Origin of the sequence: Klebsiella sp. PCX, from assembly GCF_021869705.1 — a bacterium.
GTDB lineage: Bacteria > Pseudomonadota > Gammaproteobacteria > Enterobacterales > Enterobacteriaceae > Klebsiella > Klebsiella quasipneumoniae.
The window spans coordinates 4,904,328-4,961,998 of record NZ_CP091527.1 but is presented as its reverse complement, the minus strand read 5'-3'; the positions used below and the strand labels follow the sequence as shown (position 1 = coordinate 4,961,998).

At 59.5% G+C, this 57,671-nt stretch carries 44 protein-coding genes, 1 tRNA gene, 1 other RNA gene and 2 pseudogenes (2 of these 48 cut by a window edge); 33 read left to right on the top strand and 15 right to left on the bottom strand.

Annotation, left to right across the window (positions count from 1 at the left end; translation table 11 throughout):
- Positions 1-1,051, top strand: the 3' portion of a protein-coding gene (gene xylB, locus GQR96_RS23750; RefSeq protein ID WP_043522689.1) for a xylulokinase. The gene continues 404 nt to the left of window position 1, outside the view; only the last 1,051 of its 1,455 coding nucleotides appear in the window; the start codon falls outside the window, past its left edge; the stop codon is at positions 1,049-1,051.
- A 166-nt stretch (positions 1,052-1,217) separates the two neighbouring features.
- A complete protein-coding gene (gene yiaB / locus GQR96_RS23745; protein ID WP_065903770.1) occupies positions 1,218-1,589 on the top strand; it encodes an inner membrane protein YiaB in 372 nt (123 codons plus the stop codon).
- Positions 1,590-1,617: 28 nt separating this feature from the next.
- On the opposite strand, the gene GQR96_RS23740 is transcribed toward yiaB, so the two are convergent.
- Entirely contained in the window at positions 1,618-2,613 is a 996-nt protein-coding gene (locus GQR96_RS23740) for an acyltransferase (protein WP_065903773.1), read from the bottom strand.
- Positions 2,614-2,792: 179 nt separating this feature from the next.
- On the opposite strand from GQR96_RS23740, the gene GQR96_RS23735 reads away from it, so the two are divergent.
- The 5 genes from GQR96_RS23735 (at position 2,793) to GQR96_RS23715 (ending at position 8,609) form a co-directional block, all read left to right on the top strand.
- The gene (locus GQR96_RS23735) at positions 2,793-3,092 is read left to right on the top strand and encodes a YsaB family lipoprotein (protein ID WP_025999219.1); all 300 of its coding nucleotides are present in this window, start codon (positions 2,793-2,795) and stop codon (positions 3,090-3,092) included.
- 127 nt (positions 3,093-3,219) lie between these two features.
- Complete coding sequence (glyQ, locus tag GQR96_RS23730; protein ID WP_004205014.1) at positions 3,220-4,131, top strand: glycine--tRNA ligase subunit alpha; 912 nt, start codon at positions 3,220-3,222, stop codon at positions 4,129-4,131.
- Positions 4,132-4,140: 9 nt separating this feature from the next.
- A complete protein-coding gene (gene glyS / locus GQR96_RS23725) occupies positions 4,141-6,210 on the top strand; it encodes a glycine--tRNA ligase subunit beta (RefSeq protein WP_004205013.1) in 2,070 nt (689 codons plus the stop codon).
- A 325-nt stretch (positions 6,211-6,535) separates the two neighbouring features.
- Complete coding sequence (gene hokA / locus GQR96_RS23720; protein ID WP_004205012.1) at positions 6,536-6,688, top strand: type I toxin-antitoxin system toxin HokA; 153 nt, start codon at positions 6,536-6,538, stop codon at positions 6,686-6,688.
- A 301-nt stretch (positions 6,689-6,989) separates the two neighbouring features.
- Entirely contained in the window at positions 6,990-8,609 is a 1,620-nt protein-coding gene (locus GQR96_RS23715; protein WP_065903776.1) for an ATP-binding cassette domain-containing protein, read from the top strand.
- Positions 8,610-8,707: 98 nt separating this feature from the next.
- On the opposite strand, the gene cspA is transcribed toward GQR96_RS23715, so the two are convergent.
- From cspA to GQR96_RS23700, 3 genes are all read right to left on the bottom strand, one after another.
- Positions 8,708-8,920 carry a transcription antiterminator/RNA stability regulator CspE gene (gene cspA / locus GQR96_RS23710; RefSeq protein WP_000014594.1) on the bottom strand — a complete coding sequence of 71 codons (213 nt, stop codon included), beginning with the start codon at positions 8,918-8,920 and terminating at the stop codon, positions 8,708-8,710.
- Between the two features lie 251 nt (positions 8,921-9,171).
- On the bottom strand, positions 9,172-9,462 hold the full coding sequence (locus GQR96_RS23705; protein WP_004205010.1) for an HTH-type transcriptional regulator: 291 nt from the start codon (positions 9,460-9,462) through the stop codon (positions 9,172-9,174).
- Positions 9,463-9,706: 244 nt separating this feature from the next.
- The gene (locus GQR96_RS23700) at positions 9,707-11,062 is read right to left on the bottom strand and encodes an MFS transporter (protein WP_065903780.1); all 1,356 of its coding nucleotides are present in this window, start codon (positions 11,060-11,062) and stop codon (positions 9,707-9,709) included.
- A gap of 440 nt (positions 11,063-11,502) precedes the next feature.
- Between GQR96_RS23700 and GQR96_RS23695 the strand changes: the two genes are divergently transcribed.
- Positions 11,503-12,213, top strand: coding sequence for a DUF3053 domain-containing protein (locus tag GQR96_RS23695; RefSeq protein WP_002921929.1), 711 nt, complete (start codon positions 11,503-11,505; stop codon positions 12,211-12,213).
- Between the two features lie 109 nt (positions 12,214-12,322).
- On the opposite strand, the gene ghrB is transcribed toward GQR96_RS23695, so the two are convergent.
- The 6 genes from ghrB to GQR96_RS23665 form a co-directional block, all read right to left on the bottom strand.
- Positions 12,323-13,294 (bottom strand): glyoxylate/hydroxypyruvate reductase GhrB, encoded by a 972-nt coding sequence (gene ghrB / locus GQR96_RS23690; RefSeq protein ID WP_017900020.1) that lies wholly within the window; start codon positions 13,292-13,294, stop codon positions 12,323-12,325.
- 24 nt (positions 13,295-13,318) lie between these two features.
- On the bottom strand, positions 13,319-14,599 hold the full coding sequence (locus tag GQR96_RS23685; RefSeq protein ID WP_004205006.1) for an MFS transporter: 1,281 nt from the start codon (positions 14,597-14,599) through the stop codon (positions 13,319-13,321).
- Between the two features lie 104 nt (positions 14,600-14,703).
- On the bottom strand, positions 14,704-15,639 hold the full coding sequence (locus tag GQR96_RS23680) for a sugar kinase (protein ID WP_032456719.1): 936 nt from the start codon (positions 15,637-15,639) through the stop codon (positions 14,704-14,706).
- A gap of 3 nt (positions 15,640-15,642) precedes the next feature.
- A complete protein-coding gene (locus GQR96_RS23675) occupies positions 15,643-16,392 on the bottom strand; it encodes a sugar phosphate isomerase/epimerase family protein (protein ID WP_065903792.1) in 750 nt (249 codons plus the stop codon).
- Between the two features lie 111 nt (positions 16,393-16,503).
- Positions 16,504-17,520 carry a LacI family DNA-binding transcriptional regulator gene (locus GQR96_RS23670; protein ID WP_004205002.1) on the bottom strand — a complete coding sequence of 339 codons (1,017 nt, stop codon included), beginning with the start codon at positions 17,518-17,520 and terminating at the stop codon, positions 16,504-16,506.
- Between the two features lie 103 nt (positions 17,521-17,623).
- Positions 17,624-18,286: an OmpA family lipoprotein gene (locus GQR96_RS23665; RefSeq protein ID WP_002921917.1), complete on the bottom strand. Its 663-nt coding sequence runs from the start codon at positions 18,284-18,286 to the stop codon at positions 17,624-17,626.
- A gap of 166 nt (positions 18,287-18,452) precedes the next feature.
- Between GQR96_RS23665 and GQR96_RS23660 the strand changes: the two genes are divergently transcribed.
- Positions 18,453-20,783 (top strand): molybdopterin guanine dinucleotide-containing S/N-oxide reductase, encoded by a 2,331-nt coding sequence (locus tag GQR96_RS23660; RefSeq protein WP_048326017.1) that lies wholly within the window; start codon positions 18,453-18,455, stop codon positions 20,781-20,783.
- Here the strand turns inward: GQR96_RS23660 and GQR96_RS23655 are convergent.
- Both GQR96_RS23655 and tag read right to left on the bottom strand, forming a co-directional pair.
- Entirely contained in the window at positions 20,752-21,192 is a 441-nt protein-coding gene (locus GQR96_RS23655; protein WP_004205000.1) for an N-acetyltransferase, read from the bottom strand. The two genes, GQR96_RS23660 and GQR96_RS23655, sit on opposite strands and share 32 nt — an antisense overlap.
- The gene (tag, locus tag GQR96_RS23650; RefSeq protein WP_049004415.1) at positions 21,170-21,751 is read right to left on the bottom strand and encodes a DNA-3-methyladenine glycosylase I; all 582 of its coding nucleotides are present in this window, start codon (positions 21,749-21,751) and stop codon (positions 21,170-21,172) included. Before tag ends, GQR96_RS23655 begins: the two co-directional genes overlap by 23 nt.
- A 206-nt stretch (positions 21,752-21,957) precedes the next feature.
- On the opposite strand from tag, the gene GQR96_RS23645 reads away from it, so the two are divergent.
- The 18 genes and pseudogenes from GQR96_RS23645 (at position 21,958) to GQR96_RS23560 (ending at position 44,703) form a co-directional block, all read left to right on the top strand.
- The gene (locus GQR96_RS23645) at positions 21,958-22,539 is read left to right on the top strand and encodes an autotransporter outer membrane beta-barrel domain-containing protein (protein WP_072140522.1); all 582 of its coding nucleotides are present in this window, start codon (positions 21,958-21,960) and stop codon (positions 22,537-22,539) included.
- Positions 22,540-22,780: 241 nt separating this feature from the next.
- A complete protein-coding gene (locus tag GQR96_RS23640) occupies positions 22,781-23,986 on the top strand; it encodes an L-lactate MFS transporter (protein WP_004204995.1) in 1,206 nt (401 codons plus the stop codon).
- Positions 23,987-24,228: 242 nt separating this feature from the next.
- On the top strand, positions 24,229-25,923 hold the full coding sequence (gene eptB, locus GQR96_RS23635) for a kdo(2)-lipid A phosphoethanolamine 7''-transferase (RefSeq protein WP_017900016.1): 1,695 nt from the start codon (positions 24,229-24,231) through the stop codon (positions 25,921-25,923).
- A 91-nt stretch (positions 25,924-26,014) separates the two neighbouring features.
- Positions 26,015-26,091 (top strand) — tRNA-Pro (locus GQR96_RS23630).
- A gap of 34 nt (positions 26,092-26,125) precedes the next feature.
- A non-coding RNA gene (locus GQR96_RS23625) (RtT sRNA) lies at positions 26,126-26,258 on the top strand.
- 827 nt (positions 26,259-27,085) lie between these two features.
- Positions 27,086-28,693 (top strand): dipeptide ABC transporter periplasmic-binding protein DppA, encoded by a 1,608-nt coding sequence (dppA, locus tag GQR96_RS23620; protein WP_069734276.1) that lies wholly within the window; start codon positions 27,086-27,088, stop codon positions 28,691-28,693.
- Between the two features lie 134 nt (positions 28,694-28,827).
- On the top strand, positions 28,828-29,847 hold the full coding sequence (dppB, locus tag GQR96_RS23615; protein WP_002921786.1) for a dipeptide ABC transporter permease DppB: 1,020 nt from the start codon (positions 28,828-28,830) through the stop codon (positions 29,845-29,847).
- Between the two features lie 9 nt (positions 29,848-29,856).
- Positions 29,857-30,759, top strand: coding sequence for a dipeptide ABC transporter permease DppC (gene dppC / locus GQR96_RS23610; RefSeq protein ID WP_004204988.1), 903 nt, complete (start codon positions 29,857-29,859; stop codon positions 30,757-30,759).
- Between the two features lie 10 nt (positions 30,760-30,769).
- Positions 30,770-31,753, top strand: coding sequence for a dipeptide ABC transporter ATP-binding protein (gene dppD, locus GQR96_RS23605; protein ID WP_069135578.1), 984 nt, complete (start codon positions 30,770-30,772; stop codon positions 31,751-31,753).
- The gene (gene dppF / locus GQR96_RS23600; protein WP_023291307.1) at positions 31,750-32,763 is read left to right on the top strand and encodes a dipeptide ABC transporter ATP-binding subunit DppF; all 1,014 of its coding nucleotides are present in this window, start codon (positions 31,750-31,752) and stop codon (positions 32,761-32,763) included. The genes dppD and dppF overlap by 4 nt, the downstream gene beginning before the upstream one ends.
- An 18-nt stretch (positions 32,764-32,781) precedes the next feature.
- Positions 32,782-32,961: pseudogene (locus GQR96_RS23595) on the top strand (hypothetical protein).
- Between the two features lie 316 nt (positions 32,962-33,277).
- Entirely contained in the window at positions 33,278-33,808 is a 531-nt protein-coding gene (locus tag GQR96_RS23590; protein WP_049013021.1) for a cellulose biosynthesis protein BcsO, read from the top strand.
- A 1-nt stretch (position 33,809) separates the two neighbouring features.
- Positions 33,810-34,602, top strand: a pseudogene (locus GQR96_RS23585) (cellulose synthase operon protein YhjQ/BcsQ).
- A 19-nt stretch (positions 34,603-34,621) separates the two neighbouring features.
- On the top strand, positions 34,622-36,733 hold the full coding sequence (bcsA, locus tag GQR96_RS23580) for a UDP-forming cellulose synthase catalytic subunit (protein WP_004204982.1): 2,112 nt from the start codon (positions 34,622-34,624) through the stop codon (positions 36,731-36,733).
- The gene (gene bcsB, locus GQR96_RS23575; RefSeq protein ID WP_032456712.1) at positions 36,730-39,165 is read left to right on the top strand and encodes a cellulose biosynthesis cyclic di-GMP-binding regulatory protein BcsB; all 2,436 of its coding nucleotides are present in this window, start codon (positions 36,730-36,732) and stop codon (positions 39,163-39,165) included. Before bcsA (GQR96_RS23580) ends, bcsB (GQR96_RS23575) begins: the two co-directional genes overlap by 4 nt.
- Positions 39,162-43,214: a cellulose biosynthesis protein BcsC gene (locus GQR96_RS23570; RefSeq protein ID WP_043522509.1), complete on the top strand. Its 4,053-nt coding sequence runs from the start codon at positions 39,162-39,164 to the stop codon at positions 43,212-43,214. Before bcsB (GQR96_RS23575) ends, GQR96_RS23570 begins: the two co-directional genes overlap by 4 nt.
- The gene (bcsD, locus tag GQR96_RS23565; RefSeq protein ID WP_004204979.1) at positions 43,214-43,690 is read left to right on the top strand and encodes a cellulose biosynthesis protein BcsD; all 477 of its coding nucleotides are present in this window, start codon (positions 43,214-43,216) and stop codon (positions 43,688-43,690) included. The genes GQR96_RS23570 and bcsD overlap by 1 nt, the downstream gene beginning before the upstream one ends.
- Positions 43,691-43,701: 11 nt before the next feature.
- Positions 43,702-44,703, top strand: coding sequence for a glycosyl hydrolase family 8 (locus GQR96_RS23560; protein ID WP_017900010.1), 1,002 nt, complete (start codon positions 43,702-43,704; stop codon positions 44,701-44,703).
- Between the two features lie 105 nt (positions 44,704-44,808).
- On the opposite strand, the gene bcsG is transcribed toward GQR96_RS23560, so the two are convergent.
- The 3 genes from bcsG to bcsE are packed head-to-tail and all read right to left on the bottom strand — an operon-like array spanning position 44,809 to position 48,232.
- Entirely contained in the window at positions 44,809-46,485 is a 1,677-nt protein-coding gene (gene bcsG, locus GQR96_RS23555; RefSeq protein ID WP_004204977.1) for a cellulose biosynthesis protein BcsG, read from the bottom strand.
- Positions 46,482-46,679, bottom strand: coding sequence for a cellulose biosynthesis protein BcsF (gene bcsF, locus GQR96_RS23550; RefSeq protein WP_004204976.1), 198 nt, complete (start codon positions 46,677-46,679; stop codon positions 46,482-46,484). Before bcsF ends, bcsG begins: the two co-directional genes overlap by 4 nt.
- On the bottom strand, positions 46,679-48,232 hold the full coding sequence (bcsE, locus tag GQR96_RS23545) for a cellulose biosynthesis protein BcsE (protein WP_064151010.1): 1,554 nt from the start codon (positions 48,230-48,232) through the stop codon (positions 46,679-46,681). Before bcsE ends, bcsF begins: the two co-directional genes overlap by 1 nt.
- 169 nt (positions 48,233-48,401) lie before the next feature.
- Between bcsE and bcsR the strand changes: the two genes are divergently transcribed.
- The 6 genes in view from bcsR to bcsC are tightly spaced (at most 11 nt apart) and all read left to right on the top strand, a layout consistent with a single transcriptional unit that may run on beyond the window.
- Entirely contained in the window at positions 48,402-48,590 is a 189-nt protein-coding gene (gene bcsR, locus GQR96_RS23540; protein WP_002921513.1) for a cellulose biosynthesis protein BcsR, read from the top strand.
- 11 nt (positions 48,591-48,601) lie between these two features.
- A complete protein-coding gene (bcsQ, locus tag GQR96_RS23535; protein ID WP_069135579.1) occupies positions 48,602-49,333 on the top strand; it encodes a cellulose biosynthesis protein BcsQ in 732 nt (243 codons plus the stop codon).
- Entirely contained in the window at positions 49,330-51,948 is a 2,619-nt protein-coding gene (gene bcsA, locus GQR96_RS23530) for a UDP-forming cellulose synthase catalytic subunit (protein ID WP_069135580.1), read from the top strand. The genes bcsQ and bcsA (GQR96_RS23530) overlap by 4 nt, the downstream gene beginning before the upstream one ends.
- 10 nt (positions 51,949-51,958) lie before the next feature.
- The gene (bcsB, locus tag GQR96_RS23525; protein ID WP_069734281.1) at positions 51,959-54,304 is read left to right on the top strand and encodes a cellulose biosynthesis cyclic di-GMP-binding regulatory protein BcsB; all 2,346 of its coding nucleotides are present in this window, start codon (positions 51,959-51,961) and stop codon (positions 54,302-54,304) included.
- A 3-nt stretch (positions 54,305-54,307) separates the two neighbouring features.
- Positions 54,308-55,417 (top strand): cellulose synthase complex periplasmic endoglucanase BcsZ, encoded by a 1,110-nt coding sequence (gene bcsZ, locus GQR96_RS23520; protein ID WP_065697474.1) that lies wholly within the window; start codon positions 54,308-54,310, stop codon positions 55,415-55,417.
- A protein-coding gene (gene bcsC / locus GQR96_RS23515) for a cellulose synthase complex outer membrane protein BcsC (RefSeq protein ID WP_065903798.1) crosses the window boundary here: on the top strand, positions 55,399-57,671 show its 5' portion. It continues 1,207 nt past the right edge of the window; the window shows 2,273 of its 3,480 coding nt (coding positions 1-2,273); the start codon lies at positions 55,399-55,401; its stop codon lies off the right edge, out of view. The genes bcsZ and bcsC overlap by 19 nt, the downstream gene beginning before the upstream one ends.

Here is a 57,671-nt window from a genome sequence, read left to right as displayed (position 1 = left end):
GCAGCGCCACGAGGCGGCGGTGTTCAGCCAGGTCGATAAAGTGCTGCTGCCGAAGGATTATCTGCGTCTGCGGATGACCGGCGAGCTTGCCAGCGATATGTCTGACGCCGCCGGTACCCTGTGGATGGACGTCGCCCGACGCGACTGGAGCGATGAGATGCTCGCCGCCTGCGATCTCAGCCGGGACGCGATGCCGGCCCTGTTTGAAGGCAGCGACGTCACCGGGCAGCTGCGCCCGGAGGTGGCGCAGGCGTGGAATATGCCACAGGCGCTGGTGGTGGGGGGCGGCGGCGACAACGCCGCCGGCGCGGTCGGGGTTGGCATGGCCGATGCCGGTCAGGCGATGCTGTCGCTGGGCACTTCAGGTGTGTATTTCGCGGTCAGCGAAGGATTCCTCAGCAAGCCTGAAAGCGCGGTGCATAGCTTTTGTCATGCGCTACCGGGCCGCTGGCATTTGATGTCGGTGATGCTCAGCGCGGCCTCCTGTCTGGACTGGGCGGCGAAATTAACCGGTCTCGCCAGCGTGCCGGCGCTGATTGCGGCGGCGCAGTCAGCCGACGAGAGCGCCGGTCCGGTGTGGTTCCTGCCCTATCTGTCGGGCGAACGCACGCCGCACAACAACCCGCAGGCCAAGGGCGTCTTCTTCGGCCTGACGCATCAGCATGGGCCGGCAGAGCTGGCGCGGGCGGTGCTGGAGGGGGTGGGCTATGCGCTGGCGGACGGTATGGACGTGGTACACGCCTGCGGCATCAAGCCGCAGAGCATCACCCTTATCGGCGGCGGGGCGCGTAGCGCTTACTGGCGACAAATGCTGGCGGATATCAGCGGCCAGCAGCTCGATTACCGTACCGGGGGCGACGTCGGCCCGGCGCTGGGGGCGGCCAGGCTGGCGCAGCTGGCGGTGCACGGCGAAACCGACCGCGCCGGGCTGTTGACGCCGCTGCCGCTTGAGCAAGCGCATCGCCCGGACGATCGCCGAGTGGCCCACTATGCGCCGCAGCGGGAAACCTTCCGCCAGATTTATCAGCAGCTGAAACCGCTGATGTCATAGCCTCAGTCCGTCCGGCAGCGCCGGGCGGATTACTCCCCTGAATGCCCAAGCTGCATTCATCCAAAACACGTATTTATTAATTCCGAAATGTCAGCTTTGCTGCACCTGGCCTGCGCCATCGCCGGGCGGTTCGGTCATAATCAGCGCGTGTCGACAGGGAGGAGCGATGAATATAAAACGCAGTATTGCCAGAGGGATGATGGCAGCAGGGTCGCTGGTTTATCTGCTGGGTATCTGGCGGACCTGCCCGCTGTTTAGCGGTAAAGGTTATTTTCTTGGCGTACTGGTGATGGGGATGTTTGCCGTCCTCGCCCATCAGCGCGCCAGACGGTGGCAGGGGCAGGACGACGGATTTATCGCGTTATGCCGGCTGGTGTTGCTGCTGTCGGCGGGCCTGCTGCTGGTGGGCGCCTGGCATGTGCCGGCAGACTGGTATGAAAAAGCCGTCTATATCGCGGCGTGGTTTGTCTGCTTATACGGCGCATCTGCGACCCCCGAACGGACCCGCGTCGCCCGCGCGGTGCAAAAAACGGAATAGGCGCCCGGTTGTCCGGTGCGCCGGGCCGTTAGCTGACCAGCCGGCGGCGATCAACCCGCTGCACCAGGCCGGACAGCAGCAGACTGCCGAGCAGGGCGGCGCTGAAAATCCACACAATATCCAGCAGCGGCCAGCGGCTCAGTTCCAGATGGCTGGCGCGCAGCGCATGTACAATCAGGGCATGGAAGCCGTAAATCCCCAGAGAATGACGCGCAATACATTCGATACCGGGCAGGGGACGCGCGTTAAGCCAGTTTTTGGCGAGCGTAAGCAGGGTGACCGCGCAAACGAACACCGCCGGTCCGCAGTAGAGATACCAGGTGTCGCCGAAGTCCCCGCGCCAGCGCAGCTCATGCAGCGTGCCGCGGGAGATGACCCACACGGCGGCGAGGAACAGCGCGGCGCAGAGCGGGGTCAGCCATTTTTTATCCGTGTTCAGGGTGCCAATGGCCCTGCCCAGCACGCCGTAGAGCACGTAATAAAAGGTGTCACCATTGATATAGAGGTTGACCGGCAACCACTCAATCCCGGCGGCTTTGACGCCGACCATATTGGGGTTGGCCAGAATGCCGAGGATCGCCATCAGCGTCAGCAGCATTTTGCCGCTGACGGACTTAACCTGAATAAGCGGCGAGAGCAGGTAGATAACGGTGATAGCAAAGAAAAACCACAGGTGGTAGAAGACAGGCTTCTGCAGCACATTCTTTAACGACAGCTCGACGTTGATATGGGTAAACAGCGCGATATACAGCAGAGAAAGCGCGCTATAGAACGCAATGCACAGGCCAATCCGCCAGAAGTGGCGCGGCTGGGCGCTGCGTTCCCCAAAAAAGAGGTAGCCCGAGATCATAAAAAACAGCGGCACGCTGACGCGGGAGGTGGAATTGAGCAGATTGGCGATATCCCATTGCAGCAGCGTAATCGCATGCGGATGAGTGATATACCAGCTGGTACTGTGGATCATCACCACCATCATGCAGGCAATGCCGCGCAGGTTGGTGATCCAGTGAATCTTTTCTTGCATCCGTCCCTCAAAGTCTACTGGCGAAATAAGGTCTGACCCGCCTTATGCCCCGGTGTCGCACGAGATTAGTCTGAGTTTTTGGTCACAGGCTTGTCGATGTTTCATGATATTCGCAAAATACCTGTAATACTGAATATTTACGATAACAACTTGCTAACAAGGCGGTGGAGGAGAACGTGGTGAAAGGTGTCGTTTCCATAATGCTGGTGCTGCTCCTTGCGGGCTGCAGCGAGACCGTTTCCCCGCCGGCGCAAAAAGCGCAGCGCGCGCGTATTACCCCGCAAACCACGCTCAATATGGCGCAGCTTTGCAAGGACCAGGCCGCTATCCGCTATAACACGCAAACGCAGTTAGTTGACGTGAACCATTTTGAACAATTCCAGGCAAGCTATGAGCTTTCGGGCCGTACCGGCAAGAATGAACGTTTCATCTGTTCCTTTGACCCGGACGGCCAGTTTATGCATCTTTCGATGCGCTGAATCGACCCCACCTGGCGTAAATTTCGTCCGTTTTCCTGAAACTACGCCGTTTCGTACTGTATATCTCGCAGCCAGCGGGTATACTGACTCCTTCCTTTAAATCCACACGTATCCAGCACGAAATCATATGCAAAAGTTTGATACCAGGACCTTCCAGGGCCTGATCCTGACCTTACAGGATTACTGGGCTCGTCAGGGCTGCACCATTGTTCAACCACTGGACATGGAAGTCGGCGCCGGCACCTCTCACCCGATGACCTGCCTGCGCGCGTTAGGGCCGGAGCCGATGGCGACCGCCTACGTACAGCCTTCCCGTCGTCCAACCGATGGCCGCTATGGCGAAAACCCGAACCGTTTACAGCATTACTATCAGTTCCAGGTGGTGATTAAGCCTTCTCCGGACAACATCCAGGAGCTGTACCTCGGGTCGCTGAAAGAGCTGGGTATGGACCCGACCATTCACGACATTCGCTTCGTCGAAGACAACTGGGAAAACCCGACGCTGGGAGCCTGGGGTCTGGGTTGGGAAGTGTGGCTCAACGGCATGGAAGTGACGCAGTTCACCTACTTCCAGCAGGTGGGCGGCCTGGAGTGTAAGCCGGTGACCGGCGAGATCACCTACGGTCTGGAGCGTCTGGCGATGTACATCCAGGGCGTCGACAGCGTCTACGACCTGGTCTGGAGCGACGGCCCGCTGGGGAAAACCACCTACGGCGACGTGTTCCACCAGAACGAAGTGGAGCAGTCCACCTATAACTTCGAATACGCCGACGTCGATTTCCTCTTCTCCTGCTTCGAGCAGTATGAGAAAGAGGCCCAGCAGCTGCTGGCGCTGGAGACCCCGCTGCCGCTGCCGGCCTACGAGCGTATTCTGAAAGCGGCTCACAGCTTCAACCTGCTGGATGCGCGTAAAGCCATCTCCGTCACCGAGCGTCAGCGCTATATCCTGCGCATTCGCACCCTGACGAAAGCAGTGGCGGAAGCGTACTACGCTTCCCGTGAAGCGCTCGGCTTCCCGATGTGCAACAAGAATAAATAAGAGGCGGCCATGTCTGAGAATACTTTTCTGGTGGAAATCGGCACTGAAGAGCTGCCACCAAAAGCGCTGCGCAGCCTGGCGGAATCTTTTGCTGCGAACGTGACCGCAGAGCTGGATAACGCCGGCCTCGCGCACGGTAAAGTGGAATGGTTTGCCGCTCCGCGTCGTCTGGCGCTGAAGGTAGCCAACCTGGCGGCGGCGCAGGCCGATCGCGAAGTGGAAAAACGCGGCCCGGCCGTTGCCCAGGCGTTCGATGCCGAAGGCAAGCCAAGCAAAGCGGCCGAAGGCTGGGCGCGCGGCTGCGGTATCACCGTCGATCAGGCCGAACGTCTGACCACGGACAAAGGCGAGTGGCTGCTGTATCGCGCCCATGTAAAGGGCGAAAGCACTGAAGCCCTGCTGCCGAACATGATTGCCAGCTCGCTGGCGAAGCTGCCGATCCCGAAACTGATGCGCTGGGGCGCGTCTGACGTCCACTTCGTGCGCCCGGTTCACACCGTCACGCTGCTGCTGGGTGACAAAGTGATCCCGGCTACTATCCTCGGTATTCCGTCCGATCGCGTGATCCGCGGCCATCGCTTTATGGGCGAGCCGGAATTCACCATCGACCATGCCGACCAGTACCCGCAGATCCTGCTGGAACGCGGTAAAGTCATCGCCGATTACGAACAGCGTAAAGCCAAAATCAAAGCCGATGCGGAAGAAGCGGCGCGTAAGATTGGCGGTAAAGCCGATCTGAGCGAAAGCCTGCTGGAAGAAGTCACCTCGCTGGTGGAATGGCCGGTGGTGCTGACGGCGAAGTTCGAAGAAAAATTCCTCGCGGTGCCGTCTGAAGCGCTGGTTTACACCATGAAGGGCGACCAGAAGTACTTCCCGGTCTACGACAACGCCGGTAAGCTGCTGCCGAACTTTATCTTCGTCGCTAACATCGAGTCGAAAGATCCGCAGCAGATCATCTCCGGTAACGAGAAGGTAGTCCGTCCGCGTCTGGCCGATGCCGAGTTCTTCTTCAACACCGACCGTAAAAAACGTCTGGAAGACAACCTGCCGCGTCTGGAAACCGTGCTGTTCCAGCAGCAGCTGGGGACGTTGCGCGACAAGACCGATCGCATTCAGGCGCTGGCGGGCTGGATTGCCGAGCAGATTGGCGCTGACGTGAACCACGCGACCCGCGCGGGCCTGCTGTCCAAGTGCGACCTGATGACCAACATGGTCTTCGAGTTCACCGACACCCAGGGCGTGATGGGGATGCACTACGCGCGCCATGATGGCGAAGCGGAAGATGTGGCCGTGGCGCTGAACGAACAGTATCAGCCGCGCTTTGCCGGCGACGCGCTGCCGTCTAACCCGGTGGCCTGCGCGGTGGCGATTGCCGATAAGATGGATACCCTGGCGGGTATCTTCGGTATCGGCCAGCACCCGAAAGGCGATAAAGACCCGTTTGCGCTGCGCCGCGCCGCGCTGGGCGTCCTGCGTATTATCGTCGAGAAGAACCTGAATCTCGATCTGCAAACGCTGACTGAAGAGGCGGTGCGTCTGTACGGTGAGAAGCTGACCAACGCCAACGTGGTCGATGACGTGATCGACTTTATGCTGGGCCGTTTCCGCGCCTGGTATCAGGACGAAGGCTACGGTGTCGACACTATCCAGGCGGTACTGGCGCGTCGTCCAACCCGCCCGGCGGATTTCGATGCGCGTATGAAGGCGGTATCGCACTTCCGTACTCTGGAAGAGTCCTCCGCGCTGGCGGCGGCGAACAAGCGTGTCTCCAACATCCTGGCGAAATCCGACGAAACGCTGAACGACATCGTTCACGCTTCGGTGCTGAAAGAAGCGGCGGAAATTAAGCTGGCGGGCAATCTGGTGGTGCTGCGCGACAAGCTGCAGCCGTACTTCGCCGCAGGCCGCTATCAGGATGCGCTGATTGAGCTGGCCGCCCTGCGCGAGCCGGTGGATGAGTTCTTCGAGAACGTGATGGTTAACGCTGAAGACAAAGATGTTCGCATCAACCGTCTGACGCTGCTGTCCAAACTGCGCGAGCTGTTCCTGCAGGTAGCGGATATTTCTCTGCTGCAGTAAGCGTATCGGAAATAATAAAAGACCTGCCTCAGGGCAGGTTTTTTTATACGTGAAATATAAATAGGTGAACCGCTAATAATTCTGTCATTGATATCTTCATTATTTTCATTCATCGATAAGAAATGTTTAGGAATATATAAAAATAATTCCGCGAGGTATTTACGCTAGAATGGCGGCGGGTGCTTGAGACTGTGTGTCTCAGGTATTCAGCGGGAGGCAGACAGAGAAAAGCCCCACCTGATAGTAATCAAAGTGAGGCTCCCCTATGCATGAACACCATAAGAGTAGCCTCTTACTTGTTGAAAATCAACACGGGAGGCGAGGAATGCCGCAAAAGTATCTGTTGTTTGGCTTAGTAGTGATTTGCTTCACTATTTTATTATTGACCTGGATGGTTCGTGATTCGCTATGTGAATTACAGATCAGGCAGGGAAATATTGAGCTGGTGGCATTCTTAGCCTGTGATATTAAACAGTAAGAGCATCTGGTGGGGATCTATCCCCACCATGCTTGCGGTGTCAGGTATTCTCAATGCACCCTTTCATTGTTCACCAAATAAATCCTTTGCCTCCTGATATCAGGAGGCCTTTTTATTTTTACACGGCCGTTGAATTAAACGGGCTTGAAATTCATAGCGGAGTGTGGCTATCCTATGCCCCGACGAATCCCTCGTCTCACTGGAGCGCGCCCCACAAATGAACAAACACGACTGATGAATTTCACGCCTTACCTCGCAGATGTTGCGGGTAGGGGAGTATTGATTTCATTCAGGAGTGCTTATGGCTCATTGCGCCCACATCCCCGCTTTTGTTTTACATCAGGTCACCTGTCAGTTTGCGACGGGACAGACCCTGTTTGGTCCGCTAAATTTATCGCTGGAACCGACCCTTTGCGGTCTGGTCGGCCGGAACGGCGTCGGTAAGACGCGCCTGCTGCGCCTGCTGGCGGGCCTTGATTCTCCTGCCGGCGGCCATATCGAGCGCGCCGCCGCCGTGGCCTGGGTGGCGCAGCAGCCGACGCTCACGCCGGAGACCACCCTCGCCGCGCTTCTCGGCTATGCACCGGTATTTGACGCCTTGTTCCGCCTGGAACAGGGTAATGGACTGGCCGACGATTTCGAGCTATTGGATGGCCACTGGGATCTCACCGATCGCCTGAGTTTAGCTTTCCGTGAAGCCGATCTCCCGCCGTTCTCTGCCGATCGCCCCGCTTTTTCACTCAGCGGCGGCGAGCGGATGAAGGCTCTGCTGTGCGGCGCCTTTGTCTCCGGCGCCGATTATCTGCTGCTGGATGAGCCTACCAACCATCTGGACCGCCAGGGGCGGGAGTGGCTCTATCACCAGCTGGAAAGCTGGCAGGGCGGGGCTCTGATCGCCAGCCACGACCGCGAGCTGCTGACGCGGATGCCGAGGATTATTGAGCTGACGCCGACGGCGCTGCGCAGCTACGGCGGCAACTATGCTGAATATCAGCGGCAGCGTGAGGCGGAGCAGCAGGCCGCACGCGCGGCGCTGGAGCATGCCGTGACCGAACGACGGCGCACCCGCGCGCGAATGCAAAAGGAGCATGACGCCGCCCAGCGGCGCTCGGCGCAGACGCTGCGTACCGTTGATACCCTGAATATCGCCTCTTTTGAACGTGTGAAGTACAAAGGCGCGGCAAAAGAGCGTCCGGGAACGCTGCGCCGTCAGCATCGTGAACAGAACAGCAGTCTGAATGGCGCCGTGCAGCAGGCGCGAGAGCGGGTGGAAGAGGATACGCCGGTGATGTTCACCCTGCCGGGCAGCGAAGTGGCCGCCGGCAAGCAGGTGCTGGTGGTGGAGTCATTACAGCTCGACCATGCACCGGCTGCGCCGCTGGACTGGCGCGTGGATGGTCCGATGCGCATCGCGCTGCGGGGGCCGAACGGCTGTGGCAAAACCACTTTGCTGAAAACGCTGCTGGGGCTGGAGCAGGCCGCCTCAGGCGATGTCCGGCTGTCGGTGAGCGCCGCTTACCTCGATCAACATCTGACGCAGCTGGATCTGTCGTTATCGGTCATGGCGCACCTGAGCCTGGAAGATACCCCGCTGGATGAGGGCCTCCTGCGCACCCGCCTGGCGCAGCTGCAGCTGGGCGCGGATAAGGTCACTCTGCCGCTGTCGGCGCTCAGCGGCGGCGAACGCCTGAAAGCGGCCCTGGCCTGCGTACTCTGGCGACGCGATCCGGCCCAGCTGCTGTTGTTGGATGAGCCGACCAACCATCTCGATTTAGCATCGACGCAGGCTATTGAAAGCGCGCTGGCGGCGTTTCCCGGCGCGATGCTGGTGGTGTCGCATGATGAGGCGTTTTTACAAGGTCTGAGGCTGACCCATAGTCTGGCGTGGGAGGAAACGGGCTGGCGCTATACCCGGCTCTGAATGCCCAACAGCCGCCATCGTAAGCTGGCGGCTGTTGGCGACAGATAAAAAAAATCCCCGCCAGCAGGCAGGGATTCTTGATTCTTAGCGGCTTGAACTTACAGAGAAGTTACGTTGCCAGCTGCCGGGCCTTTAGCGCCGCTTTCGATGGTGAAGGAGACTTTCTGACCTTCATCCAGGGATTTGTAGCCATCGTTCTGGATAGCAGAGAAGTGTACGAACACGTCTTTAGAGCCATCGTCAGGAGTGATGAAGCCGAAGCCTTTGTCAGCGTTGAACCATTTTACGATACCAGTCATTTTACCGGACATAGTGAATTACCTTTAAAAAAATAAGTGAGCCTTGCGGCGTAGCGGTCTGGACTACAGATTTAAAGCGATAAAGGGAAAGTTCACTACGGGGGTATCTTTGGATAACCTTAGAAGGACTGCTCTATTCGACTGCTCTGTGGTCTGTACATCAAACCTGCGAGCATTAACGCACGTTCAGCACCTGATAGCAAACTTTTTTTACGGTGCAGCGGTAAAAGCTCCCTTGCTGGCCCTTACCGCTGCGCTCGGGATTAATCGAGTAACTGCCTTGAAAGCTGCGGGTTGGCCTGAATCAGGCGCATTAATTTTAGCTCAGTGGGGGACGGTCTTACCCGTCTCGATTCCCACTCTCTTACCATAGCGACGCTCACGCCCATGGCGTTGGCGAAGTCGTCAATCTTAAGTCCAGTGCCTTTACGCAGCTGTTCAAATTCACTAAACACAGTGGACTTACGGTTTGAGGTAAGTGTCTGATTATCGTCCTTAAAAACGATGTGTTCCAGGCTGCTCAGCAGTTCAAACACGGGATCTTTATATTCCATTGAGAACTCCTTTTATCACACAGCGGAAGAGATTTTTCTAAAGCTCTTTAAGAATAGTCAGAAAAAAGCATCAAGGATGGTAACGCCCGTGATTATTTGCCAGCAGGTTATCGAATCAGCCCCAATAGCCGAACGGCAGCGGTGCCTAAGAGCATGATTACTAATACGATGGAGTGGCTTCGAAAATTTTTGTAAACGGATAAGAAAAAAGCGGCAAAGCCGGCGCGGGACGCCGGCTTGTCGATCAGGCTTTCTGCAGACCTCTCGCGTCCTCTGTCGCCGCCGGCGCTGATTTACTGACCCGATATTTAATCAGCAGCGCGATGGCTGACAGGAATGCCGGGATAGCCAGCAGGGTGAAAATGGTCTCAAACGAGAGCTGGGCTTGCATCAGGAAGGCGCCGCTGAACGCGCCAAGGATCCCGCCGAAGCGGCCAATGCCCAGCATCCAGGCCACGCCGGTGGCGCGCCCTTGTGTCGGGTAGAAGCCTGCCGCCAGCGCCGGCATCGACGACTGCGCGCCGTTCATAATACTGCCGGCGATAAACACCATCACCCCCATCAGCGCCAGGCTGCTGGTAGAGAAGCCCACCAGACAGACGAAAACGCCGGTCAGCAGCCAGCCGACGGCCACCACCTTATTGGGATTGATCTTGTCCATCAGAGCGCCGAGGATCAGCACGCCAATTCCACCGCCGAGTGGGAACAAGGCGGTGATAATAGAGGCCTGACTCATCGATGCGCCGGTCTCGCGGATTAGCAGCGGCAGCCAGCTGGTCAGGAGATAGAAAATCAGCAGGCCCATAAAGTAGGTCAGGCACAGCATCACGGTACCCACTGCGTAGCGTGGGGAGAAAATGACGCCTATGGCCGACTTCTCTTTCACCTGGCCTGCTTCGTGCAGCTCAAACTCCACCGTCTCCGGCAGCGGCGCGATACGCCGCAGGATGGCGGCAATGCGCTGCGCCGGCTGACGCTTCACCACCAGATAGCGGGCGGACTCCGGCAGCAGGAAAATTAATGCTACCGCCAGCAGGAGAGGCATCACGCCGCCCAATACCAGCACGCTCTGCCAGCCATAGTGCGGGATCATCCAGGCGGATAAAAAGCCGCCCAGCGACGAGCCCATCGGAAAGCCGACAAACATCAGGTTCACCAGCAGCGCCCGACGGCGCTCCGGCGCATATTCGCTCATTAGCGTCGCGGCATTGGGCATCGCCGCGCCGAGGCCCAGGCCGGTCAGGAAGCGCAGCAGCGTCAGATGGTTAAGGCTGGTGGCAAAGGCGGTGAGCAGGCTGAATCCTCCGAACACCACGATCGACATAATCAGCACTTTCTTGCGGCCGATACGGTCAGCCAGTGGTCCCGCGGTTAACGCGCCGACCGCCAGGCCAACCAGCGCGGCGCTCATCACCGGGCCGAGGGCTGATTTTTCCACGCCCCATTCCTGGACCAGGTCGGAGGCGATGAATCCGATGATCGCGGTGTCGAACCCGTCCATCGCGACGGTGATGAAGCAGAGCGCGAGGATCATCCACTGGTAGCGGGTGAAGGGGTGCTCGTTGATAAAGGCCTGAATGTCGATGGTTGTCTTAGTCATACGGCTTTCCTGGCAGACTGAGCGAGGGACAGAGGTTTGTTATTATCGTCGCCTTCGCGTCGTTGAGATTGATTTGTGCGATAATCGAACGCATCGCCGTTAATCGCTCATTCATCAAATCATTGAAGCGCTGACCAGGCAATCCGGGTGGGCGCCAAAGCGTGCGATTATCGTCCGCTTCAGGGCGCGGCGTTGGGCAGTGGATTATAAATTTCAAAAATATCAATCAGTTAATTGATATTCATCGGTCTAATTTGAAGCGCATATTTGTGATGCGCATAACAGACGCGCCAGGCGACGGCAGCGGCGTGCGGAATGGCGTTTTTCCTGCGTAAGATTAGCAGTAAAGGGTATCCTGCGAGGCCGAGCTGGACTATCCTTGTCAGCGTCTGGCACGTGTGTGTCTTTGTGCGCTTTTTTTGGCTGAAAGGAGTAAAAAAATGGCGACAGGAAAGTCCTGCTCTCGCTGGTTTGCGGCTATGGCGGCCTTATTAATGGTGGTTAGCCTGAGTGGGTGTTTTGATAAAGAAGGCGATCAGCGCAAAGCGTTTATCGACTTCCTGCAGAATACGGCGATGCGTAGCGGTGAACGACTGCCGACGCTGACCGCCGATCAGAAAAAACAGTTTGGGCCGTTTGTCTCTGACTACGCGGTGATCTACGGCTACTCGCAGCAGGTGAGCCAGGCGATGGACGCTGGTCTGCGCCCGGTAGTGGACAGCGTCAATGCGATCCGCGTTCCGCAGGACTATATGACCCAGCGCGAGCCGCTGCGTCAGGCGAACGGCGCGCTGGGCGTGCTCAGCCAGCAGCTGCAGAATGCCAAAATGCAGGCCGATGCCGCGCATGGCGCGCTGAAGCAGGCGGACGATCTCAAGCCGGTCTTCGATCAGGTTTACGCCAAGGTGGTGACGGCGCCAGCCGACGCGCTGCAGCCGCTGATCCCGGCCGCGCAGATCTTTACCCAGCAGCTGGTTCAGGTGGGGGATTTTGTCGCCCAGCAGGGAACCCAGGTGAGCTTTGTGGCCAACGGCATTCAATTCCCGACTTCCCAGCAGGCTAGTCAGTACAATGCGCTGATTGGGCCGCTGGCGGCGCAGCATCAGGCGTTTAATCAGGCATGGACGGCGGCGGTGAACGCGACCCGCTAATGCCCTGTCTGGCTGACGTGAGCTGCGGCGAACGGGCTGGATAACGGACAGAATGCAAAAAAGAACCCGGGGAGGGCGATTGCCGCCGCTACCCGGGTTTTTTTATGGCTTATTTTACCTGCGGATTGACGCAGTTTTTTTCGACCTTGCCGTTCAGGGCGTCGATCAGGTTATCCACCGCGCAGGCCGCCATGTTGTAGCGCGTCTCATGGGTGGCGGAGCCGATATGCGGCAGCGCGACGACGTTCGGCAGGCTCAGCAGCGGCGAATCTTTAGCCAGCGGCTCGTGCTCGAAGACATCAAGGCCGGCAGCGTGAATGTCACCCGCCTGCAGGGCGGCGATCAGCGCCTGCTCGTCGACCACCGGGCCGCGCCCGGCGTTAATAAAGATGGCGGAAGATTTCATTTTGGCGAACTGCGCCTGGCCGAACAGATGATGGGTCTCTTCGCTCAGGGGCAGGATCAGGCAGACAAAATCGGCTTCCTGCAGCAGGGTATCAAGATCGCAATAGCGTGCGTTGAAACGTTCCTCCGCCTGCGGATGCTGGCGGCGCGCGTTATACAGGATCGGCATGCCGAACCCGAAGTGGGCGCGCTGCGCCAGCGCCATGCCGATGCGGCCCATGCCGACGATACCTAAGGTTTTATGGTGTACGTCGGTACCGAACCAGTCTGGCCCAATGCTCTTCGTCCATTCGCCCGCTTTAACGCGCTCCGCCACTTCCACCACCCGGCGGGCGGTGCTCAGCACCAGCGCCATGATCGTGTCGGCGACGGTTTCGGTCAGCACGGTCGGAGTATGCATCAGCAGCACCCGGCGGGCGTTCAGCGCCTCGACGTCGAAGTTGTCATAACCAACGGATACGGTGGAGGTCGCACGCAGCTTCGGCATCTTCTCCAGCAGCGCGGCGTCAACCTTTTCGCTGGAGCCCAGCAGGCCTTCAGCCTGGGCAAAGGCCTCAGCGTGCTGCGAAACGGTCTCCGGCCGCAGGTTTTTCACCTGAGTGACGGAAAAGTGCTCCTCCAGACGCTGTAGCAGGTCGTCGGGAAGCGTTTTATAGAGAATGACAGACGGCTTCATGCGAATCTCCGTAGTGTGAGTCGTTCAGGCGTGATGAGCGCCAAGTGGAAGGTTTTGATTATTAGCAGGCTTAACAATCAAAGTCAGCCATACTGAGGCGAAAAGCGCCACCCCCATAAAAATATAGGAAGCTGCTGGGCTGCCGGTGGCACCGTTCAGGTAGCCGACAAACCACGAGCCGCAGAAGGAGCCCAGGGCGCCCATGCTGTTGATCAGCGCCATGGCGCCACCGGCGACGTTGCGTGGCAGCATTTCCGGAATAATGGCGAAGAAGGGGCCGTAAGGCGCATACATTGCCGCACCAGCCACCACCAGCAAGGTGTAAGAGACCCAGAAGTGGTTGGCGCCGACCGCCCAAGAGCCGATGAAGGCCAGTCCGCCAATCAGCAGCAGCGGCCAGACGAACAGCTTACGGTTCTGCATTTTATCGGAGGCCCAGGAGACCACGATCATGGCGATAGTCGCCGCCAGGTATGGGACCGAGGAGAGCCAGCCCACTTCCACCATCCCCATATTTTCGCCGCCGCTGCGGATAATCGACGGCAGCCACAGTACAAAGCCGTACACGCCGATGCTCCAGGCAAAGTACTGGGCGCAGAGCAGGATCACGTTGCGGGAGCGGAAGGCCTCGCCATAGTTACGCACCGCTTTGATGCCCTGCTGCTCACGATCCAATTGTTCCTGCAGCGCGGCTTTTTCACTCTCCGCCAGCCAGGATACCTGCGATGGTTTATCTTTCACCAGCACCCACCAACAGAAGGCCCAGATCACCGCCGGCACCCCTTCGATGATAAACATTTCCCGCCAGCCGAAGGCCTGAATCAGGTAGCCGGAGACCACCGACATCCACAGGACCGTCACCGGGTTGCCGAGGATCAGGAAGGTATTGGCCCGCGAGCGCTCGGATTTGGTGAACCAGTTGCTGATATAGATCAGCATCGCCGGCATCACCGCCGCTTCGACGACGCCGAGAATAAAGCGAATGGCCGCCAGCGCCGGGATATTATGCACAATCCCGGTCAGGGAGGCGCAGCCGCCCCACAGGATCAGGCAGATAAAGATCAGTTTGCGAACGCTGCGGCGCTCTGCATAAATAGCGCCGGGGATCTGAAAGAAGAAGTAGCCAAGGAAGAACAGCGCCCCCAGCAGGGAAGAGATCCCTTTGGTGATGCCCAGGTCTTCGGTAATGCCTGCCGCGGAGGCGAAGCTGAAGTTGGCGCGGTCGAGGTACGCCAGGCTATACGTGATAAACACGATAGGCATGATGTACCACCAGCGTTTCGTTGCATTTGTTGAGCTATTCATAGGCTTGCCTCTGTCAATGAGGTGACATACGTCCGTCGAAACGGGCGCTGCTGTGCCGCGCTGCAGGTAGGGTACAGGGCGGCTGTTATTGTTGCGTATAAATGTTATTCGCCCAGCGCGTCGCGGGTGGGCAGCCCCTCGCTGTCGCCCTGGACCTGAATCGCCAGCGAACCGATTTTATTGCCGCGGTTCACCGCCTGACGCAGGGTTTTGCCTTCCAGCAGGGCGCTAATTACCCCGACGGCAAAGCCGTCGCCGGCGCCGACGGTATCGACGACGTTTTCGACTTTAATGGCATCAACCGTTCCCTGTTCGCCGTTGGCGCTCTTGAACCAGGCGCCGTCGCAGCCAGTTTTAATGACCACCGCCTTGACGCCGCGCGAGAGATAGAAATCGGCGATCCCCTCCGGAGTCTGCTGGCCGGTGAGGATGACGCCCTCTTTTAAGCCTGGCAAAACCCAGTCAGCCTGGAAGGCGAGACGGTTGAGTTTCTCCACCATCTCGGCTTCGCTTTTCCACAGCACCGGACGCAGATTGGGATCGAAAGAGAGGGTTTTGCCCTCGGCTTTCATGACCTTCGCCGCATGCTCCAGCAGCGCATATGAGCTTTCAGAGAGCGCGGCGGCCACGCCGCTCAGGTGCAAATGACGGGCGCTGGTGAAGTAGTCGGCGCGAAAATCGTCAGGCGACAGATGGCTGGCGGCAGAACCTTTACGGAAATACTCCACAATGGGATCGGTTCCATTTTCGACTTTCGATTTCATCTGGAAACCGGTAGCGAAGCGGTTGTCAATGGCGACAGCATGACTATCGATCCCCTCTTTCGCCAGCGATTGCAGTACGAAGCGGCCAAAGCTATCGTTACCGACGCGGCTGACCCAGCCGACCTTCAGACCCAGGCGCGCCAGACCGGTGGCGACGTTCAGCTCGGCGCCGGCGACACGTTTCATAAAATGCTCCACCTCGGCCAGATCGCCGGTTTCGGTGGCGACAAACATGGCCATAGCTTCGCCGATGGTGATGACATCTAAATTTTCCACGGCTTATTCCTCGCGTAACAGGTTGACGTAGCGGCGGGTCACGGCCGTCAGGTCATGGCCAGTCAGCGGAAACTCGATTCCACGCGGTGCGTCGGCGGGAAGATTATCGAGCAGGGCCAGCCAGCGGTCGGCGGCCTGATCCGGCGGCACAGCGCGGAATTTCTCCTGATGTGGCTCCGCCGCTTTCACATGAATATAGCTGACCGCCGGCGCAAGATGGCGGGCTGCCTCTTCCGGCGAATCGCCGACCCACAGCCAGTTGCCCATATCAAACGTTAAGGTGATCGGCAGCTGATGGACCCGGCAGGCGGCTTTGAAGCGCTGCATCGGCGCCAGCTGGCCGCAGTCGGTCTGATCATTCTCCACCACCAGCGCCATGCCGCTGTCGCTGAGGATATGGCGCAGCTCGTCGAGCTGCTGGTTGTGGCGGAAATGGCCAAGGGAGAGCTTCAGCCACAGGGCGTTAAGGGTCTGCGCTTCCGCGAGCAGCGTCGGGAGATGCGGGTTAAGCTCGCCGTTGTCGGCGAACAGCGCCTGGGGCGCGGAGTAGCAAGCCAGCAGGCCGTGGCGCTCGATGGTGGCCGCCAGCGCCGGCAGGGCGTTGAGCTCTTCGGCGCTGAACAGCTCGCGGCGGATTTCGACGCCGTCCGCGCCGGCGTCGGCGATAAACGGCAGGACGGCGGCCTGGCCGCCTAAGGATTTAACATGGTCATTACCATAGGCAGCGGTAACGACAATAATTTTTCTGGCCATCGCGCTCTTACTCCCGGCGTTTGTTGCTTAATCTCCTTATTACGCTAGATGGTATCGGTTCCATAAGAAAGGGCGAGATGTTTAATTTATGATCGGCATCACGAAGGATCGTTAACGGGAGGTTGATCCGCGGACGATAAGCTCGCCGGAAAAGACCCGCTCGCAGATGGGGTCGTTAGTGCCGGCAATGCGCCGAATCACCTGTTCCACCGCCGCGTAGCCGATCTGCCACGTCGGTTGTTTGAGGGTGGTGATGCCGACGCCGGCCAGCTCCGCCCACTCCAGTTCGTCGAAGCCCAGCAGGCCGATATCGCTGCCCCAGATCAGGCCGACGCGCTTCAGGGCGCGGGCCACCTGCAGCGTCAGCGCGCCGTTGGCGGAGATCACCGCTTTGCGCATCCCGCGGTGGCGCGCGTGGAACTGGCGCAGGACGTTGTCCATCATCGCGCCGTCGTTGAGCTGCACTTCGGCGTTTTCGGCCACCACGCCGTGGTGGCGGGCGAGCGTGGCGCGAAAGGCGCTCAGGCGCTCGCGGCGGGTATTGACCGAGCCCAGCGGTTCGCTGAGAAACAGGATGGCCTCAAAGCCTTTCTCCACCAGGTGTTCGGTGGCGGTGGTGGCGGCCTGAGCGTTATCAAGCCCGACCACATCGCAGGCGAAATCGGGGATTTTACGGTCAATCAGCACCATCGGCAGGGCCGACTGCTGCAGGCGGTTCAGGCCATCCTCCCGCATGCCGACCGCGTTGACGACGATGCCTTCCACCTGATAGCTGCGCAGCAGGTCGAGATAGTGCAGCTCCTGGTCAAGCTCGTTATTGGTGTTACACACCAGCAGGGTAAAGCCCTTTTCCCGGCAGGCCGCTTCAATGCCGCTCATGACATTGACCGAATAGGGGTTGGTGATATCGGCGATGATCAGGCCGATGAGGCGGGTGCGGCCGTGCTTGAGGCCGCGGGCCATCAGGCTGGGGCGGTAGTCGAGTTCGGCAATGGCTTTTTCAATACGTGATAACAGATCGTCGGAAAGCAGGTGCTTCTCGCCGTTAAGATACCGTGAAATGCTGGTTTTGCCGGTCTTTGCGGCTTTCGCCACATCGCTAATGGTTGCACGCGCCGCTTTCGCCATGATGGCTTCCTTTGCTGAAAATCTGCCAACACCTTAGCGCGAAAAATAGCGATATCAAGCATTTTGCCCGGCAGAGCGGCTGCCGGGCGACATGAGGTTGCGCTTACTGCAGCGGGCTGAGGGTAATTTCTACGCGACGGTTCTGCGCTTTGCCTTCCGCCGTGCTGTTGCTGGCGATCGGGTTTGCCGGGCCCATGCCGGTGGTGCGAATGCGATTGGCCGCCACGCCCTGGGTGATCAGTGCGCTGGCGACGCTGTCCGCACGCTGCTGCGACAGACGCATATTCAGATCCTTGCTGCCGGTGCTGTCGGTGTAGCCGACGACGTTAACAGCGGTTTTCTCATACTCTTTCAGCACCATGGCCACGCCGGTCAGGGTGTTGGCGCCGGCCGGTTTCAGGTTGGCGCTGTTGCTGTCGAAAGTGACGTTATTCGGCATGTTCAGCACGATATTGTCACCATTTCGCGTCACGCTGACCCCGGTTCCCTGCATTTTGTCGCGCAGCTTCGCTTCCTGCACGTCCATGTAGTAGCCTATGCCGCCGCCCAGCGCCGCGCCTGCCGCTGCGCCAATCAGCGCGCCTTTGCCGCGGTCATGTTTGGAAGAGGAGAGCGCGCCGACGCCAGCGCCCACTAAGGAGCCAATACCTGCGCCAATACCGGATTTACCTGCTTCACGCTCACCGGTATAGGGGTTGGTGGTGCAGCCAGAAATCGCCAGGGTGCCGCTGACCAGCGCCGCAATCATAAGTACGCGTTTTTTCATTTAATGTCCTTAATCCTTTTTATTCTTTGTCACAGCGAACGTGACGGTTGATTATGACGCGCGAATACGTAGAAAATTCCCCAAACACCATCTCATTTTGTAAATAACATTGAACGGCGCCGATCGCACCGTCACCACACCTGCTTTCGCTGACCAGGAGCTGCCCTTGCCAACCTCATCTGCAACCAAAACCATTTTAACCGCCGCCCATTGGGGACCGATGCTGGTGGAAACGGACGGGGAAAACGTCCTTTCCTCCCGCGGCGCGCTGGCGACACCGTTTGCCAACTCGCTGCAAACGGCGGTGCGCGACCAGGTGCACAGTAAAACCCGCGTGCGCTACCCGATGGTGCGCAAAGGTTTCCTTGCCTCTCCGGACAAGCCCCAGGGGGTCCGCGGTCAGGATGAATTTGTGCGGGTGAGCTGGGAGCAGGCGCTGGATCTGATCGATGCCCAGCATCGTCGGATCCGCGAAAGCTACGGACCGGCCTCTATTTTTGCCGGCTCCTACGGCTGGCGTTCTAACGGCGTCTTGCATAAGGCGGCCACCCTGCTGCAGCGCTATATGAGCCTGGCGGGCGGCTACACCGGCCATCTCGGGGATTACTCCACCGGCGCGGCGCAGGCGATCATGCCTTACGTCGTGGGCGGCAATGAGGTGTATCAGCAGCAGACCAGCTGGCCGCTGGTGCTGGAATACAGCGAGGTAGTGGTGCTGTGGAGCGCCAACCCGCTGAATACGCTGAAAATTGCCTGGAACGCCTCCGACGAGCAGGGTATCCCGTGGTTCGACCGGCTGCGCCAGAGCGGAAAACGCCTGATCTGCATCGATCCGATGCGATCGGAAACTGTCGATTTCTTTGGCGATTCGATGGAGTGGATCGCGCCGCATATGGGCACCGACGTCGCGCTGATGCTGGGTATCGCCCATACGCTGGTGGAGAATGGCTGGCAGGACGACGAGTTTCTTGCCCGCTGCGCCAGCGGCTACGAGATTTTTGCCCGCTATCTGACCGGCGAAAGCGACGGCGTGGCGAAAACCGCCGACTGGGCGGCGGCTATCTGCGGCGTCGCAGCGGATAAGATCCGCGAACTGGCGAAACTTTTCCACGAAAACACCACTATGCTGATGTCTGGCTGGGGCATGCAGCGCCAGCAGTATGGCGAGCAGAAACACTGGATGCTGGTCACCCTGGCTGCGATGCTGGGGCAGATTGGCACCCCGGGGGGCGGGTTTGGTCTTTCCTACCATTTCGCCAACGGCGGCAATCCGACCCGCCGCGCAGCGGTGCTGGGCTCGATGCAGGGGAGCGTGGCCGGAGGCGTGGACGCCGTGGAGAAGATCCCGGTCGCGCGGATTGTCGAGGCGCTGGAGAACCCGGGGGCGGAGTATCAGCACAACGGCATGGCGCGGCGCTTCCCCGATATTCGCTTTATCTGGTGGGCCGGCGGCGCCAACTTTACCCATCATCAGGATACCAACCGCCTGATTCAGGCCTGGCAGAAACCAGAGCTTATCGTCATCTCCGAATGCTTTTGGACCGCCGCCGCGCGTCATGCCGATATCGTCCTGCCGGCGACCACCTCGTTTGAGCGCAACGATCTGACGATGACCGGGGACTACAGCAATCAGCATCTGGTGCCGATGAAGCAGGTGGTCGCCCCGCAGGGTGAAGCGCGCGATGATTTCGCGGTCTTTGCCGACCTCAGCGAACGCTGGGAGGCGGGCGGCCGCGAGCGCTTTACCGAAGGGAAGAGCGATCTGCAGTGGCTGGAGACCTTCTATCAGATGGCCGCCCGGCGCGGCGCCCAGCAGCAGGTGACGCTGCCGCCGTTTGCCGAATTCTGGCAGGCTAACCAGCTGATTGAGATGCCGGAGGAGCCGGAGAATGCCCGTTTCATCCGCTTTGCCGCCTTCCGCGACGATCCCCAGGCCAACCCGCTGAAAACGGCGAGCGGTAAAATTGAGATCCACTCGCCGACCATCGCCGCCTTTGGCTACACCGACTGCCCGCCGCACCCAATGTGGCTGGAGCCCGACGAGTGGCATGGCAACGCCGAGGCGGGGCAGCTGCAGCTGCTGTCGGCCCATCCGGCCCACCGGCTGCACAGTCAACTGAACTACTCCGCGCTGCGCGAACGCTATGCCGTTGCCGGACGCGAACCGTTGACTATTCATCCGCAGGATGCCCGGGCGCGGGGGATTGCCGATGGCGATCTGGTGCGGGTGTGGAACGCCCGCGGTCAGGTGCTGGCCGGCGCGGTGGTGACGGAGGGGATCCGCCCGGGGGTGATATGCCTGCATGAAGGAGCGTGGCCCGACCTGGATCCGGTGGCGGGCATCTGCAAAAACGGGGCGGTGAACGTCTTAACTAAAGATATCCCAACATCCCGCCTGGGCAACGGCTGTGCCGGTAACACCGCCCTGGCGTGGCTGGAGAAATATACCGGCCCGGCGCTGCCGCTTACGGCATTTGATCCGCCGGCCAACGCATAATCCAGGTGGGGTGCTGAGTATCGTCCTGCCATGCGCAATCTTCAATGCGGAAGCCTTGCGCATGGTAGAAACTGACCGCTGATTCGTTTTTCTGATAAACCTCAAGGCTAAGCCAGGCGTAGTGCTGCTTGACTTCATCCAGCAGCGCCCGGCCAATGCCCTGGCGAATAGCGTCGGGCGCGACGAACAGCGCGCCGACGAAACGGGACTCCAGCACGCTGACAAAGCCTTTTAGCTCCCCGTCGCGCTCCCAGACCCAGGTGCTGGCGGCGGGAAGATAGACATCCCGTACCACCGCGACGCTGTCGCGCCAGTAGCTTTCGCTGATAAAGGGATGGGCATGAATCGTGCTTTCCAGCCACAGGTCCAGCAGCGGCAGGTTATCTTTAGCGTCCCATTTGCGGATCATCCTGACCTCCCGGGTGACAGAAGCAGCCGGTGACATGGTCGTTGACCAGCCCGCAGGCCTGCATAAAAGAGTAACAGATTGTCGAACCGACAAACTTAAAACCGCGTTTTTTCAAGGCCTTAGACAGCGCATCTGAGGCCGGCGTCGTGGTCGGGATCTCCGCCAGCGTCGCCGCGCGGGTGACCTGGGGCGCATTGTCGACGAAGGACCAGACAAAATCAGTGAACGACTCGCCATTTTCCTCCATCGCCAGATACGCCCGGGCGTTGCCGATGATGGCCTGGATTTTTCCCCGATGGCGGATAATCCCGGCATCCTGCAGCAGTCGCTCGACATCTTCATCCCCCATCGCCGCCACCCGCACCGGATCGAACTGGTGAAAAGCCTGGCGATAGTTTTGCCGTTTTTTTAACACCGTGATCCATGATAACCCGGCCTGCTGACCCTCAAGGCAGATCATTTCAAACAGCCGCTGGGATGCTTTTTGCGCGACACCCCATTCGGTATCGTGATACTCGATATATAACGGATCCTGACTCACCCATCCGCAACGCTGCATAGCTATTTCTCCCTCTGCGCTAAAAAAGTGGACGCCCCGGCTTGACGACTGAAAGATAAAGATAATAGTTAATACAGGGAAATCGTATCCCCCAAAAAAACACAGCAATAATGCCGATTCGGCTCTTTTCTGGAGTCGCATTAATGATAATAAAGAAATGCAATGGCCTCCGGGGGTTCTTGTTCCCGGTGTGCGTATCCGTCTGGGTGTCGTGTGTCTCTGGAGCGAATGCCTGGCAACAGGAATATATCGCTATCGATACAAAAAGTAATACGTCGGAACGCTATACATGGGATAGCGATCACCAACCACGCTATGAAGATATCCTCGCCGAGCGGATGAAGTCGTCTGAAACGCCGGGCGGACTGGCGTTAAACCAGGGGCTGGCACCGCCGGACAGCAGCCGTGGGATGAGCGTCGGCTGGAATTATCTGCTGGCAAACGGCATGACCTCCGGGCCGGTGGCCAGCCTGCGCAGCGACTACACCGCACCGGCGACGAAAAGCGTGGGCGAGACGGGATATGTCAACACGCTCGGCTGGCGTATGGATTATCAGTCGCTGTGGGGCGTGCACCCTTGGGCGCAGGTGAGCTATAACCAGTCGCTCGCCAGCGATGCCTGGTCGCCGACCACCCGCGCCAGAGAGGGCGGCTGGAGTGATGTCACCCTGGGCGCCGATATGCCGCTAGGATCGCATGTGGCGGCATGGGCCACGCTGTCACAGGCGGACAACGTCCCATCGGGGGAAAATACGCTCTATCTGATGGGGGTCAGCGCCAACTTTTGACCCGCGATTGTTACGCATTTGAAACGATGTGGTTATTGTTAAATCTCAGTAATGGCGCATTTCTGTGAGATAGCGCACACTAACTTTTTCCCTGAAATTCGCGGAATGAATGTCATGCAATGTCATTCATTCCGCCATTAATGCATTTCATTCCCTGCTGATGGCAGTTCATGCCTTTTTCCCCCACTGGATGAGGGGCCTTCGCTATTGTGGCGGCAGTTAATTTATCAGGACAACTGCTATGAACGCTGCAAACCGTCAATCGACCCGCTGGCTTACGCTTATCGGCACCATCATCACCCAATTCGCTCTCGGTTCGGTTTATACCTGGAGCCTGTTTAACAGTTCACTATCTGACAAACTGGGCGAACCGGTCAGCCAGGTCGCCTTCTCCTTTGGCCTGCTGAGCCTCGGGCTGGCGCTCTCTTCGTCGGTCGCCGGCAAGCTGCAGGAGCGTTTTGGCGTGAAGCGCGTCACCATGGCCTCCGGGATCCTGCTTGGTCTGGGCTTCTTTCTGACCGCCCACTCCAGCAGCCTGATGATGCTGTGGCTGAGCGCTGGCGTGCTGGTGGGGCTGGCGGACGGGGCCGGTTATCTGCTGACCCTGTCGAACTGCGTCAAGTGGTTCCCGGAACGCAAAGGGCTGATCTCCGCCTTCTCCATCGGTTCCTATGGCCTCGGCAGCCTGGGGTTCAAATTCATTGATACTCATCTGCTGGCCACCGTTGGTCTGGAAAAAACCTTCGTTATCTGGGGCGCTATCGTGCTGGTGATGATCGTCTTTGGCGCGACCTTGATGAAAGATGCGCCAAATCATACGGCGACCACCACGGCCAACGGCGTCGTGGAAAACGACTTCACTCTCGCCGAATCGATGCGTAAACCGCAGTACTGGATGCTGGCGGTGATGTTCCTGACGGCCTGCATGAGCGGTCTGTATGTGATTGGCGTGGCGAAAGATATCGCGCAGGGAATGGTCCACCTGGATGTCGCCACGGCGGCCAATGCGGTAACGGTTATCTCAATCGCTAACCTTAGCGGTCGCCTGGTGTTAGGTATCCTGTCCGATAAAATTTCCCGCATTCGCGTGATCACCATCGGTCAGGTGGTGTCGCTGGTGGGGATGGCCGCGCTGCTGTTCGCTCCGCTGAATGCCATGACCTTTTTCGCCGCCATCGCCTGCGTTGCTTTTAACTTCGGCGGAACCATCACCGTCTTCCCATCGCTGGTCAGTGAATTCTTCGGTCTGAACAACCTGGCGAAAAACTATGGTGTGATTTATCTGGGTTTTGGTATCGGCAGCATCTGCGGTTCCCTCATCGCTTCGCTGTTCGGGGGCTTCTACGTCACCTTCTGCGTGATCTTCGCCCTGCTGATTATTTCGCTGGCGCTTTCCACCACCATTCGTCAGCCGAAAGGCAGTGTCTATAGCGAGGCGCATGCCTGAAACCTGCAGCGTGAAACGTGCCCCTGATTAATACCCTAAGCAAATAGTGCCAATCCAGCCAAATATTTTGTAAATGTTTGGCTGGATCACATTCCCTCCTGATACTTTTCCCGTTCCCTGTGGTCTACTTATCGCGCTTTGTAGAGGTTTCTGATAACCAACCCTAACGCACCCTATTAGCCTACTGACTCATGCCACAGCGTCAGGCGGTGTTTTATTCTTCTTTTTCCAGGTTTGCTTGCATGAAATATATTAGAACGATGACGCAGCAGAAGCTTAGTTTTTGGCTGGCGCTGTACATCGGCTGGTTTATGAACGTCGCCGTTTTTTTTCGGCGTTTCGATGGTTATGCTCAAGAGTTCACTGTCTGGAAAGGGCTTTCCGGTGTCGTTGAACTGGTGGCCACGGTCTTTGTCACCTTCTTCCTGTTACGTCTTCTGTCGCTGTTCGGTCGCCGTATCTGGCGCATTCTGGCGACGCTGATTGTTCTGTTTTCCGCCGCCGCCAGTTACTACATGACGTTCCTTAACGTGGTGATTGGCTACGGGATTATCGCCTCGGTGATGACCACCGATATCGACCTGTCGAAAGAGGTCATCGGCTGGCATCTGATCCTCTGGCTGGCGGCAGTGAGCGCGCCGCCACTGCTGTTTATCTGGAGCAACCGCTGCCGCCATACGCTGCTGCGCCAACTGCGTACCCCGGGCCAGCGGGTTAAAAACGTGCTGATCGTGGTGTTGGCCGGCCTCATCGTCTGGGGACCTATCCGCCTGCTTGAGCTGCGCCAACACGATGTCGAGCGCCATTCGGAAGTGGATATGCCGAGCTACGGCGGGGTGATCGCCAACTCCTACCTGCCGTCGAACTGGCTGTCGGCGCTGGGGCTGTACGCCTGGGCGCAGGTGGATGAATCCTCAGATAACAAATCGCTGATTAACCCGGCGAAGAAATTTACCTACGTCGCCCCGGAAGGGCTCGATGACACCTACGTGGTGTTTATCATTGGCGAAACCACCCGCTGGGATCATATGGGCATCCTTGGCTATAGCCGTAACACCACGCCAGAGCTGGCGAAAGAGAAGAATCTGGTCGCTTTCCGCGGCTACTCGTGCGATACCGCCACCAAGCTGTCGTTACGCTGCATGTTTGTGCGTCAGGGCGGGGCAGAGGATAACCCGCAGCGGACCCTCAAAGAGCAGAACGTCTTTGCGGTGCTTCATCAGCTGGGCTTCAGCGGCAATCTGTACGCCATGCAGAGTGAGATGTGGTTCTACAGCAACACGATGGCCAACAATATCGCCTATCGCGAGCAGATTGGCGCCGAGCCGCGCAACCGCGGCAAGAGCGTTGACGATATGCTGCTGGTGGATGAGATGAAGCGCGGTATGGAGCAGGGCAACGCCTCTGGTAAGCACCTGATCATCCTCCACACGAAAGGCTCGCACTTTAACTACACCCAACGCTATCCGCGCAGCTTCGCCCAGTGGAAGCCGGAGTGCGTCGGTGTTGATAACAAGTGCTCGAAAGCGGAGCTGATCAACTCCTATGACAACAGCGTGACCTATGTCGATCACTTTATCGTCAGCGTCCTCGACCAGCTGCGGGATAAGAAAGCGATTGTGTTCTATGCCGCCGACCATGGCGAGTCGATTAACGAGCGTGAACATCTGCACGGTACGCCGCGCAAGATGGCGCCGCCGGAACAGTTCCGTGTGCCGATGATGGTCTGGATGTCGGATAAATACCTGGAGAATCCGGATCATGCCGCTGCGTTTGCCCATCTGCAGCAGCAGGCCGCGATGAAGGTGCCGCGCCGCCACGTCGAGCTGTACGACACCATTATGGGCTGCCTCGGCTATACCTCGCCGGATGGCGGGATCAACGAGAACAACAACTGGTGTCGCGTGCCGGCTTCGAAGAAAGCGGCGAAAGAATAGCAATAGTGGCGAGATTCTCGCCGCTTGATTGATTTTTTGCTAATAAGGCATTGACGGGGGGGCATCCCAGCAGTAAGATGCGCCCCGCATTCGGTGATTGGCGCAGCCTGGTAGCGCACTTCGTTCGGGACGAAGGGGTCGGAGGTTCGAATCCTCTATCACCGACCAAATTCAAAAAGCCTGCTCAATGAGCAGGCTTTTTTGCATCTGCGGCCAGTGAGGATGAGAACCTCCGGGGGCAGGAGGTTCGACTCGAGCGGAGCGAGAGAACGTTGCGTCAGCAACGGCCCGCAGGGCGAGCCACAAAGTGGCGAGTCATCCTCTATCACCGACCAAATTCGAAAAGCCTGCTCAACGAGCAGGCTTTTTTGCATCTGCGGCCAGTGAGGATGAGAACCCCGAAGGTTCGCTCCAGATCTCGTAGGCCCGCGCAAGCGCAGCGTCGCCGGGCACCTTCTGCAGTCTCCCGGCCCAAAACCGCATCAAAATCACAAAAAACATCTTTACCCCCGTTTCCAGCCAGCTGTTCGCTATTTTGTGACATCTTCCATTGCATTTTTTTATCGATGAACAGATCTTTTTTCGCGAAGCTTATGGCTGAATACAGCATTTTCCGCTGTGCGTTTTAACGTTCACGCTATTAATCGCTCACATATTGGTCACATAGCAAGAAATTTTTCTCATTTACTGGCATTGTTTCCCACTAGGTGTCGCAAATTAATAAGGTCTTTATTCTGCATATTCGCCAGTAGCATAAATTTCTCTGCTGAAAATAGCGTCTTGAAGTTTTTTTAATCTTTGCCTGTCGTTTCTCACGCTGGATGTAAAACCCGGCTGGCTGTATTGACGTTTCCCCATTCTGTTGACAGATTGTAGGGCATGAGGGGCATTTCATGGAGAATCCGTACTGCAACTCAGTCGTTTTTGCGAAAGGAATCCCCATCTCTCTCAACGCCTTCGGGCACCACCGACTGGACCGGGTATATTCTAAATAGTTCGAATTGCGGGAAGGCGGCAAGCTTGAGCATCCCCAGAGCATAGATGGCTATGTGACTGGCTTATTGAGCACAGCCAACGCATCCATCATTCGAATATGACGAATAAAAATAAATAAAGGTCCGGCGGATATATGCAAACAACATCACAGTTTTGGAGCAGAATAATGAGTATTTCCTTGAAGAAATCAGGGATGCTGAAGCTTGGTCTGAGCCTTGTCGCCATGACCGTCGCTGCCAGCGTGCAAGCGAAAACCCTGGTTTATTGTTCAGAAGGCTCGCCGGAAGGCTTTAACCCACAGCTCTTCACCTCTGGCACCACCTATGACGCCAGTTCCGTACCGATCTACAATCGCCTGGTCGAATTCAAAACCGGTACGACGGAAGTTATTCCTGGACTGGCTGAAAAATGGGAAGTCAGCCCGGATGGTAAAACCTATACTTTCCACCTGCGTCAGGGCGTGAAGTGGCAGGATAATAAAGACTTTAAGCCAACCCGTGACCTGAACGCCGATGACGTGGTGTTCTCCTTCGATCGTCAGAAGAATACCAATAACCCGTACCATAAAGTTTCTGGCGGCAGCTATGAATACTTTGAAGGGATGGGATTACCAGACCTGATTAGCGAAGTGAAGAAAGTGGACGATAAAACCGTCCAGTTCGTCCTGACCCGCCCGGAAGCGCCGTTCCTCGCTGACCTGGCCATGGACTTCGCCTCTATTCTCTCTAAAGAGTATGCCGACAACATGCTGAAAGCCGGCACGCCGGAAAAAGTAGACCTCAATCCTATCGGTACCGGTCCATTCCAGCTGCTGCAGTACCAGAAAGATTCCCGCATTCTGTATAAAGCCTTCCCGGGCTACTGGGGCACCAAGCCGAAGATCGATCGTCTGGTCTTCTCCATCACCCCGGATGCCTCCGTGCGCTATGCCAAGCTGCAGAAAAATGAGTGCCAGGTGATGCCGTATCCGAACCCGGCGGACATCGCGCGCATGAAGGAAGATAAGAACATTACCCTGCTGGAACAGCCGGGCCTGAACGTCGGTTATCTCTCCTTCAACACCGAGAAGAAACCGCTGGACGACCTGAAAGTTCGTCAGGCGCTGACCTACGCGGTTAACAAAGAAGCGATCATCAAAGCCGTTTACCAGGGCGCAGGCCAGGCGGCGAAGAACCTGATCCCGCCGACCATGTGGGGCTATAACGACGAGGTTAAAGACTACACCTACGATCCGGAGAAGGCGAAGCAGCTGCTGAAAGAAGCGGGCCTGGAAAAAGGCTTCACTATCGATCTGTGGGCGATGCCGGTACAGCGTCCGTATAACCCGAACGCCCGCCGTATGGCGGAGATGATCCAGGCCGACTGGGCCAAGATTGGCGTCCAGGCCAAAATCGTCACCTACGAGTGGGGCGAGTATCTGAAACGCGCGAAAGCGGGCGAGCACCAGAGCGTCATGATGGGCTGGACCGGCGACAACGGGGATCCGGATAACTTCTTCGCCACCCTGTTCAGCTGCGCCGCGGCGAAAGACGGCTCCAACTACTCGCGCTGGTGCTATAAGCCGTTTGAAGATCTGATTCAGCCGGCCCGCGCCACCGACGACCACAACAAGCGTATTGAACTGTACAAACAGGCTCAGGTAGTGATGCATGACCAGGCTCCGGCGCTGATCATCGCTCACTCCACCGTTTACGAGCCAGTGCGTAAAGAAGTCAAAGGCTATGTGGTGGATCCGCTGGGTAAACACCACTTCGATAACGTCTCTGTCGAATAATAAGCACGATGCCTGACCCCCTCTCCCCGCGTGGGAGAGGTGGGGGGCGTATTCCCGCTATTCCGGGGAATGCTTTTGTGAGCAATACAGACGCCCTGTCGCCAGGCGGGGCGTCACTAGAGAGAATCCGGGTTATGTTGCAGTTTATTCTCCGACGTCTGGGACTTGTCATCCCGACATTTATCGGTATCACCCTTCTCACCTTTGCCTTCGTCCATATGATCCCCGGCGATCCGGTGATGATTATGGCGGGCGAACGTGGTATTTCCCCCGAACGTCACGCGCAGCTGCTGGCCGAAATGGGCCTTGATAAGCCGCTGTGGCAGCAATATGCCCACTATATCTGGGGCGTGCTGCACGGCGATTTAGGCATCTCGCTGAAAAGCCGCATTCCCGTGTGGCAGGAGTTTGTCCCACGCTTTAAAGCCACCCTTGAGCTGGGCGTCTGCGCGATGATCTTCGCCGTCGCCGTCGGCATTCCGGTGGGCGTGCTGGCTGCGGTAAAACGCGGCTCCATCTTTGACCACACCGCGGTGGGCCTGGCGCTGACCGGCTACTCGATGCCTATCTTCTGGTGGGGCATGATGTTGATTATGCTGGTTTCGGTGCAGCTGAACCTGACGCCGGTCTCCGGGCGTATCAGCGATACGGTCTTCCTTGACGATACCTTGCCGCTGACCGGCTTTATGCTGATCGACACCGCCATCTGGGGCGAGCAGGGCGACTTTATTGACGCCTTAATGCATATGATCCTGCCCGCCATCGTGCTGGGCACCATTCCGCTGGCAGTGATCGTGCGTATGACCCGATCGTCGATGCTGGAAGTGCTCGGCGAAGACTACATCCGCACCGCGCGCGCCAAAGGCCTGACCCGGATGCGGGTGATTGTGATCCACGCGCTGCGTAACGCGATGCTGCCGGTGGTCACGGTGATTGGCCTGCAGGTGGGCACGCTGCTGGCGGGCGCCATCCTGACGGAAACCATTTTCTCATGGCCTGGTTTAGGCCGCTGGCTGATCGACGCGCTGCAGCGTCGCGATTATCCGGTGGTGCAGGGCGGGGTGCTGCTGGTGGCGACGATGATTATCCTCGTCAACCTGCTGGTCGACCTGCTGTACGGCGTGGTGAACCCGCGTATCCGGCATAAGAAGTAAGGGGTCATCATGTCACAAGTTACTGAAAATAAAGTTATCACTGCGCCGGTGCCCATGACCCCGCTGCAGGAGTTCTGGCACTATTTCAAACGCAATAAAGGGGCGGTGGTCGGTCTGGTGTACGTGGCGGTGATGATCGTAATCGCCGTGTTCGCCAACTTTCTCGCCCCGTATAACCCGGCGGATCAGTTCCGTGATTCGCTGCTGGCGCCGCCGTTCTGGCAGGAGGGCGGCAGCCTGGCGCATCTGCTCGGCACCGACGACGTGGGCCGCGATATTCTGTCTCGCCTGATGTATGGCGCGCGCCTGTCGCTGCTGGTGGGCTGCCTGGTGGTGGTCCTGTCGCTGATCCTCGGCGTGGTGCTCGGCCTGGTGGCGGGCTATTTCGGCGGAGTGGTGGACTCAATCATCATGCGCGTCGTCGATATTATGCTGGCGCTGCCGAGTCTGCTTCTGGCGCTGGTGCTGGTGGCTATCTTCGGACCCTCCATCGTCAACGCCTCGCTGGCGCTGACCTTCGTGGCGCTCCCGCACTATGTGCGTCTGACGCGCGCGGCGGTGCTGGTGGAGGTCAACCGCGACTACGTGACCGCTTCCCGCGTGGCGGGCGCCGGGGCGATGCGCCAGATGTTCGTCAATATTCTGCCTAACTGTCTCGCGCCGCTGATCGTTCAGGCGTCGCTGGGCTTTTCTAACGCCATTCTCGACATGGCCGCGCTGGGGTTCCTCGGCATGGGCGCGCAGCCGCCGACGCCGGAGTGGGGCACCATGCTCTCCGACGTATTGCAGTTCGCGCAGAGCGCCTGGTGGGTGGTGACCTTCCCGGGCGTGGCGATCCTGCTGACGGTGCTGGCATTTAACCTGATGGGTGACGGTCTGCGTGACGCGCTCGATCCCAAACTGAAGCAGTAAGAGGTTCGAGATGGCGTTATTGAATGTAGATAAATTATCGGTGCATTTCGGCGATGAAAACGCGCCGTTCCGCGCCGTGGACCGCATCAGCTATAGCGTGAAGCAGGGCGAAGTGGTCGGCATCGTCGGGGAGTCTGGATCCGGTAAATCCGTCAGCTCGTTGGCGATTATGGGTCTGATTGATTACCCCGGCCGGGTCATGGCGGACAAACTGGAGTTTAACGGCCGCGACCTGCAGCGCATCTCTGAAAAAGAGCGGCGCCAGCTGGTGGGGGCGGAGGTGGCGATGATCTTCCAGGATCCGATGACCAGCCTCAATCCCTGCTTTACCGTCGGCTTCCAGATTATGGAAGCGATAAAAGTCCATCAGGGCGGCAACAAGCAAACCCGCCGCCAGCGGGCCATCGACCTGCTGAACCAGGTCGGCATTCCCGATCCGGCGTCGCGGCTGGACGTCTACCCGCATCAGCTTTCCGGCGGGATGAGCCAGCGCGTCATGATCGCGATGGCGATTGCCTGTCGGCCAAAACTGCTGATTGCCGATGAACCGACCACCGCGCTGGACGTGACCATTCAGGCGCAGATCATCGAGCTGCTGCTGGATCTGCAGCAGCAGGAGAATATGGCGCTGGTGCTGATCACCCACGACCTGGCGCTGGTGGCCGAGGCCGCGCATAAAATTATCGTTATGTATGCCGGTCAGGTGGTGGAGACTGGCGATGCGAAGGATATTTTCCGCGCGCCGCGCCATCCATACACCCAGGCGCTGCTGCGCGCGCTGCCGGAGTTCGCCCAGGATAAAGCGCGTCTGGCGTCGCTGCCGGGCGTGGTGCCGGGGAAATATGACCGTCCCAACGGCTGCCTGCTGAACCCGCGCTGCCCCTATGCTACGGATAAATGTCGTAGCGAAGAGCCGGCGCTCGCGGATCTCACTGGCGGCCGCCAGTCTAAATGTCACTACCCACTCGATGATGCCGGGAGGCCTGGATTATGAGTACGCAAAAGGCCGCCACGCCACAACCGCTGTTGCAGGCCATTGATCTGAAAAAACACTACCCGGTGAAGAAGGGGTTATTCGCCCCGGAACGGCTGGTGAAGGCGCTGGACGGCGTCTCCTTTACCCTTGAGCGCGGTAAAACGCTGGCGGTGGTGGGGGAGTCGGGCTGCGGTAAATCGACCCTCGGTCGTCTGCTGACGATGATTGAAATTCCCACCGGCGGCGAGCTCTATTATCAGGGGCAGGATCTGCTTAAGCACGACCCGCAGGCGCAGAAGCTGCGGCGGCAAAAAATCCAGATTGTGTTCCAGAACCCCTACGGTTCTCTGAACCCGCGTAAAAAAGTGGGGCAGATTCTGGAAGAGCCGCTGTTGATTAACAGCAGCCTGAGCAAAGAGCAGCGCCGCGAAAAAGCGCTGGCGATGATGGCGAAAGTGGGCCTGAAAACAGAGCATTACGATCGCTACCCGCATATGTTCTCCGGCGGTCAGCGCCAGCGTATCGCCATTGCCCGCGGGCTGATGCTGGATCCGGACGTGGTGATTGCCGATGAGCCGGTCTCCGCGCTGGACGTTTCGGTACGCGCTCAGGTGCTGAACCTGATGATGGATCTGCAGCAGGATTTAGGACTGTCCTACGTGTTTATCTCCCACGACCTGTCGGTCGTCGAGCATATCGCTGATGAAGTGATGGTGATGTATCTCGGCCGCTGCGTGGAGAAGGGCACCAAGGAGCAGATCTTTAACAATCCGCGTCATCCATACACCCAGGCGCTGTTGTCGGCGACGCCGCGTCTGAACCCGGACGACCGTCGCGAGCGGATTAAGCTGACCGGCGAGCTGCCGAGCCCGCTGAATCCGCCGCCGGGCTGCGCCTTCAACGCGCGCTGCCGCCGGCGCTTCGGCCCTTGCACCCAGCTTCAGCCGCAGCTGAAGGATTACGGCGGCCAGCTGGTGGCCTGCTTTGCCGTCGACCAGGATGAGAATCCGCAAAAGCCCCACGCCTGATGGCAGGCTCCCGGTCCGATAACCGGGGGCTTCTCTCCCGCCGGAGATGAAATCCGACGATATCGCCTTTTATCGCAGTGAATGCCACGCTCTCGGAGCATTCTTCGTCGATTATCCGAAAAAATAAGACTTTCAGTCCATTTTTATAGAATTAAAGAGAAATTAAAATGGTTCAGGTTTATTCTTTCGCTTATCTGACGCTATGATTCTATCATCGCGAAATACCTTTATATAAAAACGAATGGGAAGCGCGGTGGTTGCGGGGCTTGAGGATGTACGCATACCTAAAAAATGGGGCTATTCTTCTCAAAGGGAAATGTTAGTGTAGCGATACTTCTGCCGTGGAATCACACCGAAAATCAAAATCTAAACTATTATAACCCTGTCAATCGTGTGTATTGGTACGTCTCCACCGGCGCTTTTTCTGCCATACCAGAGACGTCACGATATTTTAAATATACCCAGAAAATAACAACAAACTTAATATGAAATTTTTAAAATCATGAGGTTATCAATGAACCATTATGATGATCTGCAGCGCTTTCAGGAAAAAACGCGGACGCAAAACCTCAAATTTCAGGATCTTTCATCGCAAGCCGCCACGCGGGAGCATGGAGACTGGGCGATCCTCAATCAGCTGAATCCCGGCGCAGAGAAACCCTCTTCCCTGGCGCTGGGAGGCTCGGTCTCCGCGCCGTTGCCGCAGTCGGTGCCTGCGGATCTGTTCCGCCAGGTAGAGGCGGCCGTAGCAGCGGCGCCAGCCTCTGATCCTGTTGCGTCTGCCGCGCCAGCGGCCCCGCAGCCGGTCGTGGAGACCGCCGCAGCCGCGCCGGAGCCGGTTAGGCAGGAGCCTGCGGTGGCCCCTGCGCCTCCCATCCCGGCGCCTGAACCGGCAATGGCTCCGCCGCCGAGAATAGCCCCCCGACCCGCGCCCGCCGCCGAGAACTATGCCCACCTGTTCGCGGCGAAAAGCGCAGAGCCGGTGACGAAAAATAAAGACCAGCCTTTGAAATCACTTCTGGAAAGGATCGCAACATGCCGTTGATTTGCGTCTGTTCACCGAAAGGTGGCGTAGGGAAAACGACCCTGGCGGCCAATTTAGCCTATGCGCTGGCGCGGACCGGCAGCAAAGTTCTGGCGCTGGATTTTGATGTCCAGAACGCCCTGCGTTTGCATTTTGGCGTGCCGCTGAACGATGAGCGCGGCTACGTGGCGAAGGCGCTGGAAATGCACGACTGGAGCCAGTGCGTGCTGAGCGCCGGCAGCAACATTTTCGTCCTGCCGTATGGCGAAGTGAGCGAAGCGCAGCGTCAGGCGTTTGATGAGCAGCTGACCCACAATGACCATTTTCTCCAGCGCGGACTGTCCGCACTGCTGAATTATCCCGGACTTATCACCATCGCCGATATGCCGCCAGGGCCTTCGCCGGCGCTAAAGGCGCTGACGGGGCTGGCGGACCTGCATCTGATCCCGCTGCTGGCTGATACTGCCTCGATGTCGACCCTGGCGCACGTGGAAAAACAGCGCCTGACCGGCGCGGCGCTGAATCACAAGCATGGGCACTATTTCGTCATTAACCAAAGCGATAGCCGTCGCCAGGTCAGCCGGGACGTCACCAGCCTGATGGAAGAGAAGCTGGGCGAGCGACTGCTTGGCATCGTCCATCGTGATGAAAGCGTGGTGGAGGCCAATGCATCGCAGAAGTCGATTCTGGACTTTAACGCTTCCTCGGCAGCGGCCTTCGATATTGAAATTATTGCTAAAAAAATATCTTCGCTGTTGGGTATCCATATTGGCGATGGCACGGTGCACAGCCAGCCACGCATGTCAGGGCTTTAACTTATTGCAGGGCTGCTGAATGAAAAAATCTCTTTTTTGGTTGCTGGCGCTGGTGCTGTCACCCGTCGCCGTGCTGGTGGTGATCACGCCGATGGACAGCCAGAAGCAGTATATTTTTGGTCTGCTGAGCATCGGTATTCTGTTTCTGATGGGGTTCAGCAAGCGCCGCAGCGTATCGGTCATTATGGTCGTCACGTCGCTGCTGATGTCTACCCGTTACATGTATTTTCGTCTCACGCAGACCCTGCACTTCAACTCAGCTATTGAAACTATCCTCGGCATGGGGCTCTTTCTGGCGGAAGTCTATATCTGGGTGATGCTGCTGCTTAACTATCTGCAGACCGTGTGGCCGCTGAAGCGCGGTATTGTTCCGCTGCCGGATGATATGAGCAAGTGGCCGACGGTGGATATCTATATTCCGAGTTATAACGAACCGCTTGAGGTGGTGCGTGACACCGTCCTCGCGGCGCAATGTATTGATTATCCAAAAGATAAAATGAAAATCTATCTTCTGGATGATGGTAAACGCAGCGAGTTTGCCGTCTTCGCCGCCGACGTCGGGGTGGGCTATATCACCCGCAACGATAACAAACACGCTAAAGCGGGGAACCTCAACCACGCCCTAACCCTGACCCAGGGGGAGCTTATCTGTGTTTTCGACTGCGACCACGTCGCCACGCGCGTGTTTCTGCAGGCCACCGTCGGCGGCTTCCTGAAAGATCCGATGCTGGCTCTGGTGCAGACGCCGCACTACTTCTATTCCCCGGATCCGTTCGAGCGCAACCTCTCCGTCGGGCGCAACATCCCGAACGAAGGGATGCTGTTCTATGGCCCGATTCAGCAGGGCAACGATAACTGGAACGCCACCTTTTTCTGTGGCTCCTGCGCGGTGATCCGCCGCGAGGCGCTGGCGCAGATCGGCGGTTTCGCCGTTGAAACGGTGACTGAAGATGCCCATACGGCGCTCAAGTTCCAGCGCCTTGGTTGGAAGTCGGCCTTTCTTGATATCCCGCTGGCGGCTGGTCTCGCCACCGAGCGCCTGGTGGTGCACGTTATCCAGCGTACCCGCTGGGCGCGTGGCATGACGCAGATTTTTCGCGTCGATAACCCGCTGTTTGGCCGCGGGCTGACCTTCCAGCAGCGCTTGTGCTATCTCAGCGCCATGCTCTACTACCAGTTTGCGCTCCCGAGGGTGGTGTTTGTCACCGCCCCGCTGGCTTATCTGCTGTTTAACCTCAATATCATTTACTCGTCAGCGAGCCTGATCGTCTCCTATGCGCTGCCGCACCTGTTTCTCGCCATCTACGTCGGTTCGCGAATGAACGGCCGCTATCGCTACAGCTTCTGGGGGGAAATCTACGACATTGTGCTGGCTTTTCACCTGGTGCTGCCGACCCTGGTGACGATGATTTTCCCCAAACGCGGCAAATTCAACGTCACCGATAAGGGCGGCCTGCTGGACGTCGGCTACTTCGATTTCACCGTGGTGCGTCCGCACCTGGTGGTGGCCTGTCTGCTGGCGCTGGGGGTGATCGTCGGCATCGTCCGGGCGATTGGCCATGACTACTTTGGCTCGGACCCCAACGTTATCGCTCTGAACGTCGGGTGGGGTATCTACAGCCTGATCTTCCTGCTGGCGGCGATTGCCGTCGCGCGTGAAACGCGGCAGGTGCGGAAAACCATTCGTATCGATGTCGATATCCCGGTAGTGATCCATTACGCCAGCGGCATCGTGTCCCGCAGCCACACCGAGGATCTGTCGATGGGCGGTTGCCGCGTAGTGGCGCCGGATAAGCGCCATCTGGAGGATGATATCGAAGAGGTTGAGCTGATCCTGCAGTCCGGGGCTATCTCCATCCCGGCCCAGTTGGTCACCTCTGACGAGCGCTTCCTGCGCCTCAAGTTTGATGAAGATATTCCGCTTTCGCGCCGCCGTGAGCTGGTGCGCGTGGTGCTGGCCCGCGCGGATGCGTGGATTAATCCGCCGCGCCCGCAGGATAACCCGTTCCGCTCCTTCTTCACCATTTTACGCTGCGTGTTCGAACTGTTCTGGCTGACGTGGAAAACCCGTCGCAGCCAGCGCAATCGGGCAACAGTGGCGAAAACGGCGCAGGAGGATGGCACGTTATGAAGCGATTAACGACGCTGGCGCTGCTGGCAGGGATGCTCTCTGCGCCTGCGCTGCACAGTGAAGAACCGGGCTCCGGCGCCGCCGCGCCGCTGAGCTTTCCGCAGCTCAATGGCGCGGCGGACAGCGAGCCAGGCGACGAACCCCCGGCCGCCTCGCCGGAGGAGAGCGCCTCCCCGACAGCCCCCGCCACCGCCGGCGATGCGGCGGCGACGGCCCCTGCGCCGGATATGCCGGACTTGCCCCCGCCGGTGAGCGGGTCGGCCGCGCCGGAGGTCATTCCTGTCGCTCCGGTCTGGGGAGGCGATCTGAATCTGGCGCAGATGGGGATGCCGGACGGCATTATCCTCAGCGGCGGTCAGCGGCAGGGGGGCGTCAGCTTTACCCTGCCTTCCGATCAGGTGGTGATCCATTCGCAGCTTAGCCTTGCCGTTCGCGTATCGCCGGAAATGGTGAGTCGCAACGCCACCCTGCAGCTGATGCTCAACGGTCAACCGCTCGGCACCCTGCCGCTGGGGGCCGATGGCGAGGATGTCTCCCATTATCAACTGGATATCCCGCCCGCGCTGATGGTTTCCAGTAATAACCTGAGCGTGAAGATCAACGATGGCGATACCCTGCAGTGCCAGCGTGACATTCATGATTCGTCGCGGGTGACGGTGCTGCCCACGTCGCATTTCAGCTGGGAAAGCCAGCAGTTGAACATCAGCGACGATCTGAGCCACTTCCCGCGTCCATTCTTCGACAGCATGCAGATGACGCCGGCGGACATCGCCGTTTCCTATGGAGCGAAGCCGTCGGCCGACGTCTTCAGCGCCGCGGCGCTGGTCTCTTCCTGGCTGGGTATCCAGGCGGACTATCGCGGCATCGCCTTCAGCGCGCTGCGCGACCGCCTGCCGGAACGCCACGGTATCGTGATTGGCCACCCGGGCGAGCAGGTGGGCGGCATGACGCTGCCGGAAACCGATAAGCCACTGCTGCGCATCATCGCCAACCCCGCCAATCCAGCCTACAAGCTGCTGTTGATTGTCGGCAAAAACGATACCGCGCTGCGCATGGCCGCCTGGCGCCTGACCCGCGGCAACTTCGCGCCGCAAACCGCGACGCTGGATGTTGAACCACAGACCATCCCGGTTGGCAAAGCGTACGATGCGCCGCGCTGGATCCCCACCGATCGTCCAGTCAGACTCAGCGAACTGCTGCGTAAGGATCAAAGCCCGACCGTCAGCGGCGTCTGGCACGAACCTTTACGTATCGCCTTCCGCGCCGCGCCGGACCTCTATCTGTGGGATGGCGAGACGATCCCGCTGCAGGTTGGCTACCGCTTCCCGTCGGAGAGTTGGATCAATGAAGACAAGTCCCTGCTGAGCGTCACGCTCAACGGCACCTTCCTCAACAACCTGCCGATGAACAAGCAGGGGCCGCTGGAGAAAGTCTGGCGCTACCTCGGGGGCGATGCGCGCCAGGAGCGCTTTACCATCCCGCTGGCACCCTACCTGATCTATGGCGATAACCAGCTGTCGATGTACTTCAATGTGGTGCCGAAGGACGATGTTCCGTGCTCGGTTCTGCTGAATAACAATATCAAGAGCCGCATCACTGACGACTCATGGATTGATTTGAGCAAAACGCGACACTTCTCGCTGCTGCCAAACCTCTCCTATTTCGTCGGCGCCTCTTTCCCTTTCTCGCGGCTGGCGGACTATTCGCAAACGACGCTCCTGCTGCCGGCGGAACCGTCTGAGACCCAGGTGGCAACCCTGCTGAATCTGGCGGCGCGCTCCGGGAATGCGACCGGCACCGCGCTGGCGAATAACCGCGTCGTGCTCGGGATGCCCACCGGCGGCGGGGATTTGCAGTCGCTGCGCGAACGTGATGTGCTGGCGGTCACCGCTCTCGATCAGCAGGCCTTCAACCAGAGCCTGCTGGCCGACTCACCCTACCGCCCGGTGGATAATGTGCTGAGCGTCCGCGAGCCCGACCTGTGGCAAAAAGCGCAGCGCCGACTCACCGGCGACTGGACCTCCGCCAGCCTCGATGCCGATCGCTACTTCTCATCCAGCAGCGCCTGGCGCGGGTTTATCAGCTATCGTTCGCCGTGGAACCCCGCCCGCCTGGTGGTGGTGGCGATGGCCAGCAATGATGACCAGCTGGCGCGACTGAAAAACGATCTGGACTCACCGCGCATCAATGCCGGGATCCGTGGCGATACCGCGGTGATCACCAGCGATAACGGGGTGCGTAGTTTCCAGGTGAGTACGCCGTTCCCCAGCGGTCAGATGCCGTGGTACATGATGGCGGTCTGGTATGCCAGCCAGCACTCCGGTTTCCTCGCTCTGCTGGGGCTGATTGCCACCTCGATAATGGGACTGGCGCTGACCGCGATGTTTAAACGTCACGCCCGTAAGCGTCTGGGTTCGGGGGATAACCAATGAAAAGAAAGATAACGATAACGATGAAAAGCTCCCGGCGGCTCACCACATTCTGCCTCACCGGCGCCCTGGCTCTCGGCGCTTCTGGCGGCGCGCTGGCGGCGGGTAACGACGCGGCGCTGCAGGCGCTGTTCGCCCAGGCCAACTACTGGCATGAGAAATCCCATGACGAGCTGGCGATGGAGTCCCTGCAGAAGGTGCTCTCGGTGGATGCCAACAACACCCAGGCGCTGTATCTGATGGCGCTCTGGTCGCAGCAGGGCGGCGATATGCAGGCGGCGGCGCAGTGGCGCGCGCGGCTGGCGAAAGCGGCGCCGGACAGCCCGGGACTGCAGGATCTGGACAACGCCAAAAAAATGTCGCAGGTGCCGCAGGGCCAGCTCAGTCTGGCTCGCCAGCAGGCGCGCGGCGGCAATATCCCCGGCGCGCTGGCGACCTGGCGCAGCATGTTCAATGGCAATACGCCGCCTGCCGGGTTGGCGGCGGAATATTACCTGACCATGGCCAGCGACAAATCGCTCTATCCGCAGGCCATTAGCGAACTGCGGCAGTACGTGGCGCAGCATCCCCAGGAGAACGCCCCGCGGGTAGCGTTGGGCAAAGCGTTAACCTGGCGGGAAGATACCCGTCGGGAAGGGATCGCCCTGCTCGAGCCGATGGCCAGCGGCAATAAAGAGGCGGACAGCGGCTTGCGTCAGGCCTTGCTCTGGCTGGGTCCGCAGGCCGGGGATGAGCAGTATTACGACACCTGGATGCAGCGTCATCCGCAGGATAGCGAAGTTCAGAACTACTTTCGTGAACGGCGCAGCGGCCAGGCGCGCGGCCAGGGCTACGCCAATCTCAACAGCGGCAATACCGCTGCCGCGAAGCAGCAGTTTGAAGAGGTATTGCAGACCAACCCGCAGGATGCCGATGCGTTGGCGGGCATGGGCTATATCGCGCAGCGCAGCGGCGACTACCAGGCCGCATCGCAATATCTGAGCCGGGCGGCGGACCTCGGCGGCGACGCCTCGGCGACCCGCCGTCAGCAGGCGGCTGATGCCCTGTTCTACGGCCAGCTGGCGCAGGCTCAGCAGGCCTATAAGCAGGGCAATATCAGCCAGGCGCTGGCGCTCTCCGCGCCGCTTGCGCAGCAGAGCGGGGCGCGGGGCGCCTCGGCGAAGCTGTTTCGCGCCGATGTGCTGCGACATAACAAAGATTTACCCCAGGCCGAGCAAACGCTGCGCTCACTGTTAAACGACGACCCGCAGAATGCGGCGGCGCGGGAAAACCTCTACTACGTGCTGCGCGAGCAGAATAAATCCGCCGAGGCGCAGGCGATGCTGCAGACGCTGCCGCAGAGCCTACAGCAAAAACTGCAGCCGCGAGTGGTGGCCGGCATGCCAGGCGACGCCCTGCGTCGTCAGGCCCAGGCGCAGGTCAGCAGCGGTAACCCAGCCGGCGCAATAGCCACCCTGCGCGAAGGCGTTGCCCGCTATCCGGACGATCCCTGGCTGCGTCTCGATCTGGCCCGACTGCTGCAAAAATCGGGTAACGCCAGCGAGGCCTCTTCGCTGATGTCGGCGGCCTATCGCCCCGGCGCCAGCAACAGCGCGCTGTATGCCGCCGCGCTGTTCGCCAGCGAAAACGGTGCCTGGCAACAGGCGCAGACGTTGCTGGCGCGCATTCCCGGCGGCAGCCAGACCAGCGACATGCGCGATTTACGCCAGCGGGTGAACTACAACCTGCAGCTGGTGACCGCCGAAAACTACCTGGCGCAGGGCAATACCATCGCCGCCAGCAATACCCTGCGGGCGATGGCCTCCACGCCGCCGAAAGCCCCGGCGGACGCCGGCAAGCTGGCGCGGCTGCTGGCCGAGAGCGGCGACCTGACCACCGCGGTATCGCTGGTGCGCAACAATATCAGCGGCGGGGTGTCCGGCAACGCCGGGGATTACGCCGATCAGATCGCCGTCCTGAACCAGGCCGGGCTGACCGGCGAGGCGCAGAACCTGATCAGCAATCCGCAGCTGCAGGCCAGCAGTACGCCGACGCAGCTGGCGAGCATTCGCAATGGCTATGTGATCAACGAGGCCGACCGCCTGCGCGAGCAGGGCAATTATGCCGCGGCGTATGACAAGCTGATCCGCGCCATGCAAAGCGATCCGCAGAATACCGATCTGATGTTCGCCATGGCGCGGCTGTACCAGAGCGGCAAAATGAACAAAGAGGCCGGTGTGGTCTATGACTACCTGATGACGCGCGATACGCCGAACCAGGATGCGCGCGCCGGGGCTATCGACGTCGCGCTGTCGGCGGGGAACAACGATCGCGCGGAACAGCTGGCCGGCGGCTTGCGTCAGGATAACTCCCCGGATCGCCTGCTGCTGCTGGCGAGAGTGGCGGAGGCCCAGGGTCATCATCAGCAGGCGATGACCTACCTGCGCAGCGCCCGCGGCAAACTGCTGGGCATGCAAAGCACCAACAGCAGCGAAACGCCGACCGTCGGCGGGGTGCTGGCGGCGGATAACCCCTTCATCGGCGTGTCGCAAACGTCGGCGCCGACGCGGACGGCCTCCGCCTACGGGCAGTATATGCCGTGGCAGGTTGCCCAGTCGGCCGCCGCGCCCGGCTCCTCACTGCCGGGGATCCAGCGCACAGATCTGCCGGTGGACACCGCCCAGACGCGGATGCTGCGTCAGGTGGACACCATGATGGAGTCGCTGCAGGAGAAAACCGGCAGCTGGCTGCAGGGGGGAATGGACGTGCGCGGACGCGACGGCGAATCGGGCACCAGCAAGCTGACGGAGCTCAGAACGCCGCTGACCTGGTCCTCCTCGCCGTTTGGCGACTCGCGCTTTGACTTTACCGTCACCCCGGTGTCGTTAAACGCCGGGACCGCCAGCGGCGACGCCTGGCGTCGCTACGGCGCCAACCCGCTGGCCAACGCGGTCTCCAATATGGTGAGTACCGCCACCAGCGAGCAGGCGGCGATCGCCTCGATGACCGAGGCGGAGCGGACGGCCTATTTTGCCAGCAATCCGGGGGCAGAGGCGTTAAGCGGCCTGGGCACCCTGAACGCGGCGGACTTCAATCCGACCACCAGCAGCGGGATGGAAAACCTGGCGAAGCTCGGGAGCTATGATTCGGGGCAGGTGGCCAGCTATCTTTCCTCGTCCAGCCGTAAGCCGAACGTTGACCAGACCAGCGGCTCGACCGATTCGCAGAAGGCCAACGGCGTCGAACTGGCGCTGGCGCTAAGCGGTGACGATTACCGGGTCGATATCGGCAGCACGCCGCTGGGCCAGGATCTGAATACCGTTGTCGGCGGGGTGAAATGGTCGCCCAAGCTGACCAACTATCTGTCGCTGATCCTCACCGGCGAACGCCGCTCGCTCACCGACAGCCTGCTTTCGTATGTCGGTCTGAAGGATGCCTATTCCGGTAAAACCTGGGGGCAGGTGACGAAAAACGGCGGCACCCTGCAGCTGAGTTATGACGACGGTGACGCGGGCTTCTACGTTGGCGGCGGCGGTTACAGCTACCTGGGGCAGAACGTCGCCAGCAACACCAGCATCAACGCCAATGCCGGGGTCTATCTGCGGCCCTATCATGACGAATACCGCCAGCTGCAGGCCGGGTTGAGCATGAGCTATATGGATTACTCCAAAAACCTCAGCTACTTCACCTATGGCCAGGGGGGCTACTTTAGTCCGCAAAACTACGTCAGCGTGTCGCTGCCGGTCAGTCTGACGGAAAAATATGATAACTGGACCATGAAGCTCGGCGGCTCGGTGGGCTACCAGTCTTACAGCCAGGATAAGAGCGCCTATTTCCCGACCAATTCGGAGTGGCAGCAGACCCTGGAGACGGCGGTGAGCAATGGGTTTGCCAAGGAAGCCTACTATTCTGCGACCTCGAAGAGCGGCATCGGCTATACCCTGCGCGCCGGGGCGGATTACAAGGTCAACAAACAGATGACGCTGGGGGGCCAGATTGGCTATGACACCTTCGGGGATTATAACGAAAGCACCGCCGGGCTCTATATTCGCTATATGTTAGGAGATCATTGATGATGACGGAGAACAATAACCCGGTGGTGATGACCTGGTTTCAGCAGCAGCAAACGCCTGCCGGATGGTTCGATCTGTTGATTATTATGGTCGAAGGTATGTTAAATAATGCCGGCGAGCTGGAAAGTCAGCCCTTCCTGCGTCAGATGGGCGCCTCGTTGGCGGAGACCCATCCGTTGCCGGCGTCGGAGACCGTAGGGGAGCTGGAGGCGAATATCAACCGGCTGCTGACCCATTTCCACTGGGGGGTGGTGACCATCGACGTCGGTGAGGATGGCCTGCGCTTGCGCCATCAGGCGTTGCCGGTCAGCCGCGATGATGCGGGGCGCGTGCGCTGGTGCAACGCGTTCTGTGCCATACTCGAGGGGTTATATTCTCGCTGGCTGCAGAGTCAGGGAGGCAGCGCTCACGTAATATTGCAGCGTGAGCGGGTGTTCTCTGTCTCTGACGTTCAGTTTCTTTACTACCATCCATAATGAGTGAATTTATGCCCCTGCGTGCTTTAGTGGCGGTGATAGTGACAACGGCAGTAATGCTGGTGCCCCGGGCGTGGGCGGATACGGCCTGGGAGCGTTATAAGGCCCGTTTTATGATGCCGGACGGCCGTATCATTGATACCGCCAATGGCAATGTGTCGCATACGGAAGGCCAGGGCTTCGCCATGCTCCTGGCGGTGGCGAATAACGATCGCCCGGCGTTCGACAAGCTGTGGCAGTGGACGGACAGCACCCTGCGCGACAAGTCTAACGGGCTGTTTTACTGGCGCTATAACCCGGTGGCGCCGGACCCGATCGCCGATAAAAACAACGCCACCGATGGCGATACCCTGATCGCCTGGGCGCTGCTGCGCGCGCAAAAGCAGTGGCAGGACAAGCGCTACGCCATGGCCTCCGATGCCATCACCGCCTCCCTGCTGAAATATACGGTGGTGACTTTCGCCGGTCGCCAGGTGATGCTCCCGGGCGTGAAGGGGTTTAACCGCAACGACCACCTGAACCTTAACCCCTCCTATTTCATCTTCCCGGCCTGGCGGGCCTTTGCGGAGCGGACGCACCTGACCGCCTGGCGGACATTGCAGAGTGACGGGCAGGCGCTGCTGGGGCAAATGGGCTGGGGGAAATCGCATCTGCCCAGCGACTGGGTGGCGCTGCGGGCGGATGGCAAGATGCTGCCGGCCAAAGAGTGGCCGCCGCGGATGAGTTTCGATGCGATCCGTATCCCGCTGTATATCTCGTGGGTCGATCCGCACAGCGCCTTGCTCGCACCGTGGAAAGCCTGGATGCAGAGTTACCCGCGCCTGCAAACTCCGGCGTGGATCAACGTTAGCACCAACGAGGTCGCTCCGTGGAATATGGCCGGCGGCCTGCTGGCGGTGCGTGATTTAACGCTTGGCGAACCGCTGGAAGCGCCGCAGATTGACGACAAGGATGATTATTACTCCGCCAGCCTCAAGCTGCTGGTCTGGCTGGCGAAACAGGATCAGCGCTAGCGCTGTGATGGCTTTGCAGGTTTCTCAGCCCGTATCCTGCGGGCTGAGAGAAAAGAGCAGGAACGTCTCACGATGTAAGGCCGCCAGAATAGGCGGCCTTGTCGCTTATTGCGGATAAGGCACCCAACTGCCGCCATTCAACTGGACATAAGGCTTGCCCTGATACTGGATAACGATGGCGTTGGCGTTTTCGGACACCGCCGCGCTCTGCGGCAGGTTGGCGACATACTGCTGCCAGTTGACGCTGTCTTCGCTGAACATTTTGCCGTCGAGGGCGCGCACCACCAGCTCCGACACCGCCAGGTAGCTGCTGGGCTGATCGATGATAATTGGCGCGCCTTCATGCGGCGCCTTCATGCCGAAGAATTTCACCGCCGTCGGGACGTTAGTGATCGACGGGCTCGGGATATCCCGCAGGCCAGACACCTGCATCTTATCGCCCTTCAGCGCGCCGCCGTGTTCCGGCACCACTACCACCATCACCTTACGCCCCGATTTTTCCAGTTCGGTGAAGAAGTTATCCAGGTCGTCAAACAGCTTCTGCGCTCGCACTTTGTAGTCCGCGGTTTTGCTTTGTCCCGGGAAGTGATTGCCGTCATGCAGCGGCAGGGTGTTATAGAACGTGGCGCTCCGCGGATTGCTGCTGGCCTCTTCGGTCTTCAGCCAGCGGTTGAGAACCGCGAGATCCTCATACACTGGCGAGCCATCAAATGCCTGCAGGCTGACCGGCAGACCGCTCTGGTCCATCAGCGGGCTCTGCATGCCGCCCAGCGAACGCAGCTCTTTTAGGAAGTCGCCGAACAGGCCGTTGTGGCCGAGCATCAACTGCTGGTTGAAGCCGAGTTTCGCCAGGTTTTCAAACAGGTAGCAATCGGCGCCGGATGGCTGATACAGGTTGGTATGCGACAGCTGGCCGCAGCTGGCGCGCAGCAGACGCACCGCCGCAGGTCCGCTGTAGGAGGTCGCTGAGTTAAAGTTTTTGAAGACGATATCGAAATGCTTCCACAGCGGGTGGTCCATCAGCCCGGCGGCTTCAATATCCGACCAGGAGAGCGAGCAGATATTGATCACCAGCAGGTCAAACGGCTGCGCATCCGCCGGCAGCTGGTCCGGGAACGGTGTCTTGCGCTTCTGCTCGGCGGCATAGAAACCGTTCAGCCAGTTGGTGAGGTTGGCCGAGGTCGGCGGTTCGGTCTGCGGCGGAATATCGCTGCTGGCCGGGCTGGACGCGGCGCCAGCGGCAGCGTTGGTCCCGACGTTGGCCGGCGCGGTGGCGGCGGCAGTGGTGGGCTGACCGGCAGGCCAAATGGTAAAGGCCGGCAGCAGCGGACTGACCGCCTGCCAGACGACCATCGCGGAGACAAACACGGTAACGCGCAGCCACTGGCTGATAAACAGCCACAGCACCAGTAAAACAAAGAAGGCGCCGACCATGCTCCAGTTGATAAAGCGGACAATCAGATCCCAGATATAGCTGGCGCTGAAGCCGGCGATTTGCGATCCCTGGCTAAAAATCGACTCTGGCCCGGGCAGCCAGGTATCGTGCCAGAACAGCGCGAATCCCAGCGGAATGGCGATCCAGTGGCGGATGCGGTGCAGCTTTTCGCGCGGGATTGGCACCAGCAGAAAGGCGAGAAACACCAGGTTAAGCATCGGGTGAAAATTGAGATACCCGGCCCACAGCAGGGCAAACTTGACCAGAAAGTAGAAGTTCCAGCCGCCAAGGCCGCGCCAGTACTGCCAGAGCGGAAGCGGTGCCGCGGTCGTTTTTTTATTTGTCATTTGTTCGCTTTGCCTTGCTTAACCGTTGTTCCCCGGCGTAATACCCCTGCCGGTTTCACGTAACGGGGTTTAAAGAACATCAGTCTTAACGTCGTGCGGATCCGGCGCTGATAGTGGCGCGTCAGGTAGCCCAGCGGAAAAAACAGCAGGGCGCAGAGCACCACCAGTTGCAGAATATCGGCGATAGACATCATCAGGCTTGCTCCTCACGGGTGGTTAACCGGTGTGGTTCGGGGTAGCGTCGCCAGTGGCGTCCATCATGGGTGGCGTTGATGGTCTCGTTTTTACCGACCGTGAGAGGCAGCGGCGTGTTCCAGCGCGCCGGCTCGACGCCGCGCATGATTACGATTTCCGAGAGGATTTGCTTGTCTTCAAACCACACCATACGGTTAGAAAAAATATCGCCGGTCGGCAGCGGGAAAATGTGGTTTAGCGCGGTATCGAGGTCATTGATCCGGCAAAACGACAAGAACAGCACCAGCCGGTTATTGCCGATAGTCATGATGTCGCCCATCCGGTTGGGTTTGCATAACGTCAGCGCCTGCTCAACGCGCAGCCCCGGCGCCGGGCGCAGGGCCACCATCACGCCTTTGCTGTCGGCCGGCAGCAGGGTATTGGTCATCACGTTATGCACCGCTTCGCAAAAGGCGTCCCATTTCTGATAGCCGCGCAGTTTTAACGGCTGGCTCCAGGTGAGCAGGGTGGCAAAATCTTCCGGGATATGGCGGGAGAACTTTTGGTTCTGAACGCTTTCGATTAGCGTCAGGCAGCGGGAAAGCGACGCGCTGTTAGGGATCACCAGGCTGGCGCCGCTGCTGAGCAGCAGCCGCTCATCAGTCGCGCGCAGGCTGGGGGTTTGTTCGCGGACAATAATTTTCAGCGCCGTGCCGCGCTGACGGCGCAGGGTATGAATATAGCGGCCCAGCTGTTCAATTTGCGTATTTTGGGTAATGGAGAAGAGGATCGTCGCCGCTTGCGCGGTGCGCCCGGCGTTGAAGACCTCGTCGTTGGTGTCAAACAGCGTCCAGTATTCCGACAGCGGCGGGGCACCTTCCAGCACGCGCACATTGCTGAGGATCGCTTTTTCATCGCTGCGCGGCTGCACGCTGGTTTCAGCGTCCTGCGCTAATCGCCAGCCGGCGTCATCATGTTGCACCATCAGCTGCTGCTGGGCGCTGATACCCTTATCGCTTCCCCACCAGGCAATATCAAAGATATGCCGGTCGCCCTGGTAACGAATACTTGCCAGTCCGGAAAGGGAGCGGTACTCACGTAATAAGGGAGTCAGCTGCCGATCAATATCCTGCGCGGAATTGATCGCTAAGAATGCGCAGCGATGATATTGCGCCCAGCGGCTGGTCTTTTCCACCCAGGCGCATAACTTTTCGTTATTTATATTTTGCCAGGCATTTTCAGCACATAGCAGAATAAATAAATAATTGCCAGGTTCGAGGGAGCAGACCAAGTCGCGATGTATTTCTTCCAGCGCCTCCGGACGATTCGGCAGGGTAAACAGTGCAATATTATCCGGGCCGTGAATGTGTTCTAATGAAATGATATCATTTGGTTTATTCCCCATCACCAGCGCGGCAACCTTGCTGTTTTTCGCCTGCGTGGCCAGCGTCTGATTAAATAGACTGACGGCATCGGCATAACGGTCAACGTTGAGCCACCATACCCCGCCGACCGGCATATGGCACACTTCATCCCATAATGATGAAATACCCAAAGTAAATACACTATCCACGGCATCCCTCGTGCGCCCTGATTCACACTGGATAAGTTTACTAGCGAAACTGACAGAGTAAACCTAACATTGAAATTAAAGGTCATCAGTTTTAGCATGTACACCTGCTTTTTAAGGATGCGCTGTATACGTCCTCTGGTTTAATAATAAATTTCGAACGGACAGAGATATGCCAGCAAAAGATCCTGCGGTACCCACGGACGCCACGCTGGGGTACACCTTTCAAAATGATTTTCTGGCGCTTAGCCGGGCATTTTCCCTGCCGGATATTGATTATCATGATATTTCCAGGCGCGAACAGCTGAACGCGGCGCTGAAGCGCTGGCCGCTGCTGGCAGAGTTTGCAGAGAAAAAATAAGGAAGCCGGAGATGGCTATTCTGGGATTACAGGGCGTGCGAGGGGGGACTGGCGTCACGTCCATTACGGCTGCACTCGCCTGGGCGCTGCAATTGCTCGGTGAAACGGTGCTGGCAATCGACGCCAGCCCGGATAATATGCTGCGTTTTTTCTTCAATACCGACATCCATCATCAGGACGGCTGGGCGCGGGCGCTGCTCGATGGCCGGGACTGGCGCGACGCGGGTCTGCGCTATACGCAGCATATCGATCTGCTGCCGTTTGGCCAGCTCAGCGCGGGCGAAAGAGAAAACGTCGACCAGCTGCAGTCCACCCTGGGGGCGATGACGGAGGCCGTACTGCAGCTGCAGGGGCAGTACCGCTGGCTACTGCTGGATCTGCCGGCGGGCTATTCGCCGTTGACCCGCGAGCTGCTGACGCTCTGCGACCGCTCGCTGGTGGTGGTCCATCCCGACGCCAACAGCCATATCCGTTTGCACCAGCAGCCCTTTCCGGCCAACAGCGATATTCTGATTAACGATCTGCGGGTCGGCAGCCAGCTGCAGGAAGATCTCTACCAGCTGTGGCTCGAGAGCCAGCCGCGCATCCTGCCGGTGACCATTCATCGCGACGAGGCGATGGCCGAGTGCCTGGCGGCGAAGCAGCCCCTTGGGGAGTATCGCCAGGACTCTCTGGCGGCGGAAGAGGTACTGACCCTGGCGAACTGGTGTCTGATCCACTATGCCGGCGGGAGGCCGGCATGATCCGCCTCAGCACGCTGCTGCTGGCCCTGCCGGTGGGGGAACGGCTGCGCGCGCGCTATGACGACTACCGGCAGCATGGCGCCTCATGGCTGTCGGCGTCGCTTGGCTGCCTGTGGGCATCGCTGGTCTGGGCGCTAATGCCGCTGGAGACGCCGCGATGGCAGGCGATTCTGGCGCACCATGACACCTATTTCCCCCATATTAATCCGCATCGGCCACGTCCGCTGGATCCGCTGCGCTACCTGCTGCAATCCCTGTGGTTACTGACAACGCGCGTGCCGGAGCCGGAGAAAAAGGTCAACTGGCGTTCGCTGGCGGCGCTGGAAGGGGTGCACGGTCGCTATACGCAGTGGCTGGAAAAATTGCCTGAGCAGGTCAACGCCCGCACCGGTCATCTGGATAAACAGAAAGAGCTGGCGCACCTCAATCCCAAACTGCGCCGGGCGATCCTTGGGGGGGTGACCTGCTGCTCGCTGGTGCTGGCGCTGATGTGTATTACGCAGCCTTTTAACCCGCTGTCGCAGTTTATCTTCCTGATGCTGCTGTGGGGCGTGGCGCTGCTGGTGCGGCGCATCCCCGGCCGCTTCTCGGCGCTGATGCTGATCGTGCTGTCGCTGACGGTCTCGTGCCGCTATATCTGGTGGCGCTATACCTCGACGCTGAACTGGAACGACCCGGTAAGCCTGGTGTGCGGGATTATTTTGCTGTTCGCTGAGACCTACGCCTGGGTGGTGCTGGTGCTGGGCTACTTCCAGGTGGTCTGGCCGTTGAACCGCCAACCGGTGCCGCTGCCGGAGGACATGGATCTGTGGCCGACGGTGGACATCTTCGTCCCCACCTACAACGAAGATCTCAACGTGGTGAAAAACACCATCTACGCCTCGCAGGGCATCGACTGGCCGAAGGACAAGCTTAACATCTGGATCCTCGACGACGGCGGACGGGAAGCGTTTCGCCAGTTTGCCAAAGATGTCGGGGTGCACTATATCGCCCGTACCAGCCATGAGCACGCCAAAGCCGGCAACATCAACAATGCGCTGAAATACGCCAAAGGGGAGTTCGTCTCGATCTTTGACTGCGACCATGTGCCGACGCGCTCGTTTCTGCAGATGACCATGGGCTGGTTCCTGAAAGAGAAAGAGCTGGCGATGATGCAGACCCCGCACCACTTCTTCTCGCCCGATCCCTTCGAGCGCAACCTTGGTCGTTTTCGCAAAACGCCGAACGAAGGGACGCTATTCTACGGCCTGGTGCAGGACGGGAACGACATGTGGGACGCCACCTTCTTCTGCGGCTCCTGCGCCGTGATTCGCCGTGGCCCGCTGGATGAGATCGGCGGAATCGCCGTCGAAACGGTGACCGAAGATGCCCACACCTCGCTGCGCCTGCACCGGCGGGGTTACACCTCCGCCTATATGCGTATTCCGCAGGCGGCGGGGCTGGCGACGGAGAGTTTATCCGCGCATATCGGCCAGCGCATCCGCTGGGCGCGCGGGATGGTGCAGATATTCCGCCTCGATAATCCGCTGTTTGGCAAAGGCCTGAAGCTGGTACAGCGCGTCTGCTACGCCAACGCCATGCTTCACTTTCTCTCCGGTATTCCGCGCCTCATCTTCCTCACGGCGCCGCTGGCCTTTTTGCTGCTCCATGCCTATATCATTTATGCGCCAGCGCTGATGATCGCGCTATTCGTGTTGCCGCATATGATCCACGCCAGCCTGACCAACTCGAAGATTCAGGGCAAATATCGCCATTCGTTCTGGAGTGAAATCTACGAGACGGTGCTCGCCTGGTATATCGCGCCGCCCACCTTTGTGGCGCTGATTAATCCGCATAAAGGCAAATTCAACGTCACCGCGAAGGGCGGACTGGTGGAAGAGGAGTATGTCGACTGGGTGATTTCCCGGCCCTATATCTACCTCGTGCTGCTCAACCTGGTCGGCGTCGCGGTGGGGATCTGGCGCTTTATGTACGGCCCGGAAAACGAAATTCTCACCGTCTGGGTGAGTATTGTCTGGGTGTTCTACAACCTGATTATTCTTGGCGGCGCGGTGGCGGTCTCGGTCGAAAGCAAGCAGGTCCGCCGGTCGCATCGTGTCGAAATGAGCATGCCGGCGGCAATTGCCCGCGAAGATGGCCATCTGTTCTCCTGCACCGTTCACGACTATTCCGACGGTGGGCTGGGGATCAAAATTCACGGCGACGCTCAGGTGTTGGAGGGGCAGAACGCCAGGCTGCTGCTCAAACGGGGACAGCAGGAGTATGCCTTCCCGGTGCGGGTCGCGCGGGTCAACGGCAGCGAAGTGGGATTGCAGCTGCTGCCGTTGACCAACCAGCAGCATATCGATTTTGTGCAGTGTACGTTTGCCCGCGCCGATACGTGGGCGCTTTGGCAGGATAGCTTCCCGGAAGACAAGCCGATGGAAAGCCTGCTGGATATCCTCAAGCTGGGGTTCCGTGGCTATCGTCACCTGGCGGAGTTTTCGCCGCCGTCGGTGAAGGTGGTTTTCCGCGCGCTCACCTCGCTGGTGGCATGGATAGTGTCGTTTGTACCCCGACGCCCTGAACGCGCCGCGCCGACGCTCTCCGCAGACCCGGCAATGGCTCAACAATGATGATAATGCGATGAAAAGAAAACTTTCCTGGATGTGTGCAGTAGCGGTGGGCATGTGCAGCTGGTATCCGCTGGCCTCTTACGCGGCGCCGGCCACCGTGGTGAATCCGGCCCCTGGCGTTCAACCGCAGGCGGCCTCCCCGCTCGCGCCGGTGACGACAGGCGAGCCGACGGCAACCCTCGCCGAACCGACCGCTCCGGCGGTGGTCGCCGAGAACGTCCCGCAGCGGGAGGTGAAGCTGACCTTTGCCACCATCGCGCCGCCTCCGGGCAGCATTGTGCTGCGCGGCTCACGGCCTGACGCCTCGGTTGAATTCGGCATGCGTAGCGATGAGCTGGTCGCTAATGCGCTGCTCAATCTGGAATACACCCCGTCGCCCTCGCTGCTGCCCGTGCAGTCGCAGCTGAAAGTCTATCTCAACGATGAGCTGATGGGCGTCCTGCCCGTCACCAAAGAGCAGCTGGGGAAAAAGATCCGCGCGCAGTTGCCGATTGACCCGCTGTATATCACCGACTTCAACCGTATACGGCTGGAGTTTGTCGGCCACTACCGCGATGTCTGCGAAAACCCGGCCAGCAGCACGCTATGGCTGGACGTCGGGCGCGAAAGCTATCTGGATCTCACCTACCAGTCGCTGAAGGTGCATAACGATCTGTCGCACTTCCCGGTACCGTTCTACGATCCGCGCGACAACCGCCCGCTGACGCTGCCGATGATTTTCCCGGGCTCGCCGGCGGTGGCCCAGCAGCAGGCGGCGGCGATTATCGCTTCATGGTTCGGCAGCAAGGCCGGCTGGCGCGGCCAGCAGTTCCCGGTCTATTTCAACGAACTGCCGGATCGTAACGCCATTGTCTTCGCCACCAACGACAAGCGTCCGGATTTCCTGCGCGATCATCCGCCGGTCAACGCGCCGACCATCGAAATGATCGACAACCCGAACGATCCTTACGTCAAGCTGCTGGTTATTTTCGGCCGCGATGATAAAGACCTGCTGCTGGCGGCGAAGGGGATTGCCCAGGGCAATATTCTGTTCCGCGGCAGCAGCGTCACCGTGGACGGCATCAAAACCCTGCAGCCGCGGCAGCCATACGATGCGCCAAACTGGGTGCGCACCGACCGCTCGGTCACCTTTGCTGAGCTGAAAACCTATGAGCAACAGCTGCAGTCCAGCGGGCTGGTGCCGGATGCCATCACCGTGGCGCTTAACCTGCCGCCGGATCTCTATCTGCTGCGGGCCAACGGCATCGATATGGATCTGAAATATCGCTATACCATGCCGCCGGTGAAGGATAGCTCGCGGATGGATATCAGCCTTAACGACCAGTTCCTGCAGTCGTTCAGCCTTAACAGCTCGCAGGATGTGAACAAACTGATCCTGCGCCTGCCGGTGCTGCAGGGGCTGCTGGACGGCAAATCGGAGGTTACCATACCCGCGCTGCGTCTTGGGGCGGTGAACCAGCTGCGCTTTGACTTCCAGTACATGAACCCGATGCCCGGCGGCTCTATCGACAACTGTATTACCTTCCAGCCGGTGCAGAACCATGTGGTGATCGGCGACGATTCGACCATCGACTTCTCGAAGTATTATCACTTTATTGCTCTACCGGACCTGCGCGTCTTCGCCAATGCTGGCTTCCCTTACAGCCGTATGGCGGACCTCGCCGACACCCTGGTGGTGGTGCCGAAGGCGCCGACCCAGGGCCAGGTGGAGACGCTGCTGCAGGCGCTGGGCGGCGTCGGTTCGCAGACCGGCCTGGCGGCGATTAATCTGCAAATGACTGACGATGGCAACCAGATCAAGAATAAAGATGCGGATCTGCTGCTGATCGGCGCGATCCCCTCGTCCCTCAAGGACGATACCAAAATCAACCTGCTGGTCGAGGCGACCAAAAGCTGGGTGAAAATGCCGATGCGTCATTACGACCTGGCGAGCATTTATCCCGATGATGAGGCCCGCACGCCCAACACCCGCACCGACATCACCTCTTCCGGACCGATGGCGGCGGTGATTGGCTTCCAGTCGCCCTACAACGATCAGCGCAGCGTGGTGGCCCTGCTGGCCGACAGCCCGCGCGGTAATGAACTGCTAACCAACGCCCTCAACGACAGCGGTAAGCGGGCGGCGATGTTTGGCTCGGTGGCGGTGATCCGCGAATCCGGCGTCAACAGCCTGCGGGTGGGCGATGTTTACTATGTCGGCCATCTGCCCTGGTTCGAGCGCATCTGGTTCGCGCTCTCTAACCACCCGATACTGCTGGCGATCTTCGCCGCGGTCAGTATCGTGCTGCTGGCGTGGGTGCTGTGGCGCATGCTGCGCATTATCAGCCGCCGCCGCCTTAGCCTGGATGATGAGTAAACCATGATGAAAGTACTTTGCGGCGCGGTGCTCTCCGCGCTGGTGCTGGCGGCGGGCCAGGCGAGCGCCGCCTGCCAGTGGCCCGCCTGGGAGCAGTTTAAGCAAGCCTACGTCAGCCCCGAGGGGCGGGTGATCGACCCCAGCGATGCGCGCAAAATTTCCACTTCCGAAGGACAGAGCTATGGCCTGTTCTTTGCCCTGGCGGCCAACGATCGCGCGGGGTTCGACAAGCTGCTGACCTGGACGCAGAACAACCTGGCGGAGGGCGACCTGCGGCAGCATCTGCCGGGCTGGCTGTGGGGGAAAAAGGACGACGAGCAGTGGACGCTGCTGGACAGCAATTCGGCATCCGACTCAGATCTGTGGATAGCCTGGGCGCTGCTGGAGGCGGGGCGCCTGTGGCAGCAGCCGCAGTACACCGAGACCGGGAAAGCGCTGCTGGCGCGGATTGTCGATGAAGAGACGGTGGCGGTGCCGGGCCTTGGCACGATGCTGCTGCCGGGAAAAGTCGGTTTTGCCGATGACAGCGGCTGGCGGTTTAACCCCAGCTATCTTCCACCGCAGCTGGCCACCTATTTTGTGCGTTTTGGCGCGCCGTGGCCTGCCCTGCGCGATACTAACCTGCGTCTGCTGCTGGAGACCGCACCGAAAGGCTTTGCCCCGGACTGGGTGCGCTATGAGAAAGGGAAAGGCTGGCAGCTGAAAACGGAGAAGCCGCCGATCGGCAGCTATGACGCGATTCGCGTCTACCTGTGGGTGGGCATGCTTCATGACGGCGATAAGCAGAAAGCGCGTCTGCTGGCCCGCTTTGCGCCGATGGCGGCGCAGACCGCGGAGCAGGGGGTACCGCCGGAGAAAGTGAATATCGCCACTGGCAAAACCAGCGGCCAGGGGCCGGTGGGCTTTTCCGCGGTGATGCTGCCGTTTTTACAGAACGACGAGGCCCGGTCGGTGCAACGGCAGCGCGTCGCCGATAACTATCCCGGCGCGGATGCCTACTACAGCGCGGTCCTGACGCTGTTTGGCCAGGGTTGGGATCAACACCGTTTTCGTTTCACTGCGGGTGGCGAATTACAACCTGACTGGAACCAGGAATGCGCAAGCTCTCACTAAGTTTACTCACGCTGTCCCTCGGCGTTGCGCTGCTGCCGTTAGCGCAGGCGGCGACGACGCCCGCCCAGGAACATCTGCTGGAGCAGGTGCGCCTCGGCGAGGCCAGCAATCGTGAAGACCTGGTGCGCCAGTCGCTGTACCGTCTGGAGCTGATTGACCCCAACAACCCGGACCTGATTGCCGCGCGGATGCGCTATCTGCTGCGCCAGGGGGATGCCGCCGGGGCGCAAAAAGAGCTGGAGCGACTGACGAAGCTGGCGCCGGACTCCCCGGAGCTGAAGGCGTCGCGCAATGAGATGAAAAGCAACACCGGCGAGGGTCGTCAGGCGCTGCAGCAGGCGCGACTGCTGGGCGTGGCCGGGAAGGTCGATGAAGCCATCGCCGCCTACGAAAAGCTGTTCGGCGGCGTGCCGGATGATGTTGATGCCGCGATTGAATACTGGACGCTGGTGGCGCGCCTGCCGGCCCGTCATAGCGAAGGCGTCAGCCAGCTGAAAAAACTGAACGCCAGCGCGCCGGGCAACGTCAGCCTGCTCACGGCGCTGGCGAAGCAGATGTTTGCCGATAACAAACCGCAGGAAGGGTTCGCCTATCTGGCGGAAATGGCCCGCTCGGCCTCAGGACGCGGTATCGCCGCCGATATGTGGTACAGCGAGGTGAAAAGCATGCCGGTGAGCAAGGCCAGCGTGCAGGCGTTGCAGCAATTCCTGCTGCAGTTTCCTACCGGCTCGGTGGCGGCGAACGCCCGCGTCCTGCTCGACCAGCAGCAGGCGCAGCTGCAGGATCCGACGTTCCGCGCCCGCTCGGAAGGGCTGGCGGCGGTCAAATCCGGAAATACCTCGCAGGCGGTGGCGGATCTGCAGAAAGCCGTTCAGGCCGACAGCCGCGACAGCGATGCGGTGGGCGCCCTCGGCCAGGCCTATTCCCAGCGCGGCGACCGCGCGCGGGCGGTGGCCCAGCTCAATAAAGCGATTGCCATGGATCCCGACAGCCCGAATCGCGGCAAATGGGACAGCCTGCTGCAAACCAACCGCTACTGGCTGCTGATCAAGCAGGGGGATAACGCCCTGAAGGCCGGTCAGCTTGCGCAGGCGCAGAATTATTATGCCCAGGCGCAGCGGGTCGATCGGACCGACAGCTATGCCGTGCTGGGGCTGGGCGACGTCGCGGCGGCGCGCAAAGAGTCGGCGGCGGCGGAGCGCTATTATCAGCAGGCGTTGCGCCTGGATCGCGGCAATAACCTGGCGGTGCGCGGCCTGGCCAACCTCTATCGCGCCGAATCGCCCGAGAAAGCCAGCGCCTGGATCGCCGGCCTTCCTGCTGCCCAGCGGCGCAGTATTGATGATATCGAGCGCAGCCTGACCAACGACCGGCTGGAGAAACAGGCGCAGGCCCTGGAGAGCCAGGGCAACTGGGCGCAGGCGGCGGAAGTCCAGCGTCGGCGCCTGGCGCTCGATCCGGACAGCGTGTGGATCACCTATCGTCTGGCGCGGGATCTGGTCAGCGCCGGCGAACGCCAGCAAGCCGATGCGCTGATGCGGGCGATGGTCAACCGCCAGCCGCAGGATGCTGAACGGATATACGCCTCGGGGCTGTACCTGTCGGGGAACGACCAGGACGATCTGGCGCTGGCGCAAATCGCCACCCTGCCGCGCAGCGCGTGGACGGATAACATCCGTGAACTGGAGGCGCGTCTGCAAAGCGACCGGGTGCTGCGCCAGGCGAACCAATTGCGCGACAGCGGCGAGGAAGCGCAGGCGATCGCCCTCATCAAACAGCAGCCGGCCTCGGTACGCTATAACCTGACGCTGGCCGACTGGGCGCAGCAGCGCGGCGACAACCAGACGGCGATTGCCGACTATCAGCGGGTGCTGCGTCAGGAAGCCGACAACGGCGATGCGCGCCTCGGCCTTGCGGAAGTCTACCTGGCCGAGGGGGATAAACCGGCCGCCCGGGCGCAGGTCATGCAGCTGAAAGGCGCAGAAGCCGAATCCATGAATATGCAGCGGCGGGTCGCCCTGGCGCGAGCTGGCCTTGGCGATACCGCTGACGCCCAACGGATTTTTAACCAGATTGTGCCGCAGGCGAAGGCGCAGCCGCCCTCGATGGAGAGCGCGCTGGTGCTGCGCGATGCCGCGCGCTTTGCCACCCGGAACGGGGAGCCGCAGCAGGCGCTGACCCACTACCAGGAGGCGATGGTGGCCTCCGGCATCACCCCCGCGCAGCCGCAGGATAACGATACCTTTACCCGGCT

Excerpts from the sequence above, each read along its gene's own strand:
- hokA (WP_004205012.1), top strand. The coding sequence starts at position 6,536 with ATGCCGCAAAAGTATCTGTTGTTTGGCTTAGTAGTGATTTGCTTCACT.
- GQR96_RS23655 (WP_004205000.1), bottom strand. The coding sequence starts at position 21,192 with ATGATCCGCAAATGGGACGCTAAAGATAACCTGCCGCTGCTGGACCTG.
- cspA (WP_000014594.1), bottom strand. The coding sequence starts at position 8,920 with ATGTCCGGTAAAATGACTGGTATCGTAAAATGGTTCAACGCTGACAAA.
- bcsF (WP_004204976.1), bottom strand. The coding sequence starts at position 46,679 with ATGATGTCTATCGCCGATATTCTGCAACTGGTGGTGCTCTGCGCCCTG.
- GQR96_RS23590 (WP_049013021.1), top strand. The coding sequence starts at position 33,278 with ATGAACCATTATGATGATCTGCAGCGCTTTCAGGAAAAAACGCGGACG.
- GQR96_RS23570 (WP_043522509.1), top strand. The coding sequence starts at position 39,162 with ATGAAAAGAAAGATAACGATAACGATGAAAAGCTCCCGGCGGCTCACC.
- bcsQ (WP_069135579.1), top strand. The coding sequence starts at position 48,602 with ATGGCTATTCTGGGATTACAGGGCGTGCGAGGGGGGACTGGCGTCACG.
- GQR96_RS23670 (WP_004205002.1), bottom strand. The coding sequence starts at position 17,520 with ATGGCGAAAGCGGCGCGTGCAACCATTAGCGATGTGGCGAAAGCCGCA.
- GQR96_RS23560 (WP_017900010.1), top strand. The coding sequence starts at position 43,702 with ATGCCCCTGCGTGCTTTAGTGGCGGTGATAGTGACAACGGCAGTAATG.
- bcsG (WP_004204977.1), bottom strand. The coding sequence starts at position 46,485 with ATGACAAATAAAAAAACGACCGCGGCACCGCTTCCGCTCTGGCAGTAC.
- GQR96_RS23695 (WP_002921929.1), top strand. The coding sequence starts at position 11,503 with ATGGCGACAGGAAAGTCCTGCTCTCGCTGGTTTGCGGCTATGGCGGCC.
- bcsD (WP_004204979.1), top strand. The coding sequence starts at position 43,214 with ATGATGACGGAGAACAATAACCCGGTGGTGATGACCTGGTTTCAGCAG.
- glyS (WP_004205013.1), top strand. The coding sequence starts at position 4,141 with ATGTCTGAGAATACTTTTCTGGTGGAAATCGGCACTGAAGAGCTGCCA.
- GQR96_RS23665 (WP_002921917.1), bottom strand. The coding sequence starts at position 18,286 with ATGAAAAAACGCGTACTTATGATTGCGGCGCTGGTCAGCGGCACCCTG.
- dppB (WP_002921786.1), top strand. The coding sequence starts at position 28,828 with ATGTTGCAGTTTATTCTCCGACGTCTGGGACTTGTCATCCCGACATTT.
- glyQ (WP_004205014.1), top strand. The coding sequence starts at position 3,220 with ATGCAAAAGTTTGATACCAGGACCTTCCAGGGCCTGATCCTGACCTTA.
- dppC (WP_004204988.1), top strand. The coding sequence starts at position 29,857 with ATGTCACAAGTTACTGAAAATAAAGTTATCACTGCGCCGGTGCCCATG.
- GQR96_RS23640 (WP_004204995.1), top strand. The coding sequence starts at position 22,781 with ATGAACGCTGCAAACCGTCAATCGACCCGCTGGCTTACGCTTATCGGC.
- bcsA (WP_004204982.1), top strand. The coding sequence starts at position 34,622 with ATGAAAAAATCTCTTTTTTGGTTGCTGGCGCTGGTGCTGTCACCCGTC.
- GQR96_RS23740 (WP_065903773.1), bottom strand. The coding sequence starts at position 2,613 with ATGCAAGAAAAGATTCACTGGATCACCAACCTGCGCGGCATTGCCTGC.
- GQR96_RS23685 (WP_004205006.1), bottom strand. The coding sequence starts at position 14,599 with ATGAATAGCTCAACAAATGCAACGAAACGCTGGTGGTACATCATGCCT.
- yiaB (WP_065903770.1), top strand. The coding sequence starts at position 1,218 with ATGAATATAAAACGCAGTATTGCCAGAGGGATGATGGCAGCAGGGTCG.
- eptB (WP_017900016.1), top strand. The coding sequence starts at position 24,229 with ATGAAATATATTAGAACGATGACGCAGCAGAAGCTTAGTTTTTGGCTG.
- GQR96_RS23700 (WP_065903780.1), bottom strand. The coding sequence starts at position 11,062 with ATGACTAAGACAACCATCGACATTCAGGCCTTTATCAACGAGCACCCC.
- dppD (WP_069135578.1), top strand. The coding sequence starts at position 30,770 with ATGGCGTTATTGAATGTAGATAAATTATCGGTGCATTTCGGCGATGAA.
- bcsB (WP_032456712.1), top strand. The coding sequence starts at position 36,730 with ATGAAGCGATTAACGACGCTGGCGCTGCTGGCAGGGATGCTCTCTGCG.
- bcsR (WP_002921513.1), top strand. The coding sequence starts at position 48,402 with ATGCCAGCAAAAGATCCTGCGGTACCCACGGACGCCACGCTGGGGTAC.
- bcsA (WP_069135580.1), top strand. The coding sequence starts at position 49,330 with ATGATCCGCCTCAGCACGCTGCTGCTGGCCCTGCCGGTGGGGGAACGG.
- tag (WP_049004415.1), bottom strand. The coding sequence starts at position 21,751 with ATGCAGCGTTGCGGATGGGTGAGTCAGGATCCGTTATATATCGAGTAT.
- dppF (WP_023291307.1), top strand. The coding sequence starts at position 31,750 with ATGAGTACGCAAAAGGCCGCCACGCCACAACCGCTGTTGCAGGCCATT.
- bcsZ (WP_065697474.1), top strand. The coding sequence starts at position 54,308 with ATGATGAAAGTACTTTGCGGCGCGGTGCTCTCCGCGCTGGTGCTGGCG.
- GQR96_RS23705 (WP_004205010.1), bottom strand. The coding sequence starts at position 9,462 with ATGGAATATAAAGATCCCGTGTTTGAACTGCTGAGCAGCCTGGAACAC.
- bcsB (WP_069734281.1), top strand. The coding sequence starts at position 51,959 with ATGAAAAGAAAACTTTCCTGGATGTGTGCAGTAGCGGTGGGCATGTGC.
- GQR96_RS23715 (WP_065903776.1), top strand. The coding sequence starts at position 6,990 with ATGGCTCATTGCGCCCACATCCCCGCTTTTGTTTTACATCAGGTCACC.
- dppA (WP_069734276.1), top strand. The coding sequence starts at position 27,086 with ATGAGTATTTCCTTGAAGAAATCAGGGATGCTGAAGCTTGGTCTGAGC.
- GQR96_RS23675 (WP_065903792.1), bottom strand. The coding sequence starts at position 16,392 with ATGGCCAGAAAAATTATTGTCGTTACCGCTGCCTATGGTAATGACCAT.
- ghrB (WP_017900020.1), bottom strand. The coding sequence starts at position 13,294 with ATGAAGCCGTCTGTCATTCTCTATAAAACGCTTCCCGACGACCTGCTA.